Source organism: Mycobacteroides sp. H001 (assembly GCF_001440005.1).
GTDB lineage: Bacteria > Actinomycetota > Actinomycetes > Mycobacteriales > Mycobacteriaceae > Mycobacterium > Mycobacterium gwanakae.
This window is the reverse complement of the sequence record NZ_LJYH01000016.1, coordinates 1-40,598: the sequence shown is the minus strand read 5'-3', so window position 1 is coordinate 40,598 and position 40,598 is coordinate 1. Positions and strand designations below refer to the sequence as shown.

Annotated in this window: 39 protein-coding genes and 3 pseudogenes; 24 read left to right on the top strand and 18 right to left on the bottom strand. The window is 63.2% G+C overall.

The annotated features are described in order from the left end of the window. Positions 1-250, bottom strand: a pseudogene (locus tag AOT83_RS28400) (hypothetical protein); the annotation flags it as partial. 133 nt (positions 251-383) lie between these two features. Continuing rightward, positions 384-638 carry a helix-turn-helix transcriptional regulator gene (locus tag AOT83_RS00800; RefSeq protein WP_057964910.1) on the bottom strand — a complete coding sequence of 85 codons (255 nt, stop codon included), beginning with the start codon at positions 636-638 and terminating at the stop codon, positions 384-386. A 62-nt stretch (positions 639-700) separates the two neighbouring features. On the opposite strand from AOT83_RS00800, the gene AOT83_RS00795 reads away from it, so the two are divergent. Next, the gene (locus AOT83_RS00795) at positions 701-1,387 is read left to right on the top strand and encodes a hypothetical protein (protein ID WP_057964909.1); all 687 of its coding nucleotides are present in this window, start codon (positions 701-703) and stop codon (positions 1,385-1,387) included. Between the two features lie 459 nt (positions 1,388-1,846). Then, the gene (locus AOT83_RS00790) at positions 1,847-2,980 is read left to right on the top strand and encodes a hypothetical protein (RefSeq protein WP_057979819.1); all 1,134 of its coding nucleotides are present in this window, start codon (positions 1,847-1,849) and stop codon (positions 2,978-2,980) included. On the opposite strand, the gene AOT83_RS00785 is transcribed toward AOT83_RS00790, so the two are convergent. Next, positions 2,931-3,551, bottom strand: coding sequence for a hypothetical protein (locus AOT83_RS00785; protein WP_057964907.1), 621 nt, complete (start codon positions 3,549-3,551; stop codon positions 2,931-2,933). The two genes, AOT83_RS00790 and AOT83_RS00785, sit on opposite strands and share 50 nt — an antisense overlap. A gap of 160 nt (positions 3,552-3,711) precedes the next feature. Between AOT83_RS00785 and AOT83_RS00780 the strand changes: the two genes are divergently transcribed. After that, positions 3,712-4,266, top strand: a complete 555-nt coding sequence (locus AOT83_RS00780) for a hypothetical protein (protein ID WP_057964906.1) — start codon at positions 3,712-3,714, stop codon at positions 4,264-4,266. Positions 4,267-4,283: 17 nt separating this feature from the next. On the opposite strand, the gene AOT83_RS00775 is transcribed toward AOT83_RS00780, so the two are convergent. The 4 genes and pseudogenes from AOT83_RS00775 to ponA2 all read right to left on the bottom strand — a co-directional run bounded on the left by AOT83_RS00775 (position 4,284) and on the right by ponA2 (position 10,035). Beyond that, on the bottom strand, positions 4,284-6,011 hold the full coding sequence (locus AOT83_RS00775; protein WP_057964905.1) for a DUF6119 family protein: 1,728 nt from the start codon (positions 6,009-6,011) through the stop codon (positions 4,284-4,286). 424 nt (positions 6,012-6,435) lie between these two features. Continuing rightward, a pseudogene (locus tag AOT83_RS28005) lies at positions 6,436-6,549 on the bottom strand (PLP-dependent cysteine synthase family protein); the annotation flags it as partial. A 1-nt stretch (position 6,550) separates the two neighbouring features. Continuing rightward, positions 6,551-7,513, bottom strand: a complete 963-nt coding sequence (locus tag AOT83_RS00770; protein ID WP_030095911.1) for a metallophosphoesterase — start codon at positions 7,511-7,513, stop codon at positions 6,551-6,553. 101 nt (positions 7,514-7,614) lie between these two features. Next, complete coding sequence (gene ponA2, locus AOT83_RS00765) at positions 7,615-10,035, bottom strand: transglycosylase/D,D-transpeptidase PonA2 (protein WP_030095910.1); 2,421 nt, start codon at positions 10,033-10,035, stop codon at positions 7,615-7,617. Between the two features lie 258 nt (positions 10,036-10,293). Here ponA2 and AOT83_RS00760 point away from each other — a divergent pair, with 258 nt between their 5' ends. After that, positions 10,294-10,611, top strand: coding sequence for a WhiB family transcriptional regulator (locus tag AOT83_RS00760; RefSeq protein ID WP_030095909.1), 318 nt, complete (start codon positions 10,294-10,296; stop codon positions 10,609-10,611). A gap of 85 nt (positions 10,612-10,696) precedes the next feature. Here AOT83_RS00760 and AOT83_RS00755 read toward each other — a convergent pair whose 3' ends face one another. Together AOT83_RS00755 and AOT83_RS00750 are read right to left on the bottom strand one after the other, a co-directional pair. Beyond that, a complete protein-coding gene (locus tag AOT83_RS00755; protein WP_030095908.1) occupies positions 10,697-11,818 on the bottom strand; it encodes an ArsA family ATPase in 1,122 nt (373 codons plus the stop codon). Continuing rightward, positions 11,815-12,843: an ArsA-related P-loop ATPase gene (locus AOT83_RS00750; protein ID WP_044104955.1), complete on the bottom strand. Its 1,029-nt coding sequence runs from the start codon at positions 12,841-12,843 to the stop codon at positions 11,815-11,817. Before AOT83_RS00750 ends, AOT83_RS00755 begins: the two co-directional genes overlap by 4 nt. A gap of 61 nt (positions 12,844-12,904) precedes the next feature. On the opposite strand from AOT83_RS00750, the gene AOT83_RS27200 reads away from it, so the two are divergent. From AOT83_RS27200 to AOT83_RS00735, 4 genes are read left to right on the top strand one after another with little or no spacing between them, the layout of a single operon-like run. Continuing rightward, entirely contained in the window at positions 12,905-13,066 is a 162-nt protein-coding gene (locus AOT83_RS27200; RefSeq protein ID WP_044104864.1) for a DUF4177 domain-containing protein, read from the top strand. Next, positions 13,063-13,536: a RidA family protein gene (locus AOT83_RS00745; RefSeq protein ID WP_030095906.1), complete on the top strand. Its 474-nt coding sequence runs from the start codon at positions 13,063-13,065 to the stop codon at positions 13,534-13,536. Before AOT83_RS27200 ends, AOT83_RS00745 begins: the two co-directional genes overlap by 4 nt. Continuing rightward, positions 13,536-14,324 carry an MBL fold metallo-hydrolase gene (locus AOT83_RS00740; protein WP_030095905.1) on the top strand — a complete coding sequence of 263 codons (789 nt, stop codon included), beginning with the start codon at positions 13,536-13,538 and terminating at the stop codon, positions 14,322-14,324. The genes AOT83_RS00745 and AOT83_RS00740 overlap by 1 nt, the downstream gene beginning before the upstream one ends. A 6-nt stretch (positions 14,325-14,330) precedes the next feature. Beyond that, complete coding sequence (locus AOT83_RS00735; RefSeq protein WP_057966436.1) at positions 14,331-15,176, top strand: DMT family transporter; 846 nt, start codon at positions 14,331-14,333, stop codon at positions 15,174-15,176. Positions 15,177-15,188: 12 nt separating this feature from the next. Here the strand turns inward: AOT83_RS00735 and crp are convergent, their stop codons facing one another. Both crp and AOT83_RS00725 read right to left on the bottom strand, forming a co-directional pair. After that, positions 15,189-15,863, bottom strand: a complete 675-nt coding sequence (gene crp, locus AOT83_RS00730; RefSeq protein WP_030095903.1) for a cAMP-activated global transcriptional regulator CRP — start codon at positions 15,861-15,863, stop codon at positions 15,189-15,191. A 91-nt stretch (positions 15,864-15,954) separates the two neighbouring features. Then, positions 15,955-16,293, bottom strand: coding sequence for a hypothetical protein (locus AOT83_RS00725; protein WP_030095902.1), 339 nt, complete (start codon positions 16,291-16,293; stop codon positions 15,955-15,957). 262 nt (positions 16,294-16,555) lie between these two features. Between AOT83_RS00725 and nth the strand changes: the two genes are divergently transcribed. The 4 genes from nth to marP are packed head-to-tail and all read left to right on the top strand — an operon-like array spanning position 16,556 to position 19,939. After that, positions 16,556-17,257: an endonuclease III gene (gene nth / locus AOT83_RS00720; RefSeq protein ID WP_232783356.1), complete on the top strand. Its 702-nt coding sequence runs from the start codon at positions 16,556-16,558 to the stop codon at positions 17,255-17,257. Position 17,258: 1 nt separating this feature from the next. After that, the gene (locus AOT83_RS00715) at positions 17,259-17,912 is read left to right on the top strand and encodes a TlpA disulfide reductase family protein (protein ID WP_078343129.1); all 654 of its coding nucleotides are present in this window, start codon (positions 17,259-17,261) and stop codon (positions 17,910-17,912) included. A 3-nt stretch (positions 17,913-17,915) separates the two neighbouring features. After that, positions 17,916-18,680 carry a CoA pyrophosphatase gene (locus tag AOT83_RS00710; RefSeq protein WP_030095899.1) on the top strand — a complete coding sequence of 255 codons (765 nt, stop codon included), beginning with the start codon at positions 17,916-17,918 and terminating at the stop codon, positions 18,678-18,680. Next, positions 18,677-19,939, top strand: a complete 1,263-nt coding sequence (marP, locus tag AOT83_RS00705) for an acid resistance serine protease MarP (RefSeq protein ID WP_030095898.1) — start codon at positions 18,677-18,679, stop codon at positions 19,937-19,939. The genes AOT83_RS00710 and marP overlap by 4 nt, the downstream gene beginning before the upstream one ends. On the opposite strand, the gene AOT83_RS00700 is transcribed toward marP, so the two are convergent. Both AOT83_RS00700 and AOT83_RS00695 read right to left on the bottom strand, forming a co-directional pair. Next, complete coding sequence (locus AOT83_RS00700; RefSeq protein WP_057966437.1) at positions 19,913-20,875, bottom strand: alpha/beta hydrolase; 963 nt, start codon at positions 20,873-20,875, stop codon at positions 19,913-19,915. The two genes, marP and AOT83_RS00700, sit on opposite strands and share 27 nt — an antisense overlap. A 32-nt stretch (positions 20,876-20,907) precedes the next feature. Further along, a complete protein-coding gene (locus tag AOT83_RS00695) occupies positions 20,908-21,432 on the bottom strand; it encodes a phage holin family protein (RefSeq protein WP_030095896.1) in 525 nt (174 codons plus the stop codon). 236 nt (positions 21,433-21,668) lie between these two features. On the opposite strand from AOT83_RS00695, the gene AOT83_RS00690 reads away from it, so the two are divergent. Beyond that, positions 21,669-22,364: a hypothetical protein gene (locus tag AOT83_RS00690; RefSeq protein ID WP_030095895.1), complete on the top strand. Its 696-nt coding sequence runs from the start codon at positions 21,669-21,671 to the stop codon at positions 22,362-22,364. A 9-nt stretch (positions 22,365-22,373) separates the two neighbouring features. Here the strand turns inward: AOT83_RS00690 and acs are convergent, their stop codons facing one another. Then, complete coding sequence (acs, locus tag AOT83_RS00685) at positions 22,374-24,320, bottom strand: acetate--CoA ligase (protein ID WP_057966438.1); 1,947 nt, start codon at positions 24,318-24,320, stop codon at positions 22,374-22,376. 184 nt (positions 24,321-24,504) lie between these two features. On the opposite strand from acs, the gene AOT83_RS00680 reads away from it, so the two are divergent. The 5 genes from AOT83_RS00680 to AOT83_RS00660 are packed head-to-tail and all read left to right on the top strand — an operon-like array spanning position 24,505 to position 30,427. Beyond that, positions 24,505-26,124 carry an ABC transporter substrate-binding protein gene (locus tag AOT83_RS00680; RefSeq protein ID WP_057966439.1) on the top strand — a complete coding sequence of 540 codons (1,620 nt, stop codon included), beginning with the start codon at positions 24,505-24,507 and terminating at the stop codon, positions 26,122-26,124. A gap of 44 nt (positions 26,125-26,168) precedes the next feature. After that, a complete protein-coding gene (locus tag AOT83_RS00675) occupies positions 26,169-27,092 on the top strand; it encodes an ABC transporter permease (protein WP_064410120.1) in 924 nt (307 codons plus the stop codon). Then, entirely contained in the window at positions 27,085-27,999 is a 915-nt protein-coding gene (locus tag AOT83_RS00670) for an ABC transporter permease (protein WP_046252334.1), read from the top strand. The genes AOT83_RS00675 and AOT83_RS00670 overlap by 8 nt, the downstream gene beginning before the upstream one ends. An 18-nt stretch (positions 28,000-28,017) precedes the next feature. Next, the gene (locus AOT83_RS00665; protein ID WP_057966444.1) at positions 28,018-29,643 is read left to right on the top strand and encodes an ABC transporter ATP-binding protein; all 1,626 of its coding nucleotides are present in this window, start codon (positions 28,018-28,020) and stop codon (positions 29,641-29,643) included. A 40-nt stretch (positions 29,644-29,683) separates the two neighbouring features. Continuing rightward, positions 29,684-30,427: a hypothetical protein gene (locus AOT83_RS00660; RefSeq protein ID WP_057966441.1), complete on the top strand. Its 744-nt coding sequence runs from the start codon at positions 29,684-29,686 to the stop codon at positions 30,425-30,427. A gap of 411 nt (positions 30,428-30,838) precedes the next feature. Here the strand turns inward: AOT83_RS00660 and AOT83_RS00655 are convergent, their stop codons facing one another. Continuing rightward, positions 30,839-31,720, bottom strand: coding sequence for an HAD-IB family hydrolase (locus AOT83_RS00655; RefSeq protein WP_030095888.1), 882 nt, complete (start codon positions 31,718-31,720; stop codon positions 30,839-30,841). A gap of 386 nt (positions 31,721-32,106) precedes the next feature. On the opposite strand from AOT83_RS00655, the gene ssd reads away from it, so the two are divergent. The 3 genes from ssd (at position 32,107) to AOT83_RS00640 (ending at position 36,315) form a co-directional block, all read left to right on the top strand. After that, positions 32,107-33,180: a septum site-determining protein Ssd gene (gene ssd, locus AOT83_RS00650; RefSeq protein ID WP_057966445.1), complete on the top strand. Its 1,074-nt coding sequence runs from the start codon at positions 32,107-32,109 to the stop codon at positions 33,178-33,180. Then, positions 33,177-34,226: a TadA family conjugal transfer-associated ATPase gene (locus AOT83_RS00645; protein ID WP_057966442.1), complete on the top strand. Its 1,050-nt coding sequence runs from the start codon at positions 33,177-33,179 to the stop codon at positions 34,224-34,226. Before ssd ends, AOT83_RS00645 begins: the two co-directional genes overlap by 4 nt. 361 nt (positions 34,227-34,587) lie before the next feature. Continuing rightward, complete coding sequence (locus AOT83_RS00640) at positions 34,588-36,315, top strand: DUF6119 family protein (RefSeq protein ID WP_057964905.1); 1,728 nt, start codon at positions 34,588-34,590, stop codon at positions 36,313-36,315. A 17-nt stretch (positions 36,316-36,332) separates the two neighbouring features. On the opposite strand, the gene AOT83_RS00635 is transcribed toward AOT83_RS00640, so the two are convergent. Continuing rightward, complete coding sequence (locus tag AOT83_RS00635; RefSeq protein ID WP_057964906.1) at positions 36,333-36,887, bottom strand: hypothetical protein; 555 nt, start codon at positions 36,885-36,887, stop codon at positions 36,333-36,335. 160 nt (positions 36,888-37,047) lie between these two features. On the opposite strand from AOT83_RS00635, the gene AOT83_RS00630 reads away from it, so the two are divergent. After that, positions 37,048-37,668, top strand: coding sequence for a hypothetical protein (locus AOT83_RS00630; RefSeq protein WP_057964907.1), 621 nt, complete (start codon positions 37,048-37,050; stop codon positions 37,666-37,668). On the opposite strand, the gene AOT83_RS00625 is transcribed toward AOT83_RS00630, so the two are convergent. Together AOT83_RS00625 and AOT83_RS00620 are read right to left on the bottom strand one after the other, a co-directional pair. Then, positions 37,619-38,752, bottom strand: a complete 1,134-nt coding sequence (locus AOT83_RS00625) for a hypothetical protein (protein WP_057979819.1) — start codon at positions 38,750-38,752, stop codon at positions 37,619-37,621. The two genes, AOT83_RS00630 and AOT83_RS00625, sit on opposite strands and share 50 nt — an antisense overlap. 459 nt (positions 38,753-39,211) lie before the next feature. After that, positions 39,212-39,898 (bottom strand): hypothetical protein, encoded by a 687-nt coding sequence (locus tag AOT83_RS00620; protein WP_057964909.1) that lies wholly within the window; start codon positions 39,896-39,898, stop codon positions 39,212-39,214. Between the two features lie 62 nt (positions 39,899-39,960). On the opposite strand from AOT83_RS00620, the gene AOT83_RS00615 reads away from it, so the two are divergent. Continuing rightward, a complete protein-coding gene (locus AOT83_RS00615; protein ID WP_057964910.1) occupies positions 39,961-40,215 on the top strand; it encodes a helix-turn-helix transcriptional regulator in 255 nt (84 codons plus the stop codon). Between the two features lie 133 nt (positions 40,216-40,348). Beyond that, positions 40,349-40,598: pseudogene (locus AOT83_RS28395) on the top strand (hypothetical protein); the annotation flags it as partial.

Genomic DNA, 40,598 nt, shown 5'->3' with positions numbered 1-40,598 from the left:
CGGGCTAGGGCACGCTGCACGGGCACAGGTCGGCTGCTGCCTGTGCCGGAGAACATCAGCACGGTGGTCAGCAGGTCACCGGCATCAGAGGTGCGTCCGCACGGCCGCTGCATGGACCTTGATGCACTCCACCGGAGACGTGTCGGCCATACCCGTTCGGCAGCACCTGCACTCCGCCGGGTCTACCGCCATACCTGGCCTGCATCGGCGAACCCAACGCTTCGGAGAGTTCCGTTTGATCAGGCAGCACTCTCGTGGGCGCCTGGGTGGATCAGGGGCGGTGCAGGCTTGATCGCCCAAACGTGAGATCCCACCGACAATCTCAGCTGTCAAGTCAGTTGTTGGCGTTCATCGCCGCACTAGTTCACGCGGCCGAGCAACGGTCAATCTTCGACGAGATCACCGACGGCGATTCCCAGCGCGTCGGCGATGTCGAACAGGCGCTCATAGAGCAGGCCCCTTCGACCGTGTTCGACGTCGATCAACACATTGCGCGTCACCCCTGATTGCAAAGCTAGCCCTTCTTGGGTCAACCCCTTGCGCAATCTGTATTCACGAATCCTGCGGCCGACGTTGGCTCGGGTCTGTTCCCAACGCGCCACACGCGCAGGGTCGTTCTGGCTGGGTCGGGTAGGCACGCACCTCAGTTATTGCGCGTCCGTACCAAAAGTCTGCCCTACTAGTAGTACATTGCTGCTTCGTGTTCGAAACTGATCCCGACTTTGACCCTGACGAGACCGTGTCCGCACTGGCCCTAGATGTCATTGATGAGCTGCGTATGAAGATGCTCGAATGCCTTCTGGTGCTGCAGACCTTGCCGGAGCAGGCTGACCTCAATTTCGCCGACCTGGCCAACGACATCCTGGCCGCGCACCGCGGCACCTTGGAGGCTTACCAGGCGGCCAGCATCGTGCATCAGGGCGCCGAGCTCGATGAACGATGGGGCAACGGGTTATCGCGCCCTAAGGCAATCTTCGCCCGGCACAACGCCGCGGTACGCCGTGGCGCCACCAAGGTGCTGCCGGTTCCGGCGCTGTGCGACCGGTTGGAGCGTCATCTGTACCAGCTGCCCAGACCCGATCGCACTCAAACCGTTGCCGGACAACGCCCCAGGTGCTCGGCGATGGTCAAGACGACCGGCGAGGACTGTACCAATTCGGCGATCTACCTAGGTTCGGGAATGTTCGGGGCTCACTGCTATTTGCATGCAACAGCCGAGGAGCGTGAGCAATACCGGGTGCACCACGAAAAGAACGATGCGCGCCAAGCGCGTTCCCACAACGATCTACGCAACCTTCAGCGAGCCGTTGGCGAGAAGATCGCAGCCCACTGGATATCCACCCGGGAACAACGTGCCCAATGGGTCAACGACATCGTGCCCAACTAGTGGCGCACCAAAGATGTTTACGCACTGTGCATCCCGTGCGCTGTGAGCCCGGCCCCGACGCCGTGTGGCCTGGGTGTGAAGGTATACGAATGCCATTGCGGCCGCGATGCCGAGGAAGGGCACCGCTGGGCGCAATCTGCACCCGGCAGCCGTTCTGCGAAAGCAATGCGGCCTGGAACTCTCATCACAATTTCGGGATGGCCCTGGCGCCCATGAACGGATCTACCGCTCAGAATTGAGCTGACCGCCGGCCGCAGCGCAGACCGCGACATCCGCAGGCATCCCCGGCCCGTTAGGACGAATGATTGATGCAGGTTCATTAATCAAATTCCGGATGGCTGAACGGGCCCGGGTTCATCTGCGGTCTCGCGGCGCTGAGGCAAGACAAGTGAATTTGCCAAACAATTCTCAGAGTTTGGCGACCGCATGGTGTCGGACTCATTTGCGATAGTGGAAGCTGTGGATGTTGTCAATACGGTGGATCCCGATCCATTCGGGACGCGGGTAGCGGTCTATACCGACCGTGACATGCTGCCGGTAGCTCTGCAGGCCGCAGCGCGCAGCAACATCGCTGTCATCATCCGTGACCGATCAGAGGCCCGGCACATCCGTCAAACCCTCGCAGAGCAGCGGCGGGTCACGGTTGTGGTCGACCCCGGGCACTGGCGCCACAAGCAGGGCACCGCTCGCCGACCGCTGGAGCTTCCCGCCTCGGGGCTTCTGGATCGGCCCAGCGCCCGATCAGGGCACATTGATCTGAGTTCCTGGGCGCCGAACTATCTGGACAGTTCAGGAGCTGATGCGGTGTTCACCCCTTCGCGGTTCGTGGCCGCCGAGGACTGGGGCACCCTACGGGCACTGCGTCGAAGGTTGCTTCAGACAGAGCCCTCTGACCGTGTGGTCGGATTGATTCCGACACATGCGCGCATGCTCAATGCGTCGGTGGTCTCACAGTTCCTCACCGAGCTGGAGCCGTTGGCGCATATGCCGTTGGGGTTTGTGTTCGCCGGCGACCGGGAGGCTCTTGCTAAGAGCAATCGAGTCACCGGCTTGCAGAGGGTCCTGCGCGAGCATCCAGGAGCGTGGTTGTTAGGTGTGGATGCGCTGATTGCCACCGATGCACTGTGTGCGGGAGCCGCGATGGCTGGAATCGGCATCCGTTCGGGGATGCGCTGGCCCGCAGCGCCTGGGGACGAGAACACCGGCTTCGCCCGCGGCGGTGTCCCGGGCCGTTTTCATCTGGACTTGCTGACCTACCGCAATCCGCTGACCTACGGCGACTGGTACTTCGACTCGGTGCCCTCTTCGTGCCGTATCTGCGGCAAGCAGCCACACAAGTATGTGCCACATCCCCAGGCCCACAACGAAATCCATGAGCACAACGTGCACGGGGCGGCGGCGTGGTGCCAGGAGCTACTGCAAGTTCATGTCGACAAGCGCTTGGATTGGCTCAGCCGAGAACGCGTCGAAGCCGCCGATCGCTATCACGAGCTCAACCACTCACGCGCCGCGGTCATCATCGATCCCACACTGGTGGCCCTGGTCAAGCGGGATAACCCTGGCTGGCGCGCTCCGGTTGTTTTTGCATCGTGAGCCAAGCGCGGTAAGCGTATTCATTGGCTTTCCACCGCGCCGGCGTGTAGTAGCGCGGCCGGACGGGCTCGGGCGCGATCAGCTCGATCGCTTCGGTATCAGTGGCCGCCCACACCCCGGTGCCCTGGTAGCGGGCCTCCCAGGCGATCTGATCGAACTGTTCAGGCACGTGATCGAGCACGAGCATCCGCTGAGCCACCCGCGCAAAAGGTGCAACGCCCTTGAGCAGCTTGTGCAGGTGTGAACCCCAGAGCACAACGGCGGCGATCGTGGTGACGGGTTTGCACCGACGGATGGCCCATCGACCGTCGCGTTCAACCGCTCCGGCAGGTACGCGATCTAGGCACCACTGCTCGTCGCTGGTGAGGGTGTCGGCTGCGACCGGCTCATCCAAGGGCAGGTTCATCAGCATGTCCAAGTGCCACAGCTGGGTAATTGCCTTGAGCCCGGTGCGCTGACGGCGGTCGTGTTCGGCCCAGTCGATACGCACAAACGCATCGCCGCGCCCCCCGGTGATGCGGGCGCCGTCAGGAACATAGATCGACGGTTCTCCGTCAAGCAGGCTACCCATTGCGCCAACGACCCGCTCACAGCGCACTGAACTATCGAATCGCGCCACCACATGGCACATATTACGGGATTTTGCGCCAATATATAACGAATCAATATCCCAACAGCCATATTTTGTCCCACCATAGCCCAAATTGGCGCATTCACTTTATCGTTGACTCATGGTGCCCGAGACCGCCGCCCCTGGTCCCGAGTGGCTCGATGCCAACGCCATCGCGGCCCGCACAGGGGGCCGGCGACAACCGAACACCGTCCGCAGCTGGTGGGACAAATGGGAACGGCAGCAAGAAGGTGGCCTCGCGTTCGAGGTGTTTCCCAGCCTCGGTACAAAATCCAACAAGCGCTCACATCGCGATGTGGTCGATGCATATCTGCGGCGGCGAAACTTCGCCGTACGCCCTCCAACAGAGGACAGCTTCGACCGCGGTGGACGAGCATCATCTGGTGACGGCAGCTCCGATGGCCCGGCCGGTCAGCCACGACTGGCTGACGTACTCGATGCGTTGATATCGGTCAAAGCCGCCGCCGACGCGGCGATGGATGCGGTAATCGGTGAAGCCGAGGCCGCCGCGCAGCAAGCGCAGGCATTCGCGCAGCAGGCACATACCCGCATGCAGACCTACAAGAAGCTGCGCACCATGATGCACGGCTACGACATGGCGCTGTCGGTGTTGATCCATCCGTCCGCGCCGCCGCCATCTGATGCGGCGCACTGAGCGGCGCTACACCCGCGCTAGTTGACGCCAGCGTCGTTGTCGATCGGTACGACATAGACCTTGATGCCTGCCGCATTGAGGTCATCGACGGTCCTTACCAGTGTGACTTGACTGAAGCTGTACAGGCTGTCGGGATCGAACGCGTCTTTGCCGGTGGCTGACCGTGCGATGGCGAACACCACCGCCGCGGGTTTGCGCTTGACCAGCTCGGGGTCGCCACCGTTTTTCCTCACAAGTGCGCGGAACTTGGTGCGGGCTTCGTTGTCGTGCAGCAGAGAGTGAGCTGAGTTATGGCCTTGGGCGAATAGATGACTCAGCGGCGCTGAGGCGTTAGCTTTCTTCACATGGATCAAGGCGCCGTCGGGTGCCAGAATGTCACATGTTTCAAACCCACGCCGATTCTGGGTCGTGGTGATCAGTTGCCGGTCAAGTACCCATCCGCCGAGATGTTTGGCGGCGTCAATGTTGTACTGCTCCTCCGATATCATGTTGTCGCCCTGCTGGTTCCATGGCGGCAAAGCCGATTCCCATGTACCACTGAATATTTCACGCACCCGGGTCTGGAGTTGTGCAGCATAGTTGTCATCCATCAGGTACCACAGGCCATCGTGCAGGAAGTATCGGCGGTTATCCACGACATCTTCGAACGCTATCCACTTGCGCAGCGGAATATCTGAGCTGATAGGACTTTGCCCATCGGGATCGCTGAACAGTTGGACCTTGATGTCGGTCAGCGATCCCAGAACGTTCTTGGAATCGATTACTTGCCGGATCACCTCAACGGAGGGGACGCCGTCGTTTGTCGTCTTTACCCCGTGCCCTTTCATGCGGAACGAGGCGGGGGTGCCGTTCTCATTGACACCCTCATACGGCCAGGCGATCCCGACCTGAACACTGCCGGCATCTAGGAGCGCGGCAGCCAAGAGTCTGTCGAGCTTGGCAGCGGTCGGGTTGTCCTTCTTCAGGGCCACAAGTTGCTCCAGAATCTGAAGTTCTTTCAGCGGAGCCTTTTTCAGCGTCTGCTCAATCAAGACAAGGTCTTCGAGAAGAGCGCTGGGACTGTGGGCCAATGGCAGATTCAGTGCATCAGCGCCGCGCACCTTGAAGGGTTTGTCGACGGTTAAACCCTCGATTTGCGCGGTGGCGACCACACGGGTGACCAACTCGCCGAAATCACCGAGACCAAAGCCGCTGAGCTGTGAACCCGACGGAATTGAGGATCGGTCCACTTTGGCGCGACTGTCCATTGTCTTGCTGGTCAACGAATTCAAGCTATCGGCGTGCGCGGTACGTATCGCGATGCGCTGCCCGAAACCCGGATCGACATAGGCTTGATCCAACAGGTGAAACCCCATCCCGTAGGCCACTGCCCACACCGTGATGTGCCCATCGGAGGCGTCCTGGGTATCCGTCTCACCATCTGCATCGGTCTCTACAGCTGCGGGATCGCCAGTGTCGCCAGTTGATGATTCCTTGCCCTTGATCAACAGCACCGCCGCGGCGTTCTGATTGGAAGCAGTCAACGACTGACCGATCAACGTGCCGAGACGATCGGCCCACCGGGCACGTTCGGTTTTCATATGCCCATGTACCAGCAGAGCTTCACGGTCAGCCACCGAGCAGGCAATCTCCGTGAAATTCTCGCGGTCGTTGAGGTACTTCTGACGGATAGCGCTGCGCAGGTCAGTCACATCGGTGAGCCGGTACAGGGTTGTCGCCGTAGCTGAAGGCTTTTTACGTGCCATGCTTCTTCCTCATCTTCATTGGGAGAGCATGCATTACGCGTAACACCCCCGACATTTCCATGCGCCAACCTGTCGACCAGCCACACTGATCGACAGCATCTTGGCAGAGTTCTATCAGACTTCACGGCATCATGATCGCGAATCGTTGTAGCGCACTGCCCAGCAGAACATCACTACGCATGCCCGCTCAGAGACGCATCTATCTAAAGTTTGAGCGCTTCCGCCCTTGCTCAATCCAACGGACGACTTCATCGCCAAACACCCTGAGACCGTGAGCAAGTCAACGAGACGCTCACGTAGATGCGATGAGACACACAGCTCATCAAGTACAGCACTACAGATAACCCTGTAGCTCACGAAATCAAACAGGCCACCAGCAACCGTCGAGGACAGTCGAGTACACCCAACATGTACCTACAGATAACACGGTATCGGCCCAGGCCGCAGGCAGCGGGTACCGCAGCAGATGGGTGTCGGCGCTGCGACGGGCGTCCGCCTCGATCAGCCGGACCGCGTTATCGGCCCACGCGCGGCTCACGTCACTGCGCGGTGGCGCTGGGCAGCCGGTCGCCGGATTCGGCGTCGGTCCCTTGGCCGTCGATGCGCGCAGGCACCAGGGTCAGCAGCGTCGCCTCGGGACGGCAGAAGAACCGCATCGGCGCGAATGGCGATGTGCCGATACCCGCCGACACGTGCAGCTGCATATGCGAACCCCAGCGTGACGGTCCCTTCACCCGGGAACGATCCAGTTCGCAGTTGGTGACGATCGCTCCATAGAACGGCAAGCACAGCTGCCCGCCATGGGTGTGACCGGCCATCACCAACTGGTAGCCGTCCTCGGCGAAGCGGTCGAGTACCCGCGGCTCGGGCGAATGGGTCAGCCCCAGCCGCAGTGTGGCCAGCGGATTCGGCATTCCGGCGATGGTGTCGTAGCGGTCCCGGTGCAGATGCGGGTCATCGACTCCGGCGGCCGCGATCCGCACGCCGCCGACCTCCAGCTCGTGCCGAGTGTGGGTCATATCGTGCCAGCCGCGCTCGGTAAACGCCGCGCGCAGATCCTGCCACGGCAGCGGTTCCCCGTGCTTGCGCTCATCGCTCTTGTACAGATATTTGGCCGGGTTCTTCAGCCGCGGGCCGAAGTAGTCGTTGCTTCCGAAGACGAAAAGTCCTGGGACCGAGAGCAAATCCCCCAGGGCCTGCACGACAGAAGACACCGCCTTGGGGTGCGCCAGGTTGTCGCCGGTATTGATCACCAGGTCCGGCTGCCACTGCGCCAGCTCGCGCAACCAGGCCTGCTTGAGGTGCTGGCCGGGACGCATGTGGATATCACTGATGTGCAGCACCCGTAGCGGGGAGGCTCCGGGGTCGAGTACATCCATCGTCGCTTCGCGGACGGTGAACGCGTTGCGTTCGATGATCGACGCGTACCCGATGCCAAGCGCGGCCGAACCTGCCGAATAAGCGGCCGCTCGCTTGATAACCGTGTTGAACGACGTGTTCATCATCCGAGAGTAACTCCGAAAGCTGAGTGACCCTTGATCACCAGCGCAAAACGTGGCGAATTTCTCGTCGTGAACGGCGTGCGCGAAGACGGGCAGCTAGCTCACGGGGGCGGCGCCAGCACCGGGACGGTGATCGGCGGCAGGCCGGGGATGTTGACGACCGTCGTCGTCATCTCGCCCGGTGGGCCGCCCAGGCCCGGAATGACGATAGGCGGCGGCGCCGGCGGGATGCCGTTACTCAGCAGGATGGTGACGGTCGATCCCGGGATGGTCGTTCCAGATGGGCTGGTGCCGACGACCTCGTTGAACGGCGCGGTGCTGTTCACCACACTGGCTTGGTCGGCAACCTTGAATCCGGCCTTCTTGAGAACGTCACGTGCCTCGGATTCGCGCAGTCCGTTGATACTGGGCACCTTGGAGCCCGGACCTCCGTCGACGTACCGCGGTTCGGTGGGCGGCAGGGCCGTAGGGCCGTAGTTCTCGGCGATCGGTTTCATGGCTTCGAACCAGGCCCTGGCGGGCTCATTTCCGCCGTACAGGTTTCCGTCGCCGCACTTGCGCAGCGGGAAGGAACACAGATCGCCGGGGGACGTCGAGTCGTCGAAGATGTAGCTCGCCGCGGCCAAGTTGTTGGTGAATCCCAGGAAGGCCGAAGACCGGTGCGCTTCAGTGGTTCCCGTCTTACTGGACAACGGCAGGTTCCAGCCGACCGAGCCTGCCGAGCCTGCGGCGGTGCCGCCGGGCTGATCGTCCTTACTCAGCGCGTTCGCGAGGGTGTTGGCGAGCCCGGTGGGTACCGCCTGCTCGCAGGCCTCGGTGGTGGTCGGGACCTCTTTGCCGTGGCGGTCGAAGACCTTGTCGATCGGATTGGGTGGGCACCACTTGCCACCAGAGGCCAAAGTGGCTGCCACATTGGATAGTTCGAGGGCGTTCACCTGGATGGGGCCCAGTGTGAACGAGCCCAGGTTGTACTTCTTGATGTAGTCGGCCAGGCTCTCGTCGCCCTCGGGGTCATAGGGCTTGGCGGTGCCCGCCTGCGCGTAGGAACGCATGCCCAACTTGACGGCCATGTCGACCGCCTTTGATACGCCGATCGACTGAATCAACTTGGCGAACGCGGTGTTCGGCGAAGTGGCCAGGGCGTCGGTGACGCTCATCGGGGAACGGTAGTTACCGACGTTCTTGACGCACCAGGTGTCCTTGGGACAGCCCTTGGTGCCGTCGCTGCTGCCGAGCCCCTTGGCCGAGAAGGTGGGCGGCACATCGAGCACAGTGTTGATGCCCATGCCCATATCCATGGCGGCGGCGACCGTGAAGATCTTGAAGATCGATCCGGCGCCGTCGCCGACGAGGGAGAAGGGCTGCGGCTGCATCGTCTCGTTGGCTGCGCCATCCAGTCCATAAGTGCGACTGGATGCCATGGCCATGATGGGGTGGCTGGTCTGTCCCGGCTTGATGACGCTCATGACATCGGCGACACCGTTGAGACCCGGATCGGCGACGTGGGAGACCGCCTGTTTCACTGAGTTCTGCACATCGGGATCCAGGGTGGTGCGGATGAGATATCCACCCTTCATCACCTGGTCCTTGCTGATACCCGACTTGGCCAGGTAGTCGAGCACGTAGTCACAGAAGAACGCGCGGTCTCCGGCGGCTATGCATCCGCGCGGCAGCTCATTGGGCTGGGGCAGCACACCGAGGGGTTGCGCCCTGGCCGCCACCAGTTCGGCCTTCTTTTCCGGGGCGTTGGCGATCATGGTGTCGAGCACCAGGTTCCGGCGGGCCAGCGCACGTTCGGGGTTGACGTAGGGATTCAGCCCGGAGGTGGACTGCACCATGCCCGCCAGCAGCGCCGCCTGCTGCCAGTTCAGGTCCTTGGCATCGACGCCGAAGTAGGTCTGTGCGGCATCCTGCACCCCGAACGAGTTGTTACCGAAGGACACCAGGTTCAGGTACCGGGTCAGGATCTCCTGCTTGGTAAAGGTGCGGTCCAGCCGCAGCGCCATCCGGATCTCGCGCAGCTTGCGCGCGGGGGTGGTCTCGATGGCGGCCTTGCGTTCGGCGTCGGTCTTGGCCACCACCAGCAGCTGGTAGTTCTTCACGTACTGCTGCTCGATGGTGGAACCACCGCGGGTGTCCTCGTCACCGGAGGCGTATCCGGCCAGGCCGCCGAGCGTGCCCTTCCAGTCGACACCGTTGTGCGAGGTGAACCGCTTGTCCTCGATGGACAGCAGGGCCAGCTTGATGGTGTCGGCGATCTGATCGGCGGGCACCTCGAATCGCCGCTGCGTGTAGAGGTAGGCGATCTTGTTGCCCTTGGCGTCTTCCACGGTGGTGACCGCGGGTACCTCACCCTCGAGCAGCTGGGTGGACCCATTGGCCACCACATCGGAGGCGCGGTTGGACGCCAACCCGAAGCCGCCCGCGAGGGGGAACATCAATCCGGCCAGGATGACCGCCGCGATAAGCCCGCATCCCGCGAGCTTCGCGAGGGTCACCGACTCGGGCGGGCGTTCTGGCATAGGCACAGGGTACGTGGCCTCCCCAGAGGTGTCTGCCGGTAGTTGATCGGTAACGCCGGGCCCCGGCGGGGCGATGAAAAAGACGTTGTCGGCACAACCGTCCCAAAAAATTCGGATCAGGTGTTGCGTTGAAGATCTCTGACCACTAACTTGATCTCACGGTGTGATTCAAGTTACACACCAAGCGGAGTGTGGCCCACGCCTCTTATGGGCCGCTAGTTACAGAAGGGATTGCCAGTGTCAGCTTCACGGCCAGCCATGAGTGCGTTGCATACGGCGGTATCAATCGATGGTGGAGAAGCGCGCATTGCCTGGGTTTCACAGGCCAGATGCAGACAAGGCGACCCTGACGAGTTGTTCGTCCGCGGGGCAGCGCAGCGCAAGGCAGCAGTGATCTGCCGGCACTGCCCGGTCATGATGGAATGCGGCGCCGACGCGCTGGACAACCGCGTGGAGTTCGGTGTGTGGGGCGGACTGACCGAACGGCAGCGTCGCGCGATGCTCAAGGCTCACCCCGAGGTGGATTCCTGGGCCGACTTCTTCGCCGCGCAGCGCAAGCACAAGAGCGCGGTCTAACTAGTTCTTTTCGTCGAGTGTCGGATTCTCGGGTTGTTCTCCTGAACTTCCGCCCGAGAAGTCGACACTCGACGTGTATCTGGGGTTAAGAGGCGACGCCGGTGATCTGATCGGCGATCGCGCGCAGCGCATCCACGTCGGACACGTCGAACGGGAGTGAAGGCACCCCGACGATCGGAACCGTGGGATTGGCGCTCGTAAACCGCGACAGCAGCCGGATCTCCCGCTTGGCGGTGGCCGCGCGCTCGGCATGAACCCGCAGCACCGCCGCCGGCAGGCTGTACTCGCCCGACTCTTCGAGGTTGTCCGCGACATCGACGGCGCGCTCGACGGTCAGGGTCGACAGCGTGGGATGAGTGCGGTTGAGGATGAGGCCGGCCAGCGGCATGCCCTCCTGGGTCAGCCGCTCGACGAAGAAGGTGGCCTCACGCAACGCATCGGGTTCGGCGGCCGACACCACGACGAACTGGGTGCTGCGTCGACGCAGCAGCTCATAGGTGCGGTCAGCCTTCTCGCGGAATCCTCCGAACGTGGAGTCCAGAGATTGCACGAACATTGAAGCATCGGAAAGTAATTGCGATCCGAGGACCGTCGACAGCGCTTTCATCGCCAGTCCGACGGCTCCCGTGACGATCCGGCCCAAGCCGCGGCTGGAGCCCAGCAGCATCTTCCAGAGACGTCCATCCATGAAGCTGCCCAACCGCTTTGGTGCGTCCAGGAAGTCCAGTGCGTTACGTGACGGCGGGGTATCCACCACGATCAGATCCCATTTGTCTTCATGGAGAAGCTGTCCGAGCTTCTCCATGGCCATGTACTCCTGTGTGCCCGACATGGAGGTGGCGACGGTCTGATAGAACTTGTTGTCCAGAATCGATTGTGCGCGATCGGATCCCGCGTGCTGGACCACCAACTCGTCGAAGGTGCGACGCATGTCCAGCATCATCGCGTACAGCTCGCCCTTGATGCCCTCGATGTGTACCTGCTGCGGGGTGTTGCCGAGCGCTTCGATGCCCAGCGATTGCGCCAACCGGCGGGCCGGGTCGATGGTCAGCACCACAACGGTGCGGCCGTACTCCGCGGCCCGTAGCGCGACCGAAGCGGCCGTGGTGGTCTTGCCGACACCACCGGCCCCGCAGCAGACCACGACGCGGTTCTTGCGGTCTTCGAGGATGGCCGCCATGTCCAAGACGGCAGGTGTGTTGCTCATCGGACTCCCTGCTCGGCCAGGCTCTCGGCCAATTCGTAGAGGCTGCCCAGGTCGACGCCGTCGGCCAGGGAGGGCAATTCCAGTCGCGGTATCTGCAACTCGCCGAGCAGTTCCTCGCTCTCGGCCCGTGCCCGCATCCGGGTCGCGTGCTCGATGGTTTCGGTGAGCAGACCGGCGAAGTCAGCGTCGGAGATGGTTACGTTGTTATCGGCCAACGCTTTACGAACCGCGTCGGCGTCAATGACACCCTCGGCGGCCTTGTCCAGATCTGCCGGCGACAGATGCGGCACCACGGTTCGGTTGACGATCACACTGCCGATCGGTAGGCCCATCCCGCTCAGTTCGGCGATGGCCTCGGCGGTCTCCTGCATGGGCAGAGCCTCAAGCAGAGTCACCAGGTGGATGGCCGTCTGATCCGAGTGCAGCAGCTTGCGCACCCCCTCGGACTGCGAGTGAATGGGTCCGCCCTTGGCGATATCGGATAGCGCCGACGTCACATCTAGGAAGCGGGCGATCCGGCCGGTGGGCGGGGCGTCGACCACGACGGCGTCATACACATGCCGTCCGGACTTGTCGACGCGGACGATGCATTCCTTGATTTTTCCGGTGAGGATGACATCGCGCAGACCCGGCGCAATCGTGGTCGCGAACTCGATGGCGCCGATGCGCTTCATCGCACGCCCGGCCAGGCCGAGGTTGTAGAACATCTCGAGGTACTCCATGAACGCCGTCTCGATCTCGACAGCGAGCGCGTTCACCGCTCCGCCGCCCTCGGCGGTGGCGATCTTGAGTTCCTTGGGCGCCAGCGGAGGTACGTCGAAAAGCTGGGCGATGCCCTGCCGGTTTTCGACCTCGACCAGCAGCACCTTGCGGCCGCCTGCGGCGAGCGCCAGGGCCAGGGCCGCGGCGATGGTGGACTTTCCAGTCCCGCCCTTGCCGGTCACAAAGTGCAGTCGCGCATTCGCGACTCGCGCGGGCCAGGCGTTGGCTGAGGTCCCTGCGTCGTCGTCAGGGGAAGTGTTCACCACGCACGCATGCTAACTGTCCACGATCGACTGCCAACGACGAACGCCCTAGGGTGCGTGTATGACCGAACGCACCGTATGGGAGTACGCCACCGTCCCGCTGTTGACACACGCCACCAAACAGATCCTGGACCAGTGGGGAAGCGATGGCTGGGAGCTGGTGAGTGTGCTTCCGGGGCCCACTGGTGAACAGCATGTCGCCTACCTGAAGAGGTCGAAGTGAGCACGCATAGCGCCCGGCTGGCCGAGCTGGGAATCGAGCTGCCCGCCGTCGCCGCGCCCCTGGCGGCGTACCAGCCCGCGGTGCGCAGCGGCAACCACGTCTACACCTCCGGACAGCTGCCCATCGTGGACGGCAGTCTGGTCACCGCCGGAAAGGTCGGCGCCGAGGTGTCCCCGGAGGACGCCAAGGCCCTGGCCCGCATCTCTGCTCTCAACGCCGTCGCCGCAGTGGACGCACTTGTCGGGATCGACAACGTCGTGAAGGTGGTCAAGGTCGTCGGATTCGTCGCATCGGCATCGGGTTTCACCGGTCAGCCCGGCGTGGTGAACGGGGCATCGGAGCTGCTGGGTGAGGTGTTCGGAGACGCAGGTGTGCACGCGCGCTCGGCTGTGGGGGTCGCGGAGCTGCCGATCAACGCCCCGGTGGAGGTGGAGATCATCGTGGAGGTCACAGCGGAAGCATCCGCCTGATGACCCATCCCGCCTACGGGCAGCTGCGTCCGGTCACCGAAACCGCTTCGGTGCTGCTGGCCAACAACCCGGGGATGATGACGCTGGAAGGCACCAACACCTGGGTGCTGCGCGCCCCGAGCAGCGATGAGATCGTCATCGTCGACCCTGGCCCGGGTGTCGCCACCGGTGACCCCGATGTACACGTCGAGGAGCTGGCGAAAATCGGCAAGGTGGCACTGATTCTGGTGAGCCATCGGCACTTCGATCACACCGGCGGCGTCGACAGGCTGGTCGAACTGACCGGTGCGCCGGTGCGCGCGGCGGACCCGGCCTGGCTGCGCGGCGATTCGGTGGCCCTGACAGACGGCGAGCACATCGACGTCGCGGGCTTGTCCATCTCGGTGCTCGCAACACCCGGGCATAGCGACGACTCGGTGTCCTTCGTTCTTGACGACGCGGTGCTGACGGCCGACACCATCCTCGGGCGGGGTACAACCGTCATCGCGCAGGACGGCGGAGGCCTCGGTGACTACCTGGAGTCGCTGAAACGTCTTGAGGGCCTGGGCAAGCGCACCGTGCTGCCCGGCCACGGTCCGGAGTTGGGTGACTTGTCGGCGATATCGGCCGAGTATCTGGCACACCGCGAGCAGCGCCTCGACCAGGTGCGCGGGGCGCTAGCCGCACTCGGTGAGGATGCCTCGGCTCGGCAGGTCGTCGAATTCGTCTATACGGATGTGGACCCGTCGCTGTGGGGCGCCGCGGAATGGTCGGTGCAGGCGCAGCTGGACTACCTGCGCGCTGTCTAGCCAGCGGTGAACACCATCCCATTGGCCCTCACGGGCTCGCTCAGCTGGGGCATCAGCGACTTCATCGGCGGGCACGCGAGCAAGCGACGTTCCACTCTCGCGGTACTGGCACTGAGCCGGCCCGTCGGGCTTGCCGTGGTGAGCCTGGTTGCGCTGGTCACGTCCTCATCGCATTTCGACGGCCGCACGCTGTTGGGAATGCTTTCCGGCCCAGCGGCTTTCACGGCGCTTTACGCGTTGTATCGCGCACTTGCCATCGGACCGATGGGCGTCGTCTCGCCCATCGCGGCGGTGGGTGCGGTGGTGCCAGTCCTCTGGGGCGCCATGATCGGGCAGTCGCTGTCGGGACTGACCTATCTGGGGCTGGCGGGCACCCTTGTGGGCGTCATGCTGGCCTCCGCTTCACAGGGCCTGGACGGGCAACGCCCGGGCAGACAGGTGCTCATCTGGTCGTTCTTCTGCATGGTGATGTTCGGTGTCTGCATGATCCTGCTGGCCGAGGCCGGCAGGTACCACCCGGTTGAGGCGGTCGTGGTTTCCCGCGCGACCGAGGTAACGCTGATCGCGGTGCTCGGGGCATTCAGCTGGAAGAACCTGCGGGCCAATCTGCGCCCGCCGTTCGGGGCGGTGCCCTTCGCCGGTGTGCTCGACACCTCCGCGATTCTGTTGTTCACGTACGCCTCAGCGCACGGAAGCCTCGGCATCGCGGCGGTGCTGTCCTCGCTGTACCCGGTGGTGACGGTGCTCATCGCCCGCGTGGTGCTTCATGAGCGGCTCAGCTGGATTCAACAAGCCGGCGCGGTGCTCACGCTGGTGTGCGTCGCGGTGGTGGCGTTGAGCGCGTCACGCTGACGCGCGCAGAAACTAGCGCGCGCGGCGAGCCAGCCGCTCCGAGTCGGAGATCAAGACGCTCTTGCCCTCCAGCCGGATCCAGCCGCGGTGCGCGAAGTCGGCCAGCGCCTTGTTCACGGTCTCGCGGGATGCACCCACCAGCTGAGCGATCTCTTCCTGTGTCAGGTCGTGCGTCACGCGCAGCGCGCCGCCCTCCTGGGTACCGAACCGCTGGGCCAGCTGCAGCAGCTGCTTGGCCACGCGACCGGGCACATCCGTGAAGATCAAATCGGCCAGATTGTTGTTGGTGCGGCGCAGGCGGCGAGCCAGCACGCGCAGTAGCTGCTCGGCGATCTCCGGACGGTCGGCGATCCAGGCGCGCAACGCGTCCCGGTCCATCGACACAGCGCGCACCTCGGTGATGGTGGTGGCGCTTGACGTCCGGGGTCCGGGGTCGAAGATCGACAGCTCACCGAACATGTCCGACGGACCCATGATCGTCAGCAGGTTCTCACGGCCGTCGGGTGACCGGCGTCCGATCTTCACCTTGCCGGTGATGATGATGTACAGACGGTCGCCAGGCTCGCCCTCGGCGAACACCGTGTGCCCGCGCGGAAAGTCAACCGGCTGCAGCTGCTTGGTCAGCGCCGAGATGGCACTCGGTTCGACACCCTGGAAGATTCCGGCCCTGGCCAGGATCTCGTCCACGTTTGCCCCTTACCCAAATTCGTTAGTCATGCTTGCGCTGGCCTACTCGACATGAGTCTAGAGGCCAAGTCGCTAAAGAACGTGATCCAAGCTACACCGCTGCGCCGCCGGCACGCAGTGAATCCACCACCGAATGCCGCGAGCGCATCGAGGACACACCCTCTTCACGCAGGCGATTCATCGTTGAACCGTTGATTCGTGGCTGGTTGTAGCCGTTTGTGGTGGCCTCGTACACCGCCTCCAAGGACGGCTCGATGCGCTGCAATTGCCGCCGGTGCAAGTCCTCGATTGCTGACGGCATGCCGTCGCGCGCGAGGCGATTCATATCCGAAGGACTGGCTTGGTCCAGGAAATCGGCGACCTCGCTCGGCTGCAAGGTATGCCGCATCAACCCGGCTTCCAGCTTCCCGAGCCCAAGGCTGGCAAGCATGAGAAGTCCGGGTACCAACAAACCGAATAGGCCCGACACGGGTTGAAGTAAACACGCCCAAGATCTCGACGAGGTCACGAAAAACAACCGGTTTGTCCTGCGCAGGGGTGTAATCGGTGGGCACGCTCGCCCCTCCCGTGTCCTCAGCTCCCGCTACCCTGGGCTTGTGTCACTGACCGGATCGGCCTCTAAGCCCAGAGCGAAATCGACGGTAAAGACGCCAGCTCCGGCCCGAACCTGGAAGCCCGAGACGCACACGGGATTGGTCCGTCGGGCGCGGCGAATGAATCGCACTCTGGCGCAAGCATTTCCACACGTCTACTGCGAGCTCGACTTCACTAACCCGCTGGAATTGGCGGTCGCGACCATTTTGTCGGCGCAATGCACCGACGTCCGGGTCAACATGGTGACGCCCGCGTTGTTCGCCAAGTACCGCACCGCGGAGGACTACGCGGGAGCCAACCGGACCGAACTCGAAGAGATGATCCGCAGCACCGGCTTCTACCGGAACAAGGCGAACTCGATCATCGGGCTGGGCACCCAGCTGGTGGAGCGATACGGCGGTGAGGTGCCGCCGCGGCTGAAGGATCTGGTCACCCTCCCCGGTATCGGTCGCAAGACGGCGAATGTTGTCCTGGGCAACGCCTTTGACATCCCGGGCATCACCGTCGACACGCATTTCGGGCGACTGGTGCGACGCTGGCGCTGGACCGAGGAAGAAGATCCGGTCAAGGTCGAGCACATCGTCGGAGAGCTGATTGAACGCAAGGAATGGACCCTGCTCAGCCACCGGGTGATCTTCCACGGTCGGCGCGTATGTCATGCCCGCAAGCCCGCATGCGGTGTCTGTGTACTGGCCAAGGACTGCCCGTCGTACGGACTGGGCCCCACAGATCCCGAGCTGGCCGCGCCGCTGGTGAAGGGGCCGGAAACCGAGCACCTGCTGGCCCTGGCCGGGTTGTGACGTGTCTCGGCTCAGCACCGGGGCGCGGTGGACGATCGTGGGGATGGTGCTGGTCGCGGCGCTGATCGCCGTCATGTTGTCGCAGCAACACGATCAGCGGCGGCGCGCGCCGCAAGGGCAGGATCCTGTCGCCGCCCGCGAACGCCGGGACGCCGACACCCCCGAAGCCCTCGCGGAACTGTTCCGGCAGGCGCAACTGCCGCCATGTCCCAACGCCGACAGCGCACCGGGGACCCGCGAGCTGGCCGGGATAACGCTGGAATGCAGTGGGGCCCCGGTGGCGGTGGGTTCCGTCCTCGCCGGGCGGCAGGTGGTGCTGAACCTGTGGGCCTACTGGTGCGGTCCCTGTGCCGATGAGCTGCCGGCGATGGCCGAGCTGCAGCGCCGCGCGGGCGACAAGCTCACCGTCGTCACGGTGCATCAAGACGAGAACGAGGCGGCCGGGCTGGCCAAGCTCGCCGAGCTACACGTCAGGCTGCCGATGATCCAGGACGGGGCCCGGCGCATCGCCGCCGCGCTGAAGTCACCGAATGTCATGCCCACGACCATTTTGATTCGAGCGGACGGTAGCGTTGCCCGAGTGCTACCGCGTTCGTTCACTTCGGCGGATGAGATCGGTGCCGAGGTGGAACAAGCGTTGGGAGTGAGGTTCTAGGTCGTGACTGCCGATGAGCCGCTTACGCGAAGAGGATTGGCGACCGCGCCACTGACGCCCGGTGCCGCTCCAGACTGGATGCGACCGCTGGTGGACAACGCCGCGGGTGTCAAGGACATCTACGGCCGTGGCGTGCACCCCGCGATCAAGGCGGTGCTGCGGGCGCGCAAGCTGCCCTCTTCCGGGCGCCCGGCGGCGGTGCTGGTGCTGGTGTCCGCCGACCAGGCGGTGACCGACCCCACCGAGGCGGATCTGTTGCTGACGGTGCGCGCATCGACCTTGCGTCAGCACAGCGGCCAGGTGTCCTTCCCTGGCGGTGCTACCGATCCCGGTGACGCAGGGCCGGTGGGAACCGCATTGCGTGAGGCGCAGGAGGAGACGGGGCTGGATCCGGTTCGCGTGCAGCCGCTGACGGTCATGGAGCCGCTGTTCATCCCGCCATCCGGCTTCCACGTCTCTCCGGTGCTTGCCTACTCGCCCGACCCGGGACAGGTTCTTGCCGTCGATCCGGGCGAGACCGCCGGGGTGTCACGGGTGAAGATCGGTGACCTGGTGGACCCGGCGAATCGAATCATGGTGACTAAGAAGACATTTGGTATTCGTTACAGTGGCCCGGCCTTCTTGTTGCCGGGGATGCTGGTGTGGGGCTTCACCGGGCAGATCATCTCGGCGATGTTGGAGGTGTCCGGCTGGGCACAGCCATGGGACACTCGTAACCTTCGTGATCTTGATGAGCTGCTGGCCGAGCACCTGGGAGGGTCGGTATGAATCTGAATCCATCACAGTGGCTCGATATCGGCGTCATCGCCGTCGCGTTCATTGCCGCGGTGTCCGGATGGCGTTCCGGCGCACTGGGTTCCTTGATGTCATTCGTCGGGGTGATCCTGGGCGCGGTAGCCGGCGTGATGCTGGCCCCGCATGTGGTGGGCAACCTGGACGGGGCACGTACCCGGTTGTTCGCCTCGCTGCTGCTCATCCTGGTGTTGGTGGTCATCGGCGAGGTGGCGGGCGTGGTGCTGGGCCGGGCCATGCGTGGTGCCATCAAGAATCGGGCGCTGCGCGCCGGCGATTCGGTGGTGGGAGTGGTGCTGCAGGTGGCCGCCGTGCTGGTGGCCGCATGGCTGCTGTCGATTCCGATGCAGAGCTCCAATCAGCCGAATATCTCTGCGGCAGCTCGTGAATCGAGGGTTCTCAGCCAGGTCGACAAGTACGCCCCGGACCAACTCCGCAAGGTACCCAACGACCTGTCCAAGCTGCTGGACACCTCGGGTGTGACCGGTGTGTTGCAGCCGTTCGGTAAGACCCCCATCGCGGCCGTCGACGCCCCGGATTCAACGTTGGTGGACGGTCCGGTGGTGCGGGGCGCCGAGCCGAGCGTTGTGAAGATCAAAGGCATTGCCCGCAGCTGCCAGAAGTCCCTTGAGGGAACCGGATTCGTCATCGCCCCGCACCGGGTGATGTCGAACGCGCACGTCGTGGCCGGTACGAACAGCGTCACCGTCGAGTCGGCCGGGCAGACGTTCGATGCCACCGTGGTGGCCTACGACCCCAACGCCGATATCTCGATCCTCGCGGTTCCGGATATGCCGGCCACGCCGCTGGTCTTCGCGCCCAAACCGGCCAAGACCGGGGACGACGCCATCGTGCTGGGCTACCCGGGTGGCGGGAACTACAAGGCGACACCGGCGCGGGTCCGGGAGATCATCGAGCTGAACGGCCCGGACATCTACCGGTCCACCACGGTCACACGCGAGGTGTACACCGTCAGAGGCTCGGTGCTACAGGGCAATTCGGGTGGTCCTTTGATCGACACGGAGGGGCGTGTGCTCGGTGTGGTCTTCGGGGCGGCGATCGATGATGACGACACCGGCTTCGCGCTGACCGCCAAGCAGGTCAAAGATCAGCTCGCCAAGGCCGAGCTCTCCGAGCCCGTCGCCACCGGCAGTTGCATCTCCGCGCCGGAGGCCAACAAGTCACCGCAGCCCGTCAGCGGACCGCAATCACCGGCGCCCAATAAAGCTCCCTAGGTGCTCGTTGACGGTGCCGGGGTCTTCCTCGTGGCCGTAATGTCCTACCCCGCGCAGCGCGACGAATTGGCCGTGGGGCGCGAAGGACAGTGATCGGTGCACCGGGTCGGCGAGCACATACGGATCGCTGTCGCCGCGCATGTGAAGTACCGGGACGGATAGTTCACGGTTCATTGACCTCATGAAACGCCAACCCTCGCTGCGCAACTGGCTACGCACCGCCCACCGCTGATACTCCAGCGCGCAATGGGCCACCCCGGGGATGGCGATCGCGGTGCGCAGCTGCTGGATGGTCTCGGCGAAATCGTCGGTGGTGGTCCAATGCTCGCCCGCCCGTAAGCGCACCAGACGTTCCAGCTCGGCACCTCGATGACGTGTCAGGGTGCGCTCGGGAAGGATGGGCAGCTGGTAGCGCATCAGGGACGGCAATAGCGCGCCTCCCTGCCCGGTTCTGCGGAATGTGGCGGTGCGCAGGGCGATCGGGTGCGGCGAGCTCACCACCGCGATGGCATCGACGAGGCGTGGATGCAGGTTCGCGGTGGCCCAGCAGACCAGTCCGCCCTCGGCATGCCCGACCAGCGTGGCCGACGTGTGTCCCAGGGCGCGGATCAGCCCGGCGGTATCCCCGGCCAGCGTCCATCCGTCGTATCCGCGTGGCGGTTTGTCGCTGCCCCCGTAGCCGCGGAGATCGACCGCCACCACGCGGGCATCTGTCAGCTCGCGAAGCTGATGCCGCCACGACCACCAGAAGGACCCGAACCCATGCAGCAGCAATACGAGTGGCCTGCTGGTGACGGCCACGGTTGGTGTGTGAGGAGCATCGGCTTCCACCACGTGGAACCGAATGCCGTTGGCGTGTACGTCAAAATGGCGCCACGGGCCGACGATGCGGACCACGGATGGGTCGGGGTGACGTGCCGTCTGGTCGAACAGCATGGATGCGTCGGTGTCGAGCCGACTTCAGTGGGCTACCAGCCCGACGGGTCTGCGGGCTTGGCCGACTTGGTCAGTGCGGGAGTCTCATCGTCGCGTGAGGTGAACACGGTCCGTGTTTCCTTGACGGAGGCGATGGTGTCGCGTGGTCCTCGGATTCGTCTGACCTGGAGGAAACCGATCAGTACCGCGAGGATGGCGACGAACACCATGGCGGCGAAGATGATCAGGTACGCCGCCCAGGCGGGCAGCCAGATCTTGAGGATCTCCGCGGCGAAAAAGAAGAAGAAGAACGTCGAGTAGAACAGGACGACGAGAGCCGCGATGAAGAAGATACTGCCCGCGACACCCTTCTTGACGTCCCGGACGACCTCGGCGCGGGCCAATTCCACCTCGGCACGCACCAGAGCGGAGACCTGAGTGGTGGCATCACGGACGAGATTGCCGATGGTGGGTTCTCCGGTGCCGGTCGCGTTCGGATCGGACAGTGGAATGGCGGCGACGGTGATCGGAACACCATTGCTGTCCGTGCGGTAGTTGCGGCTTCCAGGGCTGCTCACTGTGCTCCCTCCGTGTCCCTTGCGGGTCCGGTGTGATGTCGTGCGGCCTATGTTGCCACGTCGGTGGCACCGGGGCTGCGGCGCGTCTGGCCTGGGGCGTCGTTACCCAATCGATAGCACTGTGACAGAAGTGACCAGTGTGAATCTTGTTTAGAATGGTGTCAGGCATGGCCGACGGGGGAGAGATGCGGCCGGAATGAGAGAGGCTGCGCGACATGAGGTCATTTGGACGGCATATGCGGTACGGATTGCCGGTCCTGATCGCACTGTTTGGCCTCGTCGTGGGCACGATTCCGGCCGGCGCGGCTCCTGCCGCCGGAGCCGATGACAAGGTGCCCATGGGCGGCGGATCCGGGCTCATCATCAACGGTGACACCCTCTGCACGCTGACGACGATCGGCCACGACAACAAGGGCAATCTGGTGGGCTTCACCTCGGCTCACTGTGGTGGTGCCGGTTCGCAGGTGGCCTCCGAGGACTTTCCCAAGAAGGGTGTGGTGGGAAAGTTCGTCAACGGTAACGAGCAGTACGACTACGCCACCATCCAGTTCGATCCGGAAAAGGTGCAGCCGGTGTCCACCTACAAGGGGTTCGCCATCACCGGAATCGGACCGGATCCGCAGCCCGGCGACATCGCGTGCAAGCTGGGCCGCACCACCGGTAACTCGTGCGGCGTGACCTTTGGAGCCGGAGCCGAGCCCGGCACCTTCATCAATCAGGTCTGCGGGCAACCCGGGGACTCGGGTGCGCCGGTCACGGTGAACGGACAGCTGGTGGGGATGATCCACGGCGCCGCTACCAAGCTGCCGGTGTGCGTCATCAAGTACATCCCGCTGCACACGCCGACCACCACATACTCGATCAACACCGTGCTGGCCGATATCAACGCCAAGAACCGCACCGCCGGAGTGGGTTTCACCCCGGTCGGCTAGCTCGCGGCGCTACTTGCTGGCTCTGATCGCCTCGAAGACGCTCGGGTCTACCAGCGTCGAGGTGTCGCCCAGCTCGCGTCCCTCGGCCACATCACGCAGCAGCCGCCGCATGATCTTGCCGCTGCGGGTCTTGGGCAGCTCGGGTACCACGTGAATCTCGCGCGGCTTGGCGATGGGCGAGATCTCCTTGGAAACCTGAGCTTTCAGGTGTGAGACGAGCTCATCGCCCTCGACGGTGTGACTGGCCTTGAGAATCACGAATGCCACGATGGCCTGCCCCGTCGTCTCGTCGGAGGCGCCGACGACGGCGGCCTCGGCGACACCGTCATGTCCGACGAGCGCGGATTCCACTTCGGCAGTCGAGATTCGGTGGCCGGAGATGTTCATGACGTCGTCGATGCGCCCCAACACCCAGATGGCGCCGTCGCTGTCGTAGCGTGCGCCGTCTCCGGCGAAGTACCAGCCCTTCTCGGCATAACGGGACCAGTAGGTCTCCTTGAACCGCTCTGGGTCGCCCCAGATACCGCGCAGCATGGACGGCCACGGCTGATCGAGCACCAGGTATCCGGTGACCGGTTCATCGCCGCTGGCCGGTTCCAGCCGATTCCCGTCGTCATCAACAATTTTCGCGGAGATACCGGGTAGCGCGCGCATCGCCGAACCAGGCTTGGTGTCGGTGACGCCGGGCAGCGGGGAGATCATCGCCGAGCCGGTCTCCGTCTGCCACCAGGTGTCCACGATGGGGGTGCGGTTGCCGCCGATGACCTCGCGGTACCAGCGCCATGCCTCCGGGTTGATCGGCTCACCGACGCTGCCCAGCAGTCGCAGGCTGGACAGGTCGTGCGCGAACGGGATGTCGCGTCCCCACTTCATGAACGTACGCACCAGCGTGGGAGCGATGTAATAGATAGTGACACCGTACTTTTCGATGATCTCGAAATGCCGGTGCTCGTTCGGCGAAGTGGGTGTGCCCTCGTAGACCACCTGGGTGGCGCCGTTGGACAGTGGGCCGTAGACGATATAGGTGTGGCCGGTGACCCAGCCGATATCGGCTGTGCACCAGTACACGTCGGTCTCGGGCTTGAGGTCGAAGATGTTGAAGTGTGTGTACGAGGTCTGCGTCAGGAAGCCGCCCGAGGTGTGCACGATGCCCTTGGGCTTTCCGGTCGTTCCGGAGGTGTACAGCAGGAACAGCGGATGCTCGGAATCAAAGGATTCGGGCGTGTGGGTGGTATCGGCGTGAGCGACCGTCTCGTGCCACCACAGGTCGCGTTCCTGGGTCCAGTCGACGGGAATCTCGGTGCGGCGCACCACCAGAACATGTTCGACGGAACTCGGCTCGCCGCCCAGCGCTTCGTCCACAGCGGCCTTCAGTGGGGCCGCGGCGCCGCGGCGCCATTGGCCGTCGGAGGTGATGACCAGCTTGGCCTCGGCGTCGTCGATGCGCGCCCGCAGTGCCGCGGCGGAGAATCCCGCGAACACCACCGAATGCATCAGCCCCAGCCGCGCACACGCCAACATCGCCACGATCGCCTCGGGCAGCATGGGCATGTAGATGGCGACCCGGTCACCGGAAACCAGGCCGAGCTCGGTCAGATAGTTGGCCGCCTGGCTGACCTGAGCCAGCAGCTCGGCGTAGGTGATGGTGCGGGTGTCGCCGGGCTCGCCCTCCCAGTGGATGGCGACCCGATCACCATTGCCGGCCTCCACGTGCCGATCGACGCAGTTGTGGGCGACATTGAGCTTGCCGCCGACGAACCACTTCGCGAACGGTGCATCGGACCAGTCGAGTACGTCGCCGAAAGGCTCGCTCCAGTGCAGCCGGCCAGCCTGCTGTGCCCAGAACCCGAGCCGATCTTCCTCGGCCGCCTGATAGAGGTCGGCGGTCGCGTTCGCAGTCGCCACGAACTCCGGCGACGGCGGGTAGCGATCCGGCTCGGTGCTGATTTCAGTCATCTGATCTGGCCTTTCTGCCCTAGACAGGTCCGCCCGAAAGCCTAGTGGGCGGCCCCGGTTACCGAGAAGTAATTGAGGCCGTCGTTCAGATCCGGGCGTGGCGGTGTGTCGATGGAGAGACATCGGCGTGTTACCCGCCTATGGTTCGTCCTACCTATTTCAGCTACCGAAGGGCAGGGTGAGGATGCGGTTTCGCCGACTGGCCGTCGCGTTGCTCGTCGGCATTGCCGCACTCCTGCCCACCGGCTGTGGTGACCTGGTGACTCCGGCACCCCCGGGGTACTTCAGCATGTACATCACCGAACCCGAGCACACCCTGGTCCCGGGAAACACCACCGAGAATCAGGGTGGTCGGATCCTGCGCTCGCTATTTACCGCGCTGGTCGAGTTCAACAACGACACCGCGGAGGTGGAATACACCGGCGTGGCCGAATCGATCACCAGCCACGACAACGTCAATTGGACGATCAAGCTCAAGCCGGGATGGACGTTCCATAACGGCGAACCGGTGACCGCCCAGTCCTACGTGGATGCCTGGAACTACACCGCCTTGAGCACCAACGCCCAGGGCTCCTCGAGTTTCCTAGCCAATGTCGACGGGTTCGGTGATCTCCAGGGAGATCCGAAGAACAAGATCCCACCGCGGGCCACCCAGATGCGCGGACTGCACGTTGTGGATGACGTGACATTTACCGTCCGGCTCAACACCCCGTTCGCCATCTACCCGATGACCTTGGGATACACCGCTTTCCTGCCGCTGCCCAAGGCCTTTTATCGGGATCCGGCCAAGTTCGGCGTGCACCCCATCGGCAATGGCCCCTTCAAGGCCGACGGCGACTGGGTGCGTGGCATCGGGTTCACGCTGAGCCGTTACGACCAGTACGCCGGTCCGAAGAAGGCCAAGTCCAAGGGCTTGATCTGGCGGGTCTACACCGAGGGCCTGACCGCGTACACCGATATGCAGGCCGGTGCGCTCGACATTCAGCTCGATCTGCCCGACTCCGCCTACGAGAACGCCCGGGCCGAATTCGGGTCAGCCTTCCTGGAGCGGCCCCGCCCGGACATCACCTCGCTGGGGTTCCCGATGTACGACCCGCGGTACAAGGATGTACGTGTGCGCCAGGCGATTTCGATGGCCATCGACCGTGAGGCGATCACCCAGGTAATTTTCTCCGGCACCCGCACTCCTGCCACGTCGTACGCGTCGGCGGTGGTCTATGGGTACCGCAAGGGGGCGTGCGGAAAGCTGTGCGAGCTGCACGTCGATGAGGCCAACAAACTGCTCGATGACGCTCATTTCGACAGGAGCAAGCCCATTGAGCTGTGGTACAGCTCATCGAGCACCGGAGCGCTGTCGTGGGTGCAGGCCATCGGAAACCAGCTGCAGTCCAACCTGAAAGTGCCCTACATCCTCAAGAGCCTGCCGTGGTCGCAGTTCCTGCCGTTGCAGGACAGCAAGGGTATGACGGGGCCGTTCCGTTCCGGCTGGGTGATGGACTACCCGTCGATCTACAACTTCCTGGAGTCGTTGTACGGCACGGTGGCGCTGCCACCGGCGGGTTCCAATTACGTGTTCTACAGCAATCCGGCGTTCGACGAACTGCTGCGGCAGGGCAACAACCAGCCGACCGTGGAGCTGGCCACCAAGGCGTATCAGAAGGCAGAAGACCTGTTGTTCAAGGACCTTCCGGCCGCGCCGCTGTTCTATGAGGTCAATCAGGCGGTGCATTCCAAGCGGGTGAGCAACGTCAAGATCAGCATCCAGGACTGCATCGAGTACGCCGATGTGGAGGTCGTGCAGTGACCGCCAAACTTATTGAAATCCAGCGGCTTTGGCAGAACGCGGGCTTGTTTCGTTATGTGGTGAAACGGCTGCTGCTGGCCATTCCGGTGCTCATAGGCACGTCGCTGCTCATCTACTCCCTGGTGTATGCGCTACCGGGTGATCCCATTCGGGCGTTGGCGGGCGACCGTCCGTTCACCCCCGAGGTCATGGCTCAACTACGGGAGCGCTTTCATCTCAATGATCCGTTCCTGGTGCGCTACGGCAAGTACATCGTGGGCTTCCTGCATGGTGACTTCGGTACAGATTTCCAGGAACGCCCTGTCGCACAAACTGTTTCACAACGCCTGCCGGTGACGTTGAGGCTCACGGTGGTGGCCGTGGCATTCGAGACGATCATCGGCATCACGGCCGGAGTGCTGTGTGCGGTGCGCCGGGGATCGTTCTACGACAACCTTGTTCTTGTCACCACTACGCTGCTGGTCTCTATGCCCGTGTTCGTGCTGGGCTTCCTGGCGCAGTACCTGTTCGGCTTCAAGCTCGGCTGGTTCCCGATCGCCGGAATCCGGGACGGCTGGTACAGCTTCCTGCTGCCGGGGCTGGTGCTGGCCTCGTTGTCCATGGCCTATGTGGCTCGGCTCACCCGAACCTCGATGTTGGAGACCATGGATGCCGACTTTGTCCGGACCGCCCGTGCCAAGGGCATCTCCGAATCACGCATTCTGTTGCGGCACACCCTGCGTAACAGCCTGATTCCCGTCGTCACATTCATCGGCGCCGACGTCGGTGCGCTGCTGGCGGGCGCGGTCGTCACCGAGTCGGTGTTCAACATCCCTGGGTTGGGGAGGGCGACATTCGATGCGGTGCGCAACCAGGAGGGCGCCGTCGTGGTGAGCATCCTGACACTGATCGTCTTCTTCTATATCTTCTTCAATCTCGTCGTCGACATCCTGTACGCGCTGCTGGATCCGAGGATTCGCTATGAGTGACCCCATACATGCCCCCGGCCCGGTCTCGGGCCCTGATGCCGCCGCCGAATCGTTGGTGGAGCAGGCGGATCTTTGGGGAAACGCCTGGAAGTATCTGCGGCGCAGTGGCTTCTTCATCACCGGGTCGATCCTGCTGACGATTCTGGTCCTGATGGCGTTGGTCCCGCAGTTGTTCACCTTCGGAAAGGACCCCCGGGCCTGCGACCTCTATCAGGCGCGCAAGGGGATCAGCGCGGCGCACTGGCTGGGTACGGACCTACAAGGATGCGACTATTACGCCAACGTGGTCTATGGGGCGCGAGTGTCGCTGACGATCGGCCTGATCGCGATGGTGGGTGTGCTGATCATCGGTGTGCTCGTCGGGGCGCTGGCGGGATACTTCGGAGGTTTCGCCGACTCCACGCTGTCCCGGTTGACCGATGTCTTCTACGGTATCCCAACGATTTTGGGTGGCATGATCCTGCTGTCCGTCGTCGGTCATCGGACGGTGTGGAGCGTCGCGGGCGCGCTGATCGTGTTCGGCTGGATGACCTCGATGCGACTGGTGCGATCCAGTGTGATGACCATCAAACAGAGCGACTACGTTCAGGCCGCCATCGCGCTGGGAGCGCCGACGTGGCGAATCCTACTGCGGCACATACTTCCCAATGCGCTGGCGCCCGTGCTGGTGTACGCCACCATCGCGGTGGGCAGCTTCATCGCGGCGGAGGCCACGCTGACCTATATGGGCATCGGGCTGGAGCTGCCCGAGATTTCGTGGGGACTTCAGATCAACGATGGACAGTCCCGGTTCGCCACCACGCCGAGGCTGGTCATCGTTCCGGCCTTGTTCCTCTCGGCCGCCGTGCTCGGCTTCATCATGGTTGGTGACGCCCTCCGTGATGCTCTCGATCCGCGGAGGAGGTAGGCGGTGTCCGCAGATGCCGTGGTTGAGATCGAGGACCTCTCGGTCGACTTCGAGGTAGACAAACAGTGGGTGCCGGCGGTCAAGGGTGTCTCGCTGACGGTCGCCAAGGGCGAGGTGCTCGCCATCGTCGGTGAATCCGGCTCGGGGAAATCGACCACTGCCATGGCCATTCCGGCATTGTTGCCGTCCACCGCGCGGGTGGCGGGCAGCATCAAGCTCAACGGTGCCGAGCTGCTGGGGGCCACCAATGACGAACTGCGTGAGGTCCGCGGCAAGGATGTCGCCGTCATCTTCCAGGAGCCGATGACGGCGCTGAACCCGGTCTACACCATCGGTTGGCAGATTGCCGAGGCGGTACGTGCGCACAAGAAGATCACGCGCAGGCAGGCGCGTGAGCGCGCCATCGAGTTGCTGGAGCTGGTGGACATGCCCGAGCCCCAGCAGCGGGTCAAGCATTACCCCCATCAGCTTTCCGGAGGGCAGCGTCAGCGCGCGATGATCGCGCAGGCACTGGCCCTGGACCCGGGGCTACTCATCGCCGATGAGCCCACCACTGCGCTGGATGTGACCGTGCAGGCCGAAATCCTTGATCTCATGCGTGATCTACGGCATCGGATCGAGGCCGGCATTATCCTGATCACCCACGATATGGGTGTCGTCGCCGACATGGCCGATCGCATCATGGTGATGAAGGACGGTGAGGTTGTCGAGGAGGGTGATGCCGACAGCATCTTCCACCGGGCGCAGCAGCCATACACGCAGCAGCTGCTGGCATCGGTACCGCATCTGGGTGCGACATTGGGCGACGCCGACGAATCATCTTTACCGGTAACCGATCTGGCGCTGAGCGTGGAACATGCCGTCATCGAGTACCCAGGAAAGGGCGGCAACTTCCGGGCCATCGACGACGTGTCCTTCTCGATCGGCAGAGGGGAGGTGGTGGGCCTCGTCGGCGAGTCGGGTTCCGGGAAATCCACCATCGGGCGCGCCGCGGTGGGTCTACTCAAGGTGGCTTCGGGCACTATCTGTGTTGCCGGGCAGGATATTTCGACTGCCAACCGTAAGCAGCTGCGTGATATCCGGAGCAAGGTGGGGGTGGTGTTCCAGGATCCGGGATCGTCGCTGAATCCGCGATGGCCCATCGGCCAGTCGATCGCCGAGCCGTTGACCCTGCACACCGATATGGACCGCTCCCAGCGGGAAAGCAGAGTCAAGACGTTGTTGGAGCAGGTGCAGCTGCCCCCGAACATGCGAAACCGGTTCCCCCACCAGCTTTCCGGAGGCCAGCGGCAGCGGGTGGGCATCGCGCGGGCGCTGGCGCTGGAGCCGACCCTGCTGATCGCCGACGAGCCAACCTCGGCGCTGGATGTCTCGGTGCAGGCCCGGGTGCTCGAACTCTTTGCCGAGCTGCAACGTGAGCACGGGTTCGCGTGCTTGTTCATCAGCCACGACCTGGCGGTTGTCGAATTGGTGGCAAGCCGCATCGCGGTGCTCAACCACGGTCGTCTTGCCGAATTCGGTTCTGACAAACAGGTATTGACCGCGCCCACCGATGACTACACCAAACGGCTGCTGGCGGCTGTTCCGGTACCCGACCCTGAGCAGCAGCGAATCCGGCGCGAGGAGCGCAAGGCCCTGCGGTGAGTCTCGTATGCGGCGAGTCATTCAGTACCGTTAGTGGACCATGACTGATCCACTCGCGCCGCTGGCCGCCCTGCCGGGAGTATCCGACGCTGCCGAATCCGCCCGTGATGCGTTGAGCAAGGTGCACCGTCATCGCGCCAATCTGCGGGGATGGCCGGTGACCGCGGCCGAGGCTGCGGTGCGGGCGGCCAGGTCTTCGTCGGCGCTGGATGGCGGCACGATGAAGCTGAGCGCCGATGGTGCGGTGGAGGACCCGATACTGGCCGGCGCGCTGCGGGTTGGTCAGGCGCTCGATGGGGACGCGCTCACTCAGTTGACCGCGGTGTGGTCGCGTGCTCCACTGCAGGCATTGGCGCGTCTTCATGTGTTGGCGGCCACTGGCATGGCAGACGAGGACACTCTGGGACGCCCGCGCCCCGGCGTCGACACCGATCGGCTGGAGTTGTTGGCGCAACTTGCATCGGGTGGAACATCGGTGTCCGCGCCGATTCTCGCGGCGATCACGCACGGGGAACTGTTGGCACTGAATCCCTTTGGTTCTGCCGATGGTGTGGTCGCCCGCGCGGCGTCCCGATTGGTGACGGTCTCACGCGGGCTGGATCCGCACGCGCTCGGTGTCCCCGAGGTGATGTGGATGCGGCAGTCCGGCAGATACCGTGAGCTTTCTTCCGCGTTCGCCGCAGGTACACCCGAAGCCATCGCTGCCTGGATCATCTTCTGCTGTCAGGCATTAACGGCGGGTGCGGCAGAGGCGACATCGATCGCTGATAGCGCTAAGCGCTGACCGAGACTGGCCTGAACATTAAAAACGGGCGACGGTCCGAATGAATCGGCCCGCCGCCCGTTAGCACGGATCCTCCGGTTACCAAGCGTGCAATGTGGGTTGTGTGGGTGGCCTCGGCGCTTTCACGACGCTTCCAACTCGGACTTCACCCAAGAAGTCTGATGAATTGTCTCTGTTCGCGATTACGCAGGCCCACAACGCTTCTGCCCTTGTCGCGGCGTGCTCCGCGTGGGTGCCGTGGTCCGTGCTGGGAATCCTAGGTCGGGAGATCGATCCTTCTCTTCCGGGTCGACCTTGGCCTTGCCAGGCTTCCGTACCTACTTTCTACACTGAGACGACGGTCACATCAAGGGGTAATTCGTTTGGTCACTGCATTGTTACGTGCGTGCCGAAAGTGACATGTGTCTAGTACTACGGCCGTAGCTTGCGAATCAGCGAATAGGTAAGTGCGCCAGCGGCGATCGCGCTCAGCCCCACGGCCGCCGTGGTGGCGGCCGCCGCGCCGGAGGGAACGGGTATCCGGTCGCCCAGCGACACGGGCCGTGAGAACGTCAGCACCGGCCATCCGCGTGCCATGGATTCCTTGCGTAGCGCCCGGTCCGGGTTGACGGCTGTCGGGTGACCGACAGACTCCAACATGGGCAGGTCGGTGATCGAATCGGAGTAGGCGTAGCAGTGCTCCAGTGGGTAGCCCTCGCGCTTGGCGAGTTCCTGGATCGCGGCCACCTTGCCTTCCCCGTAGCAGTAGAAGGCGACATCTCCGGTGTACTTACCTTCTTCCACCACCATGCGCGTGGCCATGGCGTGGGTGGCGCCGAGTGCGCGCGCTATGGGGGCCACGATCTCTTCGCCGGACGCCGAGACCACCACAACATCACGGCCGCAGAGTTTGTGATCGGCGATCAGATCGGCCGCCTCGGCGAACACCAACGGATCGACGATGTCGTGAAGTGTCTCGGCCACGATCGCCTTCACCTGTTCGACATCCCACCCCGTACACATGTTGGTGATGTGTGTGCGCATGCGATCCATCTGGTCGTGATCGGCACCCGACAGCAAGAAGAAGAACTGCGCATAACTCGATTTCAAGACGGCGCGTCTATTTATTAGGCCCTGGTCGAAGAACGGCTTGCTGAAGGCGAGGGTGCTCGACTTTGCGATCACGGTCTTATCCAGATCGAAGAAGGCCGCCGTTCTGGGGGCTTGGCCGGCGTCCGTGGGCTCACTGATGGCCGCGGCATCCCGGTCTTCGACAGACGGAGAGGATCCGGGTGCCGTTGCGTGGTCGGTCACAGCTCGAGGATAGATCTCACGGACTACATCGTCGGGTCCATCAGTAAAGTCCCAGTTCAGCCGGGGTAGTCTGGTAACGCGGCTACGCCAGAAGAAGGGTTGCCTTTCTTTGGCTTTTTTCAGCCGATTGGTCTTGCCACCCTCACCTGGTTCGTGTGTATAGTGGGGTTACTCGGCTATGCCGAGTGTGTCTCAGCCCGACCCCCCGGGGCTGAAGCACGACGACCCTCGCCTCCTCCCCCCCCTGGCGAGGGTCGTCCTCTTTTCTGGGGACGTTTATCACCGATTTTTGCGGCTCATCCCGGATCTATCCACAGATTCGTATCCATCCCCAATCTCGATGAGGCCCCTGGCGTTCACGTCGCGCAACCTTGATGGTGGAGCGCGTGGAGGCAAATGCGGGGGAGCCGATCGTCGTGGCAGTCGGCGATGGACGGCTTGGCAACGACATCGAGCGGATCGTCGCCGCGACTGGCAGGCCACTGATCACCGCTACCGATGCCGGTTCGATCGGCAGGCAGGCCTGGACCCGCGCGAGTGCGGTGCTGCTCGATGGAGCCGACCCGTCGTTGGAAGCTGTGATCAGACTGCCTCGTCGTGCGCGGGTGTTACTCATCTCTGGGGACGAGCCGACAAGTGAGATGTGGCGCAGAGCGGTCGCGGTGGGTGCCGAGCAGGTGCTCACCTTGCCCGAGGACGAAGTCAGGCTCATCGAGGCATGTGCGGCGATGCCGGTCAGCGCCTCGGCGGGTCGCGCCCCGGTGATTGCGGTGGTGGGAGGACGCGGTGGCGCCGGTGCGTCGGTGCTGTGTGCGGCGATTGGTCTCTGCGCGCCGGGCGGTGCGCTCATCGTCGATGCCGATCCGTACGGAGGCGGAATCGACCTACTGCTCGGATGGGAGGACGTCGAGGGCCTGCGCTGGCCGGACATCGATATGCGCAGTGGTCGAGTGGGTTTCGAAGCTCTTCGACGTGCGCTGCCGCATCGGCGCGGGCTTGTCGTGGTGTCGGGCGACAGAACGGGTGGCGGAGGCAACACGGAGGCGATCGGTGGGGTCATCGATAGTGCACGCGACGCCGGCGTGCCGGTGATGGTCGACCTTCCGCGGCGTCTCGGTGCGACAAGTGTGGCCGCACTGGAGCGCGCGGATCTGGTGGTCGTGGTGACACCTGCCGAGGTGCGAGCCTGCGCGGCCGCTGCGCTTGTGACCAGCGCGATACAGCTCATCAATCCGAACGTTGGCGTTGTGGTGCGAGGTCCGGCTCCGAGCGGGTTGCGGGCGGCCGAGGTGGCCGAAATCGTGGGGGCCCCAATGATCGCCGCGATGCGGCCGGAACCGAATCTCGGCAATCGCCTCGACAACGGCGGTCTGCGATTATCGCGCCGCTCACCGTTGACGGGTGCCGCGCACGCCGTGCTGGCGCTGGTCTCGCGGGAGGGCAAGGTGGCGGCGGCATGACCGGATCGCTGATCGATCGCGTTCGGGAACGGCTCGCGACCGAGAACGCGACGCTGCGTCCTACGGCGGTAGCGGCGGTGATACGCGCTGAATCCGGTGGCGTACTGGGTGATAGCGATGTGCTGCATAACATAAAGGAGCTCCAAAGTGAGCTGGCCGGTGCGGGCATCCTCGAGCCACTGTTAGGCGCGGACGGAGTCACAGATGTCTTGGTCACCGCGCCGGATCGGGTCTGGGTGGATGACGGTCAAGGATTGCGGCTCACAGCAGTGCGATTCGCCGACGAGGCCGCCGTGCGGCGACTCGCGCAGCGGCTGGCTCTCGCGGTGGGGCGACGTCTCGATGACGCGCAACCGTTTGTCGACGGTCAGCTGACTGGGATCGGCCCACCGCGTTCAGTGGTACGCCTTCATGCTGTGCTGGCGCCGATCGCGGTGGGCGGAACATGTGTCTCGCTGCGCGTATTACGCCCGACTGCTAAGGGTTTGGATCAGCTGATCGCTGATGGCACCGTCGCTGAAGACGCTGGAGTCTTGCTTCGCGGGATGCTGGCGGCCCGGCTGGCGTTCCTCGTAACGGGGGGAACTGGCGCGGGTAAGACGACGCTGCTATCGGCCCTGCTCGGAGCCGTCCATCCATCGGAACGCATCATCTGCGCCGAGGACGCCGCCGAGCTCGCGCCGCGTCATCCGCATGTGGTCACATTGGCTGCACGCACCGTCAACGTCGAGGGGGTGGGAGAGGTCACCCTCCGCCAGTTGGTGCGGCAGGCGTTACGGATGCGACCCGATCGCATCGTGGTGGGAGAGGTGCGGGGCGCCGAGGTGGTTGAGCTACTGACCGCGCTGAACACCGGTCACGATGGAGGTGCGGGAACTGTCCACGCAAACGCCCCGGCAGAGGTCCCGGCAAGACTGGAAGCGCTCGGGGCGTTAGGTGGGCTCGATCGTGCCGCGCTCCACTCGCAGTTCGCCGCGGCAGCCTTATCTGTAGGTACATGTTGGGTGTACTCGACTGTCCTCGACGGTTGCTGGTGGCCTGTTTGATTTCGTGAGCTACAGGGTTATCTGTAGTGCTGTACTTGATGAGCTGTGTGTCTCATCGCATCTACGTGAGCGTCTCGTTGACTTGCTCACGGTCTCAGGGTGTTTGGCGATGAAGTCGTCCGTTGGATTGAGCAAGGGCGGAAGCGCTCAAACTTTAGATAGATGCGTCTCTGAGCGGGCATGCGTAGTGATGTTCTGCTGGGCAGTGCGCTACAACGATTCGCGATCATGATGCCGTGAAGTCTGATAGAACTCTGCCAAGATGCTGTCGATCAGTGTGGCTGGTCGACAGGTTGGCGCATGGAAATGTCGGGGGTGTTACGCGTAATGCATGCTCTCCCAATGAAGATGAGGAAGAAGCATGGCACGTAAAAAGCCTTCAGCTACGGCGACAACCCTGTACCGGCTCACCGATGTGACTGACCTGCGCAGCGCTATCCGTCAGAAGTACCTCAACGACCGCGAGAATTTCACGGAGATTGCCTGCTCGGTGGCTGACCGTGAAGCTCTGCTGGTACATGGGCATATGAAAACCGAACGTGCCCGGTGGGCCGATCGTCTCGGCACGTTGATCGGTCAGTCGTTGACTGCTTCCAATCAGAACGCCGCGGCGGTGCTGTTGATCAAGGGCAAGGAATCATCAACTGGCGACACTGGCGATCCCGCAGCTGTAGAGACCGATGCAGATGGTGAGACGGATACCCAGGACGCCTCCGATGGGCACATCACGGTGTGGGCAGTGGCCTACGGGATGGGGTTTCACCTGTTGGATCAAGCCTATGTCGATCCGGGTTTCGGGCAGCGCATCGCGATACGTACCGCGCACGCCGATAGCTTGAATTCGTTGACCAGCAAGACAATGGACAGTCGCGCCAAAGTGGACCGATCCTCAATTCCGTCGGGTTCACAGCTCAGCGGCTTTGGTCTCGGTGATTTCGGCGAGTTGGTCACCCGTGTGGTCGCCACCGCGCAAATCGAGGGTTTAACCGTCGACAAACCCTTCAAGGTGCGCGGCGCTGATGCACTGAATCTGCCATTGGCCCACAGTCCCAGCGCTCTTCTCGAAGACCTTGTCTTGATTGAGCAGACGCTGAAAAAGGCTCCGCTGAAAGAACTTCAGATTCTGGAGCAACTTGTGGCCCTGAAGAAGGACAACCCGACCGCTGCCAAGCTCGACAGACTCTTGGCTGCCGCGCTCCTAGATGCCGGCAGTGTTCAGGTCGGGATCGCCTGGCCGTATGAGGGTGTCAATGAGAACGGCACCCCCGCCTCGTTCCGCATGAAAGGGCACGGGGTAAAGACGACAAACGACGGCGTCCCCTCCGTTGAGGTGATCCGGCAAGTAATCGATTCCAAGAACGTTCTGGGATCGCTGACCGACATCAAGGTCCAACTGTTCAGCGATCCCGATGGGCAAAGTCCTATCAGCTCAGATATTCCGCTGCGCAAGTGGATAGCGTTCGAAGATGTCGTGGATAACCGCCGATACTTCCTGCACGATGGCCTGTGGTACCTGATGGATGACAACTATGCTGCACAACTCCAGACCCGGGTGCGTGAAATATTCAGTGGTACATGGGAATCGGCTTTGCCGCCATGGAACCAGCAGGGCGACAACATGATATCGGAGGAGCAGTACAACATTGACGCCGCCAAACATCTCGGCGGATGGGTACTTGACCGGCAACTGATCACCACGACCCAGAATCGGCGTGGGTTTGAAACATGTGACATTCTGGCACCCGACGGCGCCTTGATCCATGTGAAGAAAGCTAACGCCTCAGCGCCGCTGAGTCATCTATTCGCCCAAGGCCATAACTCAGCTCACTCTCTGCTGCACGACAACGAAGCCCGCACCAAGTTCCGCGCACTTGTGAGGAAAAACGGTGGCGACCCCGAGCTGGTCAAGCGCAAACCCGCGGCGGTGGTGTTCGCCATCGCACGGTCAGCCACCGGCAAAGACGCGTTCGATCCCGACAGCCTGTACAGCTTCAGTCAAGTCACACTGGTAAGGACCGTCGATGACCTCAATGCGGCAGGCATCAAGGTCTATGTCGTACCGATCGACAACGACGCTGGCGTCAACTAGCGCGGGTGTAGCGCCGCTCAGTGCGCCGCATCAGATGGCGGCGGCGCGGACGGATGGATCAACACCGACAGCGCCATGTCGTAGCCGTGCATCATGGTGCGCAGCTTCTTGTAGGTCTGCATGCGGGTATGTGCCTGCTGCGCGAATGCCTGCGCTTGCTGCGCGGCGGCCTCGGCTTCACCGATTACCGCATCCATCGCCGCGTCGGCGGCGGCTTTGACCGATATCAACGCATCGAGTACGTCAGCCAGTCGTGGCTGACCGGCCGGGCCATCGGAGCTGCCGTCACCAGATGATGCTCGTCCACCGCGGTCGAAGCTGTCCTCTGTTGGAGGGCGTACGGCGAAGTTTCGCCGCCGCAGATATGCATCGACCACATCGCGATGTGAGCGCTTGTTGGATTTTGTACCGAGGCTGGGAAACACCTCGAACGCGAGGCCACCTTCTTGCTGCCGTTCCCATTTGTCCCACCAGCTGCGGACGGTGTTCGGTTGTCGCCGGCCCCCTGTGCGGGCCGCGATGGCGTTGGCATCGAGCCACTCGGGACCAGGGGCGGCGGTCTCGGGCACCATGAGTCAACGATAAAGTGAATGCGCCAATTTGGGCTATGGTGGGACAAAATATGGCTGTTGGGATATTGATTCGTTATATATTGGCGCAAAATCCCGTAATATGTGCCATGTGGTGGCGCGATTCGATAGTTCAGTGCGCTGTGAGCGGGTCGTTGGCGCAATGGGTAGCCTGCTTGACGGAGAACCGTCGATCTATGTTCCTGACGGCGCCCGCATCACCGGGGGGCGCGGCGATGCGTTTGTGCGTATCGACTGGGCCGAACACGACCGCCGTCAGCGCACCGGGCTCAAGGCAATTACCCAGCTGTGGCACTTGGACATGCTGATGAACCTGCCCTTGGATGAGCCGGTCGCAGCCGACACCCTCACCAGCGACGAGCAGTGGTGCCTAGATCGCGTACCTGCCGGAGCGGTTGAACGCGACGGTCGATGGGCCATCCGTCGGTGCAAACCCGTCACCACGATCGCCGCCGTTGTGCTCTGGGGTTCACACCTGCACAAGCTGCTCAAGGGCGTTGCACCTTTTGCGCGGGTGGCTCAGCGGATGCTCGTGCTCGATCACGTGCCTGAACAGTTCGATCAGATCGCCTGGGAGGCCCGCTACCAGGGCACCGGGGTGTGGGCGGCCACTGATACCGAAGCGATCGAGCTGATCGCGCCCGAGCCCGTCCGGCCGCGCTACTACACGCCGGCGCGGTGGAAAGCCAATGAATACGCTTACCGCGCTTGGCTCACGATGCAAAAACAACCGGAGCGCGCCAGCCAGGGTTATCCCGCTTGACCAGGGCCACCAGTGTGGGATCGATGATGACCGCGGCGCGTGAGTGGTTGAGCTCGTGATAGCGATCGGCGGCTTCGACGCGTTCTCGGCTGAGCCAATCCAAGCGCTTGTCGACATGAACTTGCAGTAGCTCCTGGCACCACGCCGCCGCCCCGTGCACGTTGTGCTCATGGATTTCGTTGTGGGCCTGGGGATGTGGCACATACTTGTGTGGCTGCTTGCCGCAGATACGGCACGAAGAGGGCACCGAGTCGAAGTACCAGTCGCCGTAGGTCAGCGGATTGCGGTAGGTCAGCAAGTCCAGATGAAAACGGCCCGGGACACCGCCGCGGGCGAAGCCGGTGTTCTCGTCCCCAGGCGCTGCGGGCCAGCGCATCCCCGAACGGATGCCGATTCCAGCCATCGCGGCTCCCGCACACAGTGCATCGGTGGCAATCAGCGCATCCACACCTAACAACCACGCTCCTGGATGCTCGCGCAGGACCCTCTGCAAGCCGGTGACTCGATTGCTCTTAGCAAGAGCCTCCCGGTCGCCGGCGAACACAAACCCCAACGGCATATGCGCCAACGGCTCCAGCTCGGTGAGGAACTGTGAGACCACCGACGCATTGAGCATGCGCGCATGTGTCGGAATCAATCCGACCACACGGTCAGAGGGCTCTGTCTGAAGCAACCTTCGACGCAGTGCCCGTAGGGTGCCCCAGTCCTCGGCGGCCACGAACCGCGAAGGGGTGAACACCGCATCAGCTCCTGAACTGTCCAGATAGTTCGGCGCCCAGGAACTCAGATCAATGTGCCCTGATCGGGCGCTGGGCCGATCCAGAAGCCCCGAGGCGGGAAGCTCCAGCGGTCGGCGAGCGGTGCCCTGCTTGTGGCGCCAGTGCCCGGGGTCGACCACAACCGTGACCCGCCGCTGCTCTGCGAGGGTTTGACGGATGTGCCGGGCCTCTGATCGGTCACGGATGATGACAGCGATGTTGCTGCGCGCTGCGGCCTGCAGAGCTACCGGCAGCATGTCACGGTCGGTATAGACCGCTACCCGCGTCCCGAATGGATCGGGATCCACCGTATTGACAACATCCACAGCTTCCACTATCGCAAATGAGTCCGACACCATGCGGTCGCCAAACTCTGAGAATTGTTTGGCAAATTCACTTGTCTTGCCTCAGCGCCGCGAGACCGCAGATGAACCCGGGCCCGTTCAGCCATCCGGAATTTGATTAATGAACCTGCATCAATCATTCGTCCTAACGGGCCGGGGATGCCTGCGGATGTCGCGGTCTGCGCTGCGGCCGGCGGTCAGCTCAATTCTGAGCGGTAGATCCGTTCATGGGCGCCAGGGCCATCCCGAAATTGTGATGAGAGTTCCAGGCCGCATTGCTTTCGCAGAACGGCTGCCGGGTGCAGATTGCGCCCAGCGGTGCCCTTCCTCGGCATCGCGGCCGCAATGGCATTCGTATACCTTCACACCCAGGCCACACGGCGTCGGGGCCGGGCTCACAGCGCACGGGATGCACAGTGCGTAAACATCTTTGGTGCGCCACTAGTTGGGCACGATGTCGTTGACCCATTGGGCACGTTGTTCCCGGGTGGATATCCAGTGGGCTGCGATCTTCTCGCCAACGGCTCGCTGAAGGTTGCGTAGATCGTTGTGGGAACGCGCTTGGCGCGCATCGTTCTTTTCGTGGTGCACCCGGTATTGCTCACGCTCCTCGGCTGTTGCATGCAAATAGCAGTGAGCCCCGAACATTCCCGAACCTAGGTAGATCGCCGAATTGGTACAGTCCTCGCCGGTCGTCTTGACCATCGCCGAGCACCTGGGGCGTTGTCCGGCAACGGTTTGAGTGCGATCGGGTCTGGGCAGCTGGTACAGATGACGCTCCAACCGGTCGCACAGCGCCGGAACCGGCAGCACCTTGGTGGCGCCACGGCGTACCGCGGCGTTGTGCCGGGCGAAGATTGCCTTAGGGCGCGATAACCCGTTGCCCCATCGTTCATCGAGCTCGGCGCCCTGATGCACGATGCTGGCCGCCTGGTAAGCCTCCAAGGTGCCGCGGTGCGCGGCCAGGATGTCGTTGGCCAGGTCGGCGAAATTGAGGTCAGCCTGCTCCGGCAAGGTCTGCAGCACCAGAAGGCATTCGAGCATCTTCATACGCAGCTCATCAATGACATCTAGGGCCAGTGCGGACACGGTCTCGTCAGGGTCAAAGTCGGGATCAGTTTCGAACACGAAGCAGCAATGTACTACTAGTAGGGCAGACTTTTGGTACGGACGCGCAATAACTGAGGTGCGTGCCTACCCGACCCAGCCAGAACGACCCTGCGCGTGTGGCGCGTTGGGAACAGACCCGAGCCAACGTCGGCCGCAGGATTCGTGAATACAGATTGCGCAAGGGGTTGACCCAAGAAGGGCTAGCTTTGCAATCAGGGGTGACGCGCAATGTGTTGATCGACGTCGAACACGGTCGAAGGGGCCTGCTCTATGAGCGCCTGTTCGACATCGCCGACGCGCTGGGAATCGCCGTCGGTGATCTCGTCGAAGATTGACCGTTGCTCGGCCGCGTGAACTAGTGCGGCGATGAACGCCAACAACTGACTTGACAGCTGAGATTGTCGGTGGGATCTCACGTTTGGGCGATCAAGCCTGCACCGCCCCTGATCCACCCAGGCGCCCACGAGAGTGCTGCCTGATCAAACGGAACTCTCCGAAGCGTTGGGTTCGCCGATGCAGGCCAGGTATGGCGGTAGACCCGGCGGAGTGCAGGTGCTGCCGAACGGGTATGGCCGACACGTCTCCGGTGGAGTGCATCAAGGTCCATGCAGCGGCCGTGCGGACGCACCTCTGATGCCGGTGACCTGCTGACCACCGTGCTGATGTTCTCCGGCACAGGCAGCAGCCGACCTGTGCCCGTGCAGCGTGCCCTAGCCCG

Bases quoted from the DNA above. Each gene is read 5' to 3' on its own strand.
- AOT83_RS00785 (WP_057964907.1), bottom strand. From the start codon at position 3,551: ATGGGTAGCCTGCTTGACGGAGAACCGTCGATCTATGTTCCTGACGGC.
- AOT83_RS00780 (WP_057964906.1), top strand. From the start codon at position 3,712: ATGGTGCCCGAGACCGCCGCCCCTGGTCCCGAGTGGCTCGATGCCAAC.
- AOT83_RS00775 (WP_057964905.1), bottom strand. From the start codon at position 6,011: ATGGCACGTAAAAAGCCTTCAGCTACGGCGACAACCCTGTACCGGCTC.
- AOT83_RS00770 (WP_030095911.1), bottom strand. From the start codon at position 7,513: ATGAACACGTCGTTCAACACGGTTATCAAGCGAGCGGCCGCTTATTCG.
- ponA2 (WP_030095910.1), bottom strand. From the start codon at position 10,035: ATGCCAGAACGCCCGCCCGAGTCGGTGACCCTCGCGAAGCTCGCGGGA.
- AOT83_RS00760 (WP_030095909.1), top strand. From the start codon at position 10,294: ATGAGTGCGTTGCATACGGCGGTATCAATCGATGGTGGAGAAGCGCGC.
- AOT83_RS00755 (WP_030095908.1), bottom strand. From the start codon at position 11,818: ATGAGCAACACACCTGCCGTCTTGGACATGGCGGCCATCCTCGAAGAC.
- AOT83_RS27200 (WP_044104864.1), top strand. From the start codon at position 12,905: ATGACCGAACGCACCGTATGGGAGTACGCCACCGTCCCGCTGTTGACA.
- AOT83_RS00740 (WP_030095905.1), top strand. From the start codon at position 13,536: ATGACCCATCCCGCCTACGGGCAGCTGCGTCCGGTCACCGAAACCGCT.
- AOT83_RS00725 (WP_030095902.1), bottom strand. From the start codon at position 16,293: ATGCTTGCCAGCCTTGGGCTCGGGAAGCTGGAAGCCGGGTTGATGCGG.
- marP (WP_030095898.1), top strand. From the start codon at position 18,677: ATGAATCTGAATCCATCACAGTGGCTCGATATCGGCGTCATCGCCGTC.
- AOT83_RS00700 (WP_057966437.1), bottom strand. From the start codon at position 20,875: ATGCTGTTCGACCAGACGGCACGTCACCCCGACCCATCCGTGGTCCGC.
- AOT83_RS00690 (WP_030095895.1), top strand. From the start codon at position 21,669: ATGCGGTACGGATTGCCGGTCCTGATCGCACTGTTTGGCCTCGTCGTG.
- acs (WP_057966438.1), bottom strand. From the start codon at position 24,320: ATGACTGAAATCAGCACCGAGCCGGATCGCTACCCGCCGTCGCCGGAG.
- AOT83_RS00680 (WP_057966439.1), top strand. From the start codon at position 24,505: ATGCGGTTTCGCCGACTGGCCGTCGCGTTGCTCGTCGGCATTGCCGCA.
- AOT83_RS00670 (WP_046252334.1), top strand. From the start codon at position 27,085: ATGAGTGACCCCATACATGCCCCCGGCCCGGTCTCGGGCCCTGATGCC.
- AOT83_RS00660 (WP_057966441.1), top strand. From the start codon at position 29,684: ATGACTGATCCACTCGCGCCGCTGGCCGCCCTGCCGGGAGTATCCGAC.
- AOT83_RS00645 (WP_057966442.1), top strand. From the start codon at position 33,177: ATGACCGGATCGCTGATCGATCGCGTTCGGGAACGGCTCGCGACCGAG.
- AOT83_RS00640 (WP_057964905.1), top strand. From the start codon at position 34,588: ATGGCACGTAAAAAGCCTTCAGCTACGGCGACAACCCTGTACCGGCTC.
- AOT83_RS00635 (WP_057964906.1), bottom strand. From the start codon at position 36,887: ATGGTGCCCGAGACCGCCGCCCCTGGTCCCGAGTGGCTCGATGCCAAC.
- AOT83_RS00630 (WP_057964907.1), top strand. From the start codon at position 37,048: ATGGGTAGCCTGCTTGACGGAGAACCGTCGATCTATGTTCCTGACGGC.